This is a genomic window from Micromonospora sp. CA-246542, assembly GCF_050942905.1.
In the GTDB taxonomy this organism is placed as follows: domain Bacteria; phylum Actinomycetota; class Actinomycetes; order Mycobacteriales; family Micromonosporaceae; genus Micromonospora.
On record NZ_CP192040.1, the window covers coordinates 5305673 to 5363343 of the forward strand.

Annotated in this window: 44 protein-coding genes and 3 pseudogenes (1 of these 47 cut by a window edge); 27 read left to right on the forward strand and 20 right to left on the reverse strand. The window is 73.5% G+C overall.

The genetic code is table 11. The features are described 5' to 3' along the window. The 5 genes from murA to ACQP0N_RS24475 form a co-directional block, all read left to right on the forward strand. Positions 1-382, forward strand: partial view of a UDP-N-acetylglucosamine 1-carboxyvinyltransferase gene (murA, locus tag ACQP0N_RS24455; protein WP_203177790.1) — the 3' portion only. Its footprint begins 974 nt before the window's first position; only the last 382 of its 1356 coding nucleotides appear in the window; its start codon lies beyond the left edge, outside the window; its stop codon occupies positions 380-382. A gap of 113 nt (positions 383-495) precedes the next feature. Continuing rightward, entirely contained in the window at positions 496-1089 is a 594-nt protein-coding gene (locus tag ACQP0N_RS24460) for a DUF3043 domain-containing protein (RefSeq protein WP_355049369.1), read from the forward strand. 158 nt (positions 1090-1247) lie between these two features. After that, positions 1248-1799 carry a helix-turn-helix domain-containing protein gene (locus ACQP0N_RS24465; RefSeq protein ID WP_355049368.1) on the forward strand — a complete coding sequence of 184 codons (552 nt, stop codon included), beginning with the start codon at positions 1248-1250 and terminating at the stop codon, positions 1797-1799. Between the two features lie 3329 nt (positions 1800-5128). After that, on the forward strand, positions 5129-7021 hold the full coding sequence (locus tag ACQP0N_RS24470; RefSeq protein WP_433114388.1) for a WG repeat-containing protein: 1893 nt from the start codon (positions 5129-5131) through the stop codon (positions 7019-7021). A gap of 44 nt (positions 7022-7065) precedes the next feature. Then, the gene (locus ACQP0N_RS24475) at positions 7066-8064 is read left to right on the forward strand and encodes an aldo/keto reductase family protein (protein ID WP_357126690.1); all 999 of its coding nucleotides are present in this window, start codon (positions 7066-7068) and stop codon (positions 8062-8064) included. A 99-nt stretch (positions 8065-8163) separates the two neighbouring features. Here ACQP0N_RS24475 and ACQP0N_RS24480 read toward each other — a convergent pair whose 3' ends face one another. After that, on the reverse strand, positions 8164-8958 hold the full coding sequence (locus ACQP0N_RS24480; RefSeq protein WP_433114390.1) for a site-2 protease family protein: 795 nt from the start codon (positions 8956-8958) through the stop codon (positions 8164-8166). Continuing rightward, positions 8958-9158 carry a hypothetical protein gene (locus ACQP0N_RS24485; RefSeq protein WP_030337978.1) on the reverse strand — a complete coding sequence of 67 codons (201 nt, stop codon included), beginning with the start codon at positions 9156-9158 and terminating at the stop codon, positions 8958-8960. Before ACQP0N_RS24485 ends, ACQP0N_RS24480 begins: the two co-directional genes overlap by 1 nt. A 142-nt stretch (positions 9159-9300) precedes the next feature. Between ACQP0N_RS24485 and ACQP0N_RS24490 the strand changes: the two are divergent. The 3 genes and pseudogenes from ACQP0N_RS24490 (at position 9301) to ACQP0N_RS24500 (ending at position 13363) form a co-directional block, all read left to right on the forward strand. Beyond that, a pseudogene (locus tag ACQP0N_RS24490) lies at positions 9301-11239 on the forward strand (bifunctional adenosylcobinamide kinase/adenosylcobinamide-phosphate guanylyltransferase). Next, a pseudogene (locus tag ACQP0N_RS24495) lies at positions 11229-12001 on the forward strand (adenosylcobinamide-GDP ribazoletransferase). The pseudogenes ACQP0N_RS24490 and ACQP0N_RS24495 overlap by 11 nt, the downstream one beginning before the upstream one ends. A gap of 66 nt (positions 12002-12067) precedes the next feature. Beyond that, positions 12068-13363 (forward strand): DUF2314 domain-containing protein, encoded by a 1296-nt coding sequence (locus tag ACQP0N_RS24500; RefSeq protein WP_355049362.1) that lies wholly within the window; start codon positions 12068-12070, stop codon positions 13361-13363. 241 nt (positions 13364-13604) lie between these two features. Here the strand turns inward: ACQP0N_RS24500 and gcvT are convergent, their stop codons facing one another. Further along, positions 13605-14735: a glycine cleavage system aminomethyltransferase GcvT gene (gcvT, locus tag ACQP0N_RS24505; RefSeq protein WP_433114393.1), complete on the reverse strand. Its 1131-nt coding sequence runs from the start codon at positions 14733-14735 to the stop codon at positions 13605-13607. 161 nt (positions 14736-14896) lie between these two features. On the opposite strand from gcvT, the gene ACQP0N_RS24510 reads away from it, so the two are divergent. Next, entirely contained in the window at positions 14897-16471 is a 1575-nt protein-coding gene (locus tag ACQP0N_RS24510) for a leucyl aminopeptidase (RefSeq protein ID WP_433114395.1), read from the forward strand. A gap of 51 nt (positions 16472-16522) precedes the next feature. On the opposite strand, the gene ACQP0N_RS24515 is transcribed toward ACQP0N_RS24510, so the two are convergent. Then, positions 16523-16852, reverse strand: a complete 330-nt coding sequence (locus tag ACQP0N_RS24515) for a hypothetical protein (RefSeq protein ID WP_433114397.1) — start codon at positions 16850-16852, stop codon at positions 16523-16525. A gap of 178 nt (positions 16853-17030) precedes the next feature. Here ACQP0N_RS24515 and lpdA point away from each other — a divergent pair, with 178 nt between their 5' ends. Together lpdA and sucB are read left to right on the forward strand one after the other, a co-directional pair. After that, entirely contained in the window at positions 17031-18422 is a 1392-nt protein-coding gene (gene lpdA / locus ACQP0N_RS24520; RefSeq protein ID WP_433114399.1) for a dihydrolipoyl dehydrogenase, read from the forward strand. A gap of 65 nt (positions 18423-18487) precedes the next feature. Beyond that, entirely contained in the window at positions 18488-20332 is a 1845-nt protein-coding gene (gene sucB, locus ACQP0N_RS24525; RefSeq protein ID WP_433114400.1) for a 2-oxoglutarate dehydrogenase, E2 component, dihydrolipoamide succinyltransferase, read from the forward strand. Positions 20333-20396: 64 nt separating this feature from the next. Here sucB and ACQP0N_RS24530 read toward each other — a convergent pair whose 3' ends face one another. Beyond that, complete coding sequence (locus tag ACQP0N_RS24530; protein WP_357126660.1) at positions 20397-21332, reverse strand: SDR family NAD(P)-dependent oxidoreductase; 936 nt, start codon at positions 21330-21332, stop codon at positions 20397-20399. A gap of 145 nt (positions 21333-21477) precedes the next feature. Here ACQP0N_RS24530 and ACQP0N_RS24535 point away from each other — a divergent pair, with 145 nt between their 5' ends. The 3 genes from ACQP0N_RS24535 (at position 21478) to ACQP0N_RS24545 (ending at position 24000) form a co-directional block, all read left to right on the forward strand. Then, positions 21478-22047 (forward strand): TetR/AcrR family transcriptional regulator, encoded by a 570-nt coding sequence (locus tag ACQP0N_RS24535; protein ID WP_433114403.1) that lies wholly within the window; start codon positions 21478-21480, stop codon positions 22045-22047. 45 nt (positions 22048-22092) lie between these two features. Continuing rightward, on the forward strand, positions 22093-23430 hold the full coding sequence (locus tag ACQP0N_RS24540; protein ID WP_433114405.1) for a low temperature requirement protein A: 1338 nt from the start codon (positions 22093-22095) through the stop codon (positions 23428-23430). Positions 23431-23511: 81 nt separating this feature from the next. Further along, positions 23512-24000 (forward strand): hemerythrin domain-containing protein, encoded by a 489-nt coding sequence (locus ACQP0N_RS24545; RefSeq protein ID WP_433114407.1) that lies wholly within the window; start codon positions 23512-23514, stop codon positions 23998-24000. Positions 24001-24027: 27 nt separating this feature from the next. Here the strand turns inward: ACQP0N_RS24545 and ACQP0N_RS24550 are convergent, their stop codons facing one another. Then, positions 24028-24414: a MerR family transcriptional regulator gene (locus ACQP0N_RS24550; protein ID WP_433114408.1), complete on the reverse strand. Its 387-nt coding sequence runs from the start codon at positions 24412-24414 to the stop codon at positions 24028-24030. A gap of 59 nt (positions 24415-24473) precedes the next feature. Between ACQP0N_RS24550 and ACQP0N_RS24555 the strand changes: the two genes are divergently transcribed. Further along, a complete protein-coding gene (locus ACQP0N_RS24555) occupies positions 24474-25460 on the forward strand; it encodes an aldo/keto reductase (RefSeq protein WP_433114410.1) in 987 nt (328 codons plus the stop codon). A 136-nt stretch (positions 25461-25596) separates the two neighbouring features. Next, complete coding sequence (locus tag ACQP0N_RS24560; RefSeq protein WP_433114412.1) at positions 25597-26496, forward strand: TIGR01777 family oxidoreductase; 900 nt, start codon at positions 25597-25599, stop codon at positions 26494-26496. Between the two features lie 108 nt (positions 26497-26604). Here ACQP0N_RS24560 and ACQP0N_RS24565 read toward each other — a convergent pair whose 3' ends face one another. Further along, a complete protein-coding gene (locus tag ACQP0N_RS24565) occupies positions 26605-27843 on the reverse strand; it encodes an extracellular catalytic domain type 1 short-chain-length polyhydroxyalkanoate depolymerase (protein ID WP_433114414.1) in 1239 nt (412 codons plus the stop codon). 211 nt (positions 27844-28054) lie between these two features. On the opposite strand from ACQP0N_RS24565, the gene ACQP0N_RS24570 reads away from it, so the two are divergent. Then, positions 28055-29881, forward strand: coding sequence for a DUF2079 domain-containing protein (locus ACQP0N_RS24570; RefSeq protein WP_433114416.1), 1827 nt, complete (start codon positions 28055-28057; stop codon positions 29879-29881). A 63-nt stretch (positions 29882-29944) separates the two neighbouring features. Beyond that, positions 29945-30586, forward strand: a complete 642-nt coding sequence (lipB, locus tag ACQP0N_RS24575) for a lipoyl(octanoyl) transferase LipB (RefSeq protein WP_433114418.1) — start codon at positions 29945-29947, stop codon at positions 30584-30586. Positions 30587-30607: 21 nt separating this feature from the next. On the opposite strand, the gene aspS is transcribed toward lipB, so the two are convergent. Next, positions 30608-31894, reverse strand: a complete 1287-nt coding sequence (gene aspS, locus ACQP0N_RS24580; protein ID WP_433114420.1) for an aspartate--tRNA(Asn) ligase — start codon at positions 31892-31894, stop codon at positions 30608-30610. Between the two features lie 443 nt (positions 31895-32337). On the opposite strand from aspS, the gene lipA reads away from it, so the two are divergent. Both lipA and ACQP0N_RS24590 read left to right on the forward strand, forming a co-directional pair. Continuing rightward, entirely contained in the window at positions 32338-33333 is a 996-nt protein-coding gene (gene lipA / locus ACQP0N_RS24585) for a lipoyl synthase (RefSeq protein WP_355049343.1), read from the forward strand. 53 nt (positions 33334-33386) lie between these two features. Then, a complete protein-coding gene (locus tag ACQP0N_RS24590; RefSeq protein ID WP_433114422.1) occupies positions 33387-34988 on the forward strand; it encodes a hypothetical protein in 1602 nt (533 codons plus the stop codon). Between the two features lie 8 nt (positions 34989-34996). Here the strand turns inward: ACQP0N_RS24590 and ACQP0N_RS24595 are convergent, their stop codons facing one another. Further along, entirely contained in the window at positions 34997-37894 is a 2898-nt protein-coding gene (locus ACQP0N_RS24595) for a helix-turn-helix transcriptional regulator (protein ID WP_433114424.1), read from the reverse strand. Between the two features lie 149 nt (positions 37895-38043). Next, on the reverse strand, positions 38044-38214 hold the full coding sequence (locus ACQP0N_RS24600) for a hypothetical protein (RefSeq protein ID WP_355049340.1): 171 nt from the start codon (positions 38212-38214) through the stop codon (positions 38044-38046). A 206-nt stretch (positions 38215-38420) separates the two neighbouring features. Here ACQP0N_RS24600 and ACQP0N_RS24605 point away from each other — a divergent pair, with 206 nt between their 5' ends. Continuing rightward, complete coding sequence (locus ACQP0N_RS24605) at positions 38421-39104, forward strand: DUF4191 domain-containing protein (RefSeq protein ID WP_355049339.1); 684 nt, start codon at positions 38421-38423, stop codon at positions 39102-39104. Positions 39105-39164: 60 nt separating this feature from the next. On the opposite strand, the gene ACQP0N_RS24610 is transcribed toward ACQP0N_RS24605, so the two are convergent. After that, complete coding sequence (locus ACQP0N_RS24610) at positions 39165-39563, reverse strand: RDD family protein (protein WP_433114427.1); 399 nt, start codon at positions 39561-39563, stop codon at positions 39165-39167. A gap of 294 nt (positions 39564-39857) precedes the next feature. Between ACQP0N_RS24610 and glnA (ACQP0N_RS24615) the strand changes: the two genes are divergently transcribed. The 3 genes from glnA (ACQP0N_RS24615) (at position 39858) to ACQP0N_RS24625 (ending at position 42716) form a co-directional block, all read left to right on the forward strand. Further along, the gene (glnA, locus tag ACQP0N_RS24615) at positions 39858-41282 is read left to right on the forward strand and encodes a type I glutamate--ammonia ligase (protein ID WP_425734302.1); all 1425 of its coding nucleotides are present in this window, start codon (positions 39858-39860) and stop codon (positions 41280-41282) included. 106 nt (positions 41283-41388) lie between these two features. Further along, a complete protein-coding gene (locus ACQP0N_RS24620) occupies positions 41389-41754 on the forward strand; it encodes a PadR family transcriptional regulator (RefSeq protein ID WP_355051491.1) in 366 nt (121 codons plus the stop codon). Then, entirely contained in the window at positions 41751-42716 is a 966-nt protein-coding gene (locus ACQP0N_RS24625; RefSeq protein ID WP_433114430.1) for a hypothetical protein, read from the forward strand. Before ACQP0N_RS24620 ends, ACQP0N_RS24625 begins: the two co-directional genes overlap by 4 nt. A gap of 148 nt (positions 42717-42864) precedes the next feature. Here ACQP0N_RS24625 and mptB (ACQP0N_RS24630) read toward each other — a convergent pair whose 3' ends face one another. Beyond that, on the reverse strand, positions 42865-44352 hold the full coding sequence (mptB, locus tag ACQP0N_RS24630) for a polyprenol phosphomannose-dependent alpha 1,6 mannosyltransferase MptB (protein ID WP_433114432.1): 1488 nt from the start codon (positions 44350-44352) through the stop codon (positions 42865-42867). Between the two features lie 24 nt (positions 44353-44376). Next, positions 44377-45776 (reverse strand): annotated as a pseudogene (gene mptB / locus ACQP0N_RS24635) (polyprenol phosphomannose-dependent alpha 1,6 mannosyltransferase MptB). A 44-nt stretch (positions 45777-45820) separates the two neighbouring features. Between mptB (ACQP0N_RS24635) and ACQP0N_RS24640 the strand changes: the two are divergent. After that, a complete protein-coding gene (locus ACQP0N_RS24640; RefSeq protein WP_433114434.1) occupies positions 45821-47395 on the forward strand; it encodes a hypothetical protein in 1575 nt (524 codons plus the stop codon). 4 nt (positions 47396-47399) lie between these two features. Here the strand turns inward: ACQP0N_RS24640 and ACQP0N_RS24645 are convergent, their stop codons facing one another. Together ACQP0N_RS24645 and ACQP0N_RS24650 are read right to left on the reverse strand one after the other, a co-directional pair. Further along, on the reverse strand, positions 47400-50477 hold the full coding sequence (locus tag ACQP0N_RS24645) for a bifunctional [glutamine synthetase] adenylyltransferase/[glutamine synthetase]-adenylyl-L-tyrosine phosphorylase (protein ID WP_433114436.1): 3078 nt from the start codon (positions 50475-50477) through the stop codon (positions 47400-47402). Continuing rightward, a complete protein-coding gene (locus ACQP0N_RS24650; RefSeq protein ID WP_433114438.1) occupies positions 50477-51244 on the reverse strand; it encodes a type 1 glutamine amidotransferase in 768 nt (255 codons plus the stop codon). The genes ACQP0N_RS24645 and ACQP0N_RS24650 overlap by 1 nt, the downstream gene beginning before the upstream one ends. A gap of 103 nt (positions 51245-51347) precedes the next feature. On the opposite strand from ACQP0N_RS24650, the gene ACQP0N_RS24655 reads away from it, so the two are divergent. Further along, the gene (locus tag ACQP0N_RS24655; RefSeq protein ID WP_433114440.1) at positions 51348-52283 is read left to right on the forward strand and encodes a S66 peptidase family protein; all 936 of its coding nucleotides are present in this window, start codon (positions 51348-51350) and stop codon (positions 52281-52283) included. Positions 52284-52586: 303 nt separating this feature from the next. On the opposite strand, the gene ACQP0N_RS24660 is transcribed toward ACQP0N_RS24655, so the two are convergent. Then, complete coding sequence (locus ACQP0N_RS24660) at positions 52587-53465, reverse strand: Vgb family protein (protein ID WP_433114442.1); 879 nt, start codon at positions 53463-53465, stop codon at positions 52587-52589. A 178-nt stretch (positions 53466-53643) separates the two neighbouring features. Between ACQP0N_RS24660 and ACQP0N_RS24665 the strand changes: the two genes are divergently transcribed. Then, positions 53644-54138: a hypothetical protein gene (locus tag ACQP0N_RS24665; protein WP_433114444.1), complete on the forward strand. Its 495-nt coding sequence runs from the start codon at positions 53644-53646 to the stop codon at positions 54136-54138. 235 nt (positions 54139-54373) lie between these two features. Here the strand turns inward: ACQP0N_RS24665 and ACQP0N_RS24670 are convergent, their stop codons facing one another. The 4 genes from ACQP0N_RS24670 to glnA (ACQP0N_RS24685) form a co-directional block, all read right to left on the reverse strand. Beyond that, positions 54374-54748: a VOC family protein gene (locus ACQP0N_RS24670; protein WP_433114446.1), complete on the reverse strand. Its 375-nt coding sequence runs from the start codon at positions 54746-54748 to the stop codon at positions 54374-54376. Between the two features lie 127 nt (positions 54749-54875). Beyond that, positions 54876-55568 (reverse strand): helix-turn-helix transcriptional regulator, encoded by a 693-nt coding sequence (locus ACQP0N_RS24675; RefSeq protein WP_433114448.1) that lies wholly within the window; start codon positions 55566-55568, stop codon positions 54876-54878. Between the two features lie 109 nt (positions 55569-55677). Beyond that, complete coding sequence (locus tag ACQP0N_RS24680) at positions 55678-56103, reverse strand: DUF350 domain-containing protein (RefSeq protein WP_355051479.1); 426 nt, start codon at positions 56101-56103, stop codon at positions 55678-55680. Positions 56104-56191: 88 nt separating this feature from the next. Beyond that, positions 56192-57541, reverse strand: a complete 1350-nt coding sequence (glnA, locus tag ACQP0N_RS24685) for a type I glutamate--ammonia ligase (protein WP_355051478.1) — start codon at positions 57539-57541, stop codon at positions 56192-56194. Positions 57542-57671 lie beyond the last annotated feature (130 nt).

Below are 57671 nucleotides of genomic sequence, written 5' to 3' on the forward strand. Positions count from 1 at the left end.
GCAGCAGCCGCTGGTCGTGGCGCTGACCCAGGCCCGTGGCCTGTCGATCGTCCACGAGACGGTCTATGAGCAGCGGCTCGGCTACACCGAGGCGCTGAACTCGATGGGCGCCAACATCCAGGTCTACCGGGACTGCCTCGGCGGCACCCCGTGCCGCTTCGGCCGGCGCAACTTCAAGCACTCGGCGGTGATCGCCGGGCCGAGCAAGCTGCACGCCGCCGACCTGGTCATCCCGGACCTGCGGGCCGGGTTCAGCCACCTGATCGCGGCGCTCGCGGCCGAGGGCACCTCCCGCGTGTACGGCGTCGACCTGATCAACCGGGGCTACGAGGACTTCGAGGCGAAGCTCGCCGACCTGGGCGCGCACGCCGAACGCCCGTAACCTCCCTCGCCAACCGTTCGGACCCGACGGCTCCAGGTCGCGCTGCGACCTGGAGCCGTCGGCCGTCGCACCGCGATGTGCACCGGGCGCGAACCGTTGGCTACCCTTGCCGCGTGCCGTCGCTCTTTCGCCGCAAGTCCACCGACCTCGTCGACGAGGCCGTCACCTCGGTGACCTCCGAGGAGACCGCCGACCGTCCCCGGGGCTACACCCCGGCCAAGGGCCGGGAGACGCCGAAGCGGCCGACGGTCGGCCGGCGTCCGGCCGGGCCGAGTCGCCCCCTCACCAAGGAGGAGGAGCGGGAACGGCGTCGTCAACTGCGCACCGAGGCCGCCGCCGACTTCCGCCGCGAGGGTGGCCCGCGCGACCGGGGCCCGGAGCGGCTGCTGGCGCGCAACGTGGTCGACTCCCGTCGTACCGTCGGCACCTGGTTCTTCGGCGGCGCGCTGATCGTGCTGATCGGCTCGAACGCCGCGATGCCACCGGTGGTCCGGTTGATCTCCAACGTGCTCTGGGGCGCCCTGGCCCTCGGCGTGGTGGTCGACTCGGTGCTGATCTGCCGCAAGATCAGCAAGTTGGTCCGGGAGCGCTTCCCGAAGACCGACCAGCGGATGGGCTCGCTCTACCTCTACGCCGTGATGCGCTCGATCACCTTCCGGCGGATGCGCGCTCCGGCGCCCGCGGTGAAGCTCGGCGACAAGGTCTGATCCCGGCGACGCGTCGCCGGGAACACCCCGCTCTGGCCGCGTTGGTGGCAAAGAACGTCGGGCGGTTCCCGTTCGTTGTACCGTGCGCGTAGTCCCGCACGGTGAACAGGTCCCCGTTGTTCGTGACCGCGAACGATGATCCAGTGGAGCGAACACGCATGCCCGGAGAACCATCGGCCAGCGTCGCCGCCGCCGTGCGCCGCGAACGCGAGCGGGCCGGTGTCTCGCTGACCGAGCTGGCCGCCCGGGCGGGGACGCCCGAGTCCACGCTCTCGGCCCTGGAGTCGGGGACCGGTGACCCGAGCGTGGAGACGCTGTGGGCGATCGGCGTGGCGCTGGGCGTGCCGTTCAGCCGGCTCGTGGAGCCGGCGGCCGACAACCTTCGGGTGATTCGCGCCGGCGAGGGCCCCCGGGTCCGCTCGGAGCGGGCCGACTTCACCGGGACGCTGCTCAGCGCCGGAACGTCGCGGGTACGCCGGGACATCTACCTGATCGAGCTGGAGCCGGGCGCGGTCCGGGAGGCGGACGGGCACACGCCGCACAGCGTGGAGCATGTGGTGGTGGCCGCCGGACGGCTGCGGGTGGGCCCCGAGAGCGACGTGGTCGACCTCGGCCCGGGTGACTACGCGACGTTCCCCGGCGACCTGCCACACCGGTACGAGGCGCTGGTCCCCGGGACGTTCGCCGTCCTCGTCATGGAGCATCCCTGACCGGGTGCTCCGGTCCGTCCGGGCGGCGGGTGGGGTATCGTCGAAGGTCAGATTCGGTTATCGACCTAAATGTCCGGAACCATCGGATAACGTTTGCGCTCGTGGGCGGTGCCACAGTGGCGGTGAACGAGCCCGCGCCGTTACCCTCCATCCGCAGCCACGCCCTGCCGGAACGGGCGACCCGACCGGCACGCGAGGCCCCAGCGCGACAATGTGCAACGAGGTGACAACGCCGTGAGCGAGCGGACGCGAGCCGGCCACCGGAGCGTGGCAGGCGGCGACCGGACGCCCAACGGCCAGCGGGACAGGCGCGCCACCTCACCGTCGACGGGGATCGGCCGAGCGGTCGGGTGTGGCGACGGGCTCGACGGATGAACGGCCGCTACACCGACCGGTGGCGGGATCCGAACGAACCGTCCTGGGTGGTCGAACCGACCACCGAATGGCAACCCCAGTTCCCCGGCCAGCGCTACCCCGGTGACATCGGCGCCACCCACCAGTCCCCGCCCCCGCGCGGACGGGCGAGCGCGGTGGGTCGTGCCGAGGTCCCCCCGCTCGCGCCCACCCGCCCGGACGGCACCTACCTCGGCCGATCCTGGGCCGACGAACCTCCGGCCGAACCCGAGGGCCGGTGGCGGGCGGACGACGAGCCGGGCCAGTCCCACGGCTGGCCGCGCGGCGACGAGCGGACGCCCGACGCGTCGCGGCACGGCCGCTCCGAACCCGCCTATTACGACCACGAGCCGTACCGCCGGCCGCTCCCCGAGCCGCCCCGGCGCGAGGAGCGCCGCTCGCCCGAGTCGGACCGCCGTACCGCCTGGTCCGACCGACGCCCCGGCGACGACCGGACGCCCGGCCGGGAGGCCGCGTGGCACCGCGAGCAGCCCGCTTCCGATGGGTACGACAGCCGCCGACGTCGACCCGAGCCGACCGACCGGGACCGGGCGTACCCGACGTCACCGCCGGTCTCCCCGGGCCCTACTCCCCGGGGCCCCGGGGAGACTCGGGCTGGGTGTCCGAGCCCGACGAGCCACCGCGCCGACGTGGCACGTCGGAGCGCCCGGCCGCCGCCCACGACCGGCAGCCCGGCGACGGGTACGGCATCCGCCCGACCCGGAACCCGGAGAGCCGCCCGACTGACGGCTGGGCCGCCGAGGGCGCCGGCCAGTGGGCGCCCATCGACAGTCGCAACCGCTACCGCGCCGACGGCCAGCCCGACCGTCGCCCCGACGAAGCCCGCCGTTCGGACCGCTGGCCGGACGACGAGCCCCGCCGTGCCGAGCGCGGCCTTGCCGACGACGCCCGCCGTGCCGAGCGCCGACCCGACGACGCCCGCCGGCCGGAGCGGGGCGTTGCCGACGAGCGGTCCCGGATGGAGGCTGGCCCCGGCGGGTCCAGCGAGTGGCAGCGCCGCCCGGACGAGATGTACGGGCCGCCCCGGACATCCGAGAGCGGACGGCGACGCCGCCCCGAAGCCGACGCGCCGCAGCAGCCCCGCCGTGACGACGACCGCCGCCGTCCCGACGTCGAACCGCACCGCCAGCAACCCCGCGAGGCGGCAGCGCGCGCCGAGGCGTACCCGGACCGTCGTCCACGCGAGACGGCCCGACCGGAGCCGTACCGGGACGAGACCCGCCGCGACGAGGCGTACCGCGAGCCCCGCTCGGGCGGCGGCCTGCCCTGGCCGGCGCCCGGGCCGGTGCATCCGGACCGCACCCGGGAGCCGGGCTACCGGCCCGAGCCGTACCGCGACACCGAGCCGCGCGTGGAATCGCGTCCGCCGACCGCCCCCGCACGGCCACCGGCGGAGCCGGGCCGGTACGACGAGCGTCCGGTCCGCCCCGCCGCGAGCGCGTCGCCCACCTACAGTCGGACCACCCCGGTCCCGCCCACACCCGTCTCCCCGGCCGCGCCGGGCATCGACCGGGTGCCTCCGAACCGGCCCGTGTCCCCCGCCGCCCCCGGACGGGACGCACCCGTGTCTCCCGCCGCTCCCAGGCGGGACCGGCCTGTCTCGCCCGCCGCCGGGTGGGAGGAACCGCTGTCGGCGACGCCCGTCTCCCCCGCGCCCGGTGGCCACGAGCGGCGATCGCCCACCTCGTCCGATCGGCCGGAGTACGACCGGCCGGTGTCGGGCCTGCCGGTGTCGCCGGCTGTGGACGCTCCGATCTCCGGTCCCCCGGCGGCGCGGCTCCGGGTGGAGTTCCTTCCCGCCCCGGTGGATCCCCCGTCGTCGGACGAACAGTCGGTGTCGCCGCCCCGGCCCGAGCAGCGGCCGACCGAAGCCGCGCCGACTGCGGACACCCGGCCCACCACTGCGCCGCGTTACCCCGGCCCGGACAGCCGCCCGCCGGTCGCGCCGCCACCGACGTGGCAGCGACCGGAACCGCCCGCCACACCAGCGACGCCGAGATCCTCCACACCGGACGCCGAGCCGTCGCTCCCGGTCGCCCCGGGGTGCCGCGCCGCTACGTGCCTCCGACGCCGACCGAGACGTCCGCGCCGACCAGCCCGGAGCCGGCGACGACACCGGTGCGGGGCCCCGACGCCTGGTTCAACCCCGCCACCCAGCCGGTCGAGTCCGATCAGGACGCGCCGCCGGCGGCTGCCACGGCTGTCGGGACGACCGAGGACCGGGCCCCTGTCGACGTACCGGCAGGGTCGCCGCCCGGGACCGGGGACACACACGACACGACCGCGTCGACCGAACCACTGGTCGACCGCCCGGTCCCCGACCAGCGACCCGACGCTGGCGAGGCCGTCGCACCCCCGGTCTCTGCTCCCCCGGTCTTCGCGTCGCCCGCCGCCACGCGGCCCGTCTCCGCGCCGCCGATCGGGCCGGTCGACGCTGGGCGTCCGTCCTGGTCCGGTGAGCTGGACGAGGCGACGCCCGCTGCCGAGCCGACCCCGACCGGATTGGACCCCGTGTCCGGTCCGCCGGCGGAATCCACTCCGCTCGCGCCGCACGCCTGGTCGGACGACCTGGGCGACACCACCAGCCGCGGGCCGCTGACGACCGACGGCGCAGCCACCAGGGATCGCCGCCCGATCTCCGGCGAGCCGTCGGAGCGGCAGAGCGGGTCCACTGCGGACGACTTCGACGAGGCGGCCGCCCTGGAAGCACGCCGTCCGTCGGCGGTGCCGCCGGCTCGGAACCGTCGGACCGGCCGTCGTCGCCCGGGCCGAACGCCGCGGACCCGTCGACCGCCACGCCGGGCACCGACGCGGAGTTCGCGCCGTCGACCGAGGCGGAACGCACGACACCCGAGCCCGCAACGACGTGGCCCGTCGACGCGGACTCCGTCGCGGCCGGCACACCGACCGCGCCCGTGTCGGCACCGCCGGCCACGCTCACGACCGCCTTCGCAGCGCCCACCTCCGCACCACCCGCCGCCGCGCCGGAACCCGATGCCGCGCCGGACGGCGGGGCGGAGAGCGCCACCACGGCACCCGCAACGCCGGAACCCGCCTACCCGTCGTCCGCGCCCGAACCAGCCTTCGCGCCGCCCGCCGCCGTCAAGCCCGTCTCCGGACCACCCGCCGCCCCCGAACCCACCACGGCACAGGCCGCCCCCGAGCCCGTCTCCGCGCCACCCGCCGCCACCGAGCCCTCTTCCCCGCCACCCGCCGCCACCGAGCCGGTTACCACGCCTACCGCCACCGAGCCCGTCTCCGGGCCCCCAGCGGCGTCCCCGCCCCCTCCCGCGCCACCCCTCACCGCAGAGACCGTCACCGCAGAGACCGTCACCGCAGAGACCGCCACCGCCGAGGCCGTCACCGCCGAGGCCGTCACCGCCGAGGCCGTCACCGCCGAGACCGTCACCGCCGTACCGGCCGTCGTCATTCCCGGGCCGCGTGACCCCTCGTCCGAGGCGGACACGCCCGTGTCGGCGCCGCCGGACACGGCGACCGGGCCGGTGCGTCCGTCGCTGTCCGACGAGGGCGACCCGGAGCAGGTCCTGGCCGCGTACCGCTGGCGGCTGGACCCGGTGACCCTGCGCGAGGAGCTGACCGAGCCGGACGGCATGCGGGCCATCCGGCGGCGGCTGACCGAGAAGTTGGGTACGGCCATCGACAACCGGGCCCGCGCGCGGCTGCTCAGCCTCCGGGCGGTGGCCTCGCGCATCCTCGGCGACCTCGACGACGCGTTGGCCGACGGACGCCTCGCCCTCACGTACGCGGAGGCCACCGGTGAGCTGCGCCGGACCGCGCTCGCGCAGGCGCGGCTGGCGCACGTGCTGCGCTGGCGGGGTGACTTCGCCGAGGCCGACCAGCTCTTTGCCGAGGCCAACTCGGTCGAGCTGCCCGACCGGTTGCGCGCCGCCCTGCACGAGCACGCCGGACGCTGTAGTTACGACCAGGGCCGGCTGATGGAGGCCTGCCACCACTTCGAGCGGGCGCTCGACCTGCGCGGCGCGGCCGACGCCGAACTGCTGGACCGGGTGCGGGTGGCCCTCGACGCGGTCACCGTGCGAGCGGCGGACGGCTTCGGGCCGTACCCCCGGGGTCGGGACGAGGTGCTCGACCGTGACCGGCCCCCGCAGCCGGACCGCGACGGGCCGCTGTGGGGTTACACCGACCAGGCCGGGGACGTGGCGATTCCCGCCCGGTACGCGGAGGCGCAGCCGTTCCACGACGGGCTGGCCTGGGTCCGGCGGCCGGACACCGACCGGTGGTCGCTGATCAACATGTTGGGTACGACGGTGATCCCTCCGTCGTACCGGGCGGTGCGCCCGTTCAGCGACGGTCTGGCCTGGGTGGTCACCGACGGCGGGTGGACGGCGATCGACCCGACGGGCACGGTGCAGGTCCCGCCGAACTTCGCCGACGTACGACCGTTCCGCCGCGGGCTGGCCCCGGTGAAGCGCGAGGGTTGGGGGGCGGTCGACCGGACCGGACGGATCGTGGTGCCGACCCGCTACCACGCCTTCGTCACCGAGTTGACCGACGCGGGGCCGGTCGACGGCTTCACCGAGGAGGGTCTCGCGGTCGTCGACGTGGCCGGCCGGCGCGGTGTGGTGGATCGCACGGGCACGGTGCTGGTGCCACCGTCGTACCCGGTGGTGGTCATCCACCCGGTGGCGTTCCTCGTCAGCGGCGGTGGTCGGTGGGGCGCGCTGGACCGTCGTGGCGCGTCACTGATCGACCTGGTGCATCCCGATCGCGGGGCGGTGCTGGAGGAGATCGACCGACTGTTGACCGACGCCAATCCCGTGCTCTGAGCCGCCACTCGGCGATCGTGATCCACCGGAGTTAGGGTCGGGACATGGAATTCCGACACCTGGGCCGTTCCGGCCTGATGGTCAGCGAGATCTCGTACGGCAACTGGATCACCCACGGTTCTCAGGTCGAGGAGGACGCGGCGTTCGCGTGTGTGCGGGCCGCCCTCGACGCGGGGATCACCACCTTCGACACCGCCGACGTGTACGCCGGCACCCGGGCCGAGGACGTGCTCGGCCGGGCCCTGGAGAGCGAGCGTCGCGAGGGCCTGGAGATCTTCACCAAGGTCTACTGGCCGACCGGGCCGGGTCGCAACGACCGTGGCCTGTCCCGCAAGCACATCATGGAGTCGATCAACGGCTCGCTGCGCCGGCTGCGTACCGACTACGTGGACCTCTACCAGGCCCACCGGTACGACTACAGCACGCCGCTGGAGGAGACGATGGAGGCGTTCGCCGACGTCGTGCACTCCGGCAAGGCCCACTACATCGGCGTCTCCGAGTGGACCGCCGAGCAGCTGCGCGCCGCCCATCCGCTCGCCCGGGAGCTGCACGTTCCGCTGGTCTCCAACCAACCTCAGTATTCGATGCTGTGGCGGGTCATCGAGGCCGAGGTCGTACCGGCCAGCGAGGAGCTGGGCATCGGTCAGATCGTCTGGTCGCCGATGGCGCAGGGTGTGCTCTCCGGCAAGTACCTGCCGGGGCAGCCGCCGCCCGCCGGGTCCCGCGCCACGGACGAGAAGTCGGGCGCGAACTTCATCGCCCGGTTCATGAACGACGACGTGCTCACCCGGGTGCAGCAGCTCAAGCCGCTCGCCGAGCAGGCCGGGCTGAGCATGGCCCAGCTCGCCGTGGCGTGGGTGCTGCAGAACCCGAACGTCTCGTCGGCGATCATCGGCGCGTCCCGCCCCGAGCAGGTGCACGACAACGTGAAGGCGGCCGGGGTCACGCTCGACGCCGAGCTGCTCAAGGCCATCGACGACATCGTCGAGCCGGTCGTGGAGCGAGACGCGGCGAAGACCGAGTCTCCCGCGCAGCGGCCCTGACGCGGGTCCGGTCCGGTCGGCGCGACAGGTTCGCGCCGACCGGACCGGTCAGCCGCACGGGCCGGGTCGGCTCAGCCGCATCGGGCCGCGCCGGACAGCTCAGCTCTGCCAGAAGCGGATCAGGTCGAGCCCGGCGGCGTACAGCCAGGACGGCAGGCCGAGCAGGTCACCGACCGCGAAGACCGCGTCGAAGAACCAGCCGCCGATGCGCGGGTTCCACAGCAGCGCGAAGAGCAGGATGAAGCCGTACGGGGCGAACAGGTCGTACATCCTGCGCCACTGTGGATTCAGCCACGGCTGGATCATGTTGCCGCCGTCGAGGCCGGGCACCGGCAGCAGGTTGAGCACGCTGGCGGTGAGTTGCAGGAACGCCAGCAGCGCCACCCCGGCCCAGAACTCGACCGGGCCGCCCGAGGTCGCGCCGAGTCGTACCGCGAGCACCAGCAGCAACGTGAACAGCACGTTCGTCGCCGGACCGGCGAGGCTCACCAGGGTGTGCCGCAGCCGACCCGGGATGGCGTGCCGGTCCACCCACACCGCGCCGCCGGGCAGGCCGATGCCGCCGAGCAGCACCACCACCACGGGCAGCACGATCGACAGCAGCGGGTGGGTGTACTTGAACGGGTTGAGCGTGAGGTAGCCACGGTGGGCGATGTCCCGGTCGCCGGCCCGGTAGGCGACGACCGCGTGGGCGTACTCGTGCAGGCAGAGCGACACCAGCCAGCCCGAGACCACGAACAGGAACACGTCGAAGCGGACGCTGCCGTAGCCGTTCCAGGCCAGCACCCCGCTGACCGCGAAGAGCGCGACCAGGCCGAGGAAGACCGGGCTGGGCCGGAACGCCGCGCTGGGCACGCCGAGCACCAGCTTGTCGCCCGGCCGGTCGTACGCCATCACTCGGCCGTGGGCAGCAGGCTCATCCGGTACTCCACCCGGTCGTCCTCTACGAGCGCGACCGAGGTGACGCCGGACGCCGCGAGTTCACGCCAGGTCTGACCGATCCAGGATTCGGCGTCGGCCTGGCTGCCGAACGACTCCGCCGGTCCCTCGACCGTCTGACCGTCCGTGCCCTCGTACCGCCAGCTCCACGCCATGCCGCGTCTCCCCTCGCCGCTGAAGTCCCGGTGGGACGAACCCCCGCCAGCGTAGTCGGCCCGACGCGCGACGGCCGCTCACCCGTCGTGCGAGCGCCGGGCCGGCAGGCAGAGCGACCCCGGGCGGCCTTAAGGTACGGGCATGTCCGTTGACGGGTGGAACACGGTCCTGGTGCTCGGCGGCATCCGGTCCGGCAAGTCCGAGTTCGCCGAGACCCTGGTCGCCGACGCGCCGGTGGTCCGCTACGTCGCCACCGCGCCCGAGGGCGACCCGGAGGACACCGAGTGGGCCACCCGACTGGCGACCCACCGCGCCCGGCGGCCGGGTAGCTGGACCACCGAGGAGACCGCCGGGGAGCCGCGTCGGCTGGCCGACGTGCTCGAGTCCGCCGAGCCGAACGAGACGCTGCTCGTCGACGACCTGGGCGGCTGGGTGACCGTACTGCTCGACCCGGAGCACCAGCCCGCCGACGACCTGGCCACGATCGCCGAGCTGGCCGAGGCGATCCGGGCCTGCGCGGCGCGGGTGGTGCTGGTCAGCCCCGAGGTGGGGCTGTCGCTGGTGCCGACGACCCCGCTGGGGCGGGCGTTCGCCGACGCGCTCGGCGCGGCCAACCGCGCGGTCGCGGACGCCTGCGACGCCGTGGTGCTGGTGGTCGCCGGTCAGCCGGCCTGGTTGAAGCCCGCAGCGGTCGCCACCTCGGCTCCGTCCACGCCGGTGGGCGCGACCGGGAGGCACGCCGTCGCCACCGAGCTGGGCACCCCGGGCCCGGTCGCCCCGAGTCTGGGTGACACCGAGCCCACGCCCGAGGTGCAGCTCCCCGAGGTCCTGACCCACACCCCGCCGGTCGCGCCGAACCAGGAGCCGGGCAACCCCTGGGCCGCGCCGACCATGGCGCTGCCGATGGTGGCCACCGGGCTGGTCATCCAGCCGGGCATGGAGCTGCCGATGCCCGACGAGTACGCGGGCCCGCAGGCGGTGGACCGGCTGGCCACGCTGGACGTGCCGGGCGCCGGGCTGGGCGTCCTGGACCGGGTGGTCGGCTTCGCCGCCGCCACGCAGGGCACGTCGACCCCGTCCGCCTGGGGTTCGGTACGGGTGCTGCTGGTCAACGGCGACCACGCGGGCGGCGCGTCCGCCGGCACCGTCGCCGGCGAGTCGGCACGCCGCGCCGCGCAGGCCCGCGCCGGCCGGGGCGTGCTGGCCCGGCTGGCCGCCGAGGCCGGCGCGAGCCTCCAGGTCGTGGACACGCCGGCCGCCGCCCCGATGGAGACCGAGCCGGCGCTGGCCGGCGAGCAGGTCGAGTCGGCGCTGCGCTACGGCTGGCGGCTGGCCGAGCAGGCGGCCGACGCGGGCGTACAACTGCTGGTGCTGGGCGCCTGCGGCGCCGGCACCGAAGCGGCGGCGGCGGCCGTGCTGGCGGCCACCGCGGGCGCGGAACCGCCGTCGGTGCTGGGTCGGGTGATCACCGATTCCGGTGAGATCGACGACGCGGCCTGGATGGTCCGCTGCGCCGCCGTGCGGGACGCCCTACACCGCACGCGCCGCTCGCCGCGCTCCGCCAAGGACGTGCTGGCCGAGTTGGGTGGCGGCGACGTGGCGGTGGCCACCGGCGTGCTGCTGGGCGCGACCGCCCGCCGGGTGCCGGTGCTGCTGGACGGGCCGGTCGGCCTGGCGGCGGGGATGATCAGCCGCGACCTGGCCGGGCAGGCCCGGCACTGGTGCCTGCTGGCCGACCACGGCCAGCACCCCGCGGTGCGGCTGGCGGCCGACGTGCTCGGCCTCACCCCTGCTCGATCTCCGCCTGGACCTCGGCGAGGGCGCGAACGCCCTGGTCGCACTGCCGATGCTGCGCTCAGTGCTGGCGCTGGCCGCCGCCCTGCCGGTCCATCCGTCGCTCGGCGGCGACGCCGACCCGGACGGCACCGACGAGCCGGAGCCCGACTACGCCGACGACGAGCCGGCCGACACCGGGCCCGACTACACCGACCCGGAGTTCGTCGAGCCGGAGCCGGCCGGGCCGGGCCCCACCCGCACCGGAGCCGACGAGCAGCCGGCGTCGGGCTGGCGTGCCGGCTGAGTCGCGGTTCGTCGCGGGCGTCCGGCTCGCCGTCACCACCTTCAGCACGCTGCCGGTACGCGCCGGACGGATCGACCGCCCGGTGGCGGGCACGGCGATGGCGCTCGCCCCGGCCGTCGGCGCGCTGCTCGGCGTACTCCTGGGTGGTGTCCTGCTCCTGGCCGGTCTGCTCGCTCCCCCGCTGGTGGCCGCCGGCGTGACCGTGGGCGCCGCCGCCCTGCTGACCCGGGGACTGCACCTGGACGGGCTGGCCGACACCGTGGACGCGCTCGGCTCGTACCGCCGGGGCGCCGCCGCGCTGGAGATCATGAAGAAGCCGGACGTCGGACCGTTCGGTGTCGTGGCGCTGGTGGTCGTACTCCTGGTGCAGGCCGCGGCCCTCGCCGACCTGGCCGGGCGGTCGTGGCCGACGTGCCTCGCGGCGGTGGTCGCGGCGACGGCGGCCGGCCGCCTGGGCGTCACGGTGGCGTGCCGGCGGGTGTGCCCGCCGCCCGGGCGGACGGCCTGGGCGCGCTGGTGGCCGGCACGGTCGGCCCGGCGGCCCTGACCGTGGGCGGGGTCGCCGTCGTGCTGCTGGCGACGCCCGCGGTGCCGGGCCGCCCGTGGCAGGGGCCCCTCGCCGTCATCGCCGCGCTGGCCGTCGCGGTGGCGCTGCTGACCCACGTGGTACGCCGGCTCGGCGGGATCACCGGCGACGTGCTCGGCGCGACCGTCGAGGTGGTCACCACGCTGGTCTACCTGGGTGTGGTGCTGTCCGGCTGAAGCCGGCGCGCGCGGCCGGGTAGCGTTCGGCTCGACAGCACCGGCACGGCCACCGGGGGAACCCACATGCTCATCACGGACGACTTCCTGCCCGTACCGGTGCCGGAGTCGCTCAGCGCGACCTACCTGGTGCCGATGGCGGGGCTGCCGAAGGTCAGCGCGAAGACGGCGGTGGCGTCGCTGGCCGGGCGGCTGGCCGAACCGGTGCACGGGCTCGCCACCCAGATGCTGGACAGCCCGCTGATGAGCGTGGACACCCGGCCGATCGCCGAGTTCCCCGCGCTTCCGCCGGATCTGCTCACCGCGTTCGGCGCCACCCCGGAGCAGTTGGCCCGGCTGGCGGCGGCGACGCACCTGGTGGTGGTGCAGGCCGAGTACCGGCCCGGTTGGCCGCCGGCACACGAGTGGGCGGCACGGGCGGTGGCGGCGGCGGTCGCCGAGTCCGTCGACAGCGACGTGGTGGACGTCTTCGGCCTCCAGTTCCTCGACCCGGCGACCGCGCTGCGCTCCCTGCCCGACGAGCAGGGCCGGATCCGGCTCGTCGACTGGGTGCTGGTGCCGTACTCGTCGGACGCCGAAGGGCTGTGGTTCACCACGAAGGGGCTGCGTCGTTTCGGGCTGCTGGAGTTGCAGACCCAGGGGGTGCCGGACCATCTCACCCGCGCCTGGGGCGCGGTGATGACCGGCGCGGCCCGTCGGCTGCTGCGGGACTGGACCGACGGCCTCAACGGCACAGAGGTGCCCGCGTTCGTGCAGCTACCGGTGCTCGCCACGGTCACCGGGCACGACATCGCCGTCGCGTACGGCAACCCGGAGCAGCACGGCGCGACCGCCCCGGTGCTGCTGCGCCTGGAACTGGACCCGGCGACCGACCCGGAGGCCGACTCGTTCCTGAGCCTGCGCCCACCGGCCGGGCACCCCGGCCCGGACGGGCGCTACTACGCCGCCGCCTGCGCGACCCTGTTCTCCGGCATCCAGCCGGACGTGCGCTACGCCCGCTCCGGTGACGCCATGAGCCGCGCGGTGGCCACCGCCCGCGCCGCGCTGGGCGACGCACGGGCCCGCTTCGTCGCCGGCCGGCTCCCGACCGAGTCGCAGCTCGTCGTCAAGTACGGCCTGCCGGGCGACGACGGCCCGGAGTACGTCTGGGCGGGCGTCACCTCGTGGGAGACCCCGGAGCGGATCGTCGGCGTCAGCGCCAGCGACGCGAACACCGACGAGAGCGTCCGGATCGGCGCCCCGGTGGTCGTGGAATCCGCCGACGTCGTCGACTGGGCGGTCCTGGACGCGACGGGAGTCATCGAAGGAGGCTGGACCCAGGCAGTCCTGGACTCCGGCGAACCCCCCACCCCAACCCCCTGACCCCCGCCCTCTGCCCCACCCACCCCCACCCCGGCCCACCCCGGCGCCGCCCCACCCTCCCCACCCCCGCCCCACCCTCCCCGGTGCCGCCCCACCCTCCCCGGTGATCAAGAGGTTCGCGTCATTTTTCGGCGCAATTTTGACGCGAACCTCTTGATCAACGAGTGCGGGTGGGGTGCGCGGAGCGCGGCGGGGTGGGGTGCGCGGAGCGCGGGGTGGGGATCCGGGGTGGGGGTTTGGGTTAGTGGGTTGAGGGGGTTACGAAGGGGGGTTTGGTTACGGTCAGTGGGGCGCGGCGGCCTCGGATGTCGATCTCGACCTCGGCGCCTTCGGGGAGGTTGGCGTCCGTGTCGACCAGGGCCAGGGCGATGCCCTGCTTCCTCGTGGGGCTGAAGGTGCCGCTCGTCACGACGCCGACCTGCCGATCGCCCAGGTGCAGGGTCATGCCGGGGCGCGGGATGGCGCGGTCGACGGCCACCAGGCCACGCAGCGTACGACGGGGGCCGGCGGCCTTCTCGGCGCGCAGCACGTCACGGCCCCAGAACGCCGGCTTGTCCCAGCCGACCGCCCAACCGGAGCGGGCCTGCACCGGGGTGATGTCCAACGAGAGGTCCTGCCCGTGCAGCGGGTATCCCATCTCGGTGCGCAGCGTGTCCCGGGCGGCGAGGCCGCAGGCGCGCAGCTCGAACGCCTCGCCGGCGGCGAAGAGCGCGTCCCACACGGTCACCGCCTGCTCCGCCGGCACCACCAGCTCGTAGCCCAGCTCGCCGGTGTAGCCGGTACGGCAGACGGTCAACTCCACGGCGGCGAGGCTGGCGGCGTCGAAGCTCATGTAGCCGTGCTCGGTGGGCAGGTCGAGGGCGGCGAGCAGGTCGGCGGAGCGGGGGCCCTGCACGGCCAGCACCGCGTACGCCTCGTGCTCGTCGGTGACGGTGATCCGCTCCGGCGCGGCGGCGCGCAACCGGCGTACGACCTCGGTGGTGTTCGCGGCGTTCGGGATGAGGAAGACGTGGTCGTCGGCGTACAGGTAGGCGATGATGTCGTCCACCACGCCGCCGGTGGCGTCGTCGCAGCACAGCGTGTACTGGGCGCGGCCCGGCCCGATGCGGCCCAGGTCGTTGCTGAGGCACGAGTTGACGAACTCGGCCGCTCCGGCACCGGTCACCCGGACCTTGCCCAGGTGCGACACGTCGAAGACCCCCACCGCCGTCCGCACCGCCGTGTGCTCCTTGAGCACCCCGCCGCCGGCGTACTCCAGCGGCATCTCCCAGCCCCCGAAGGGGGCGAACTTGGCGCCGGCGGCGGTGTGCCGCTCGTGCAGCGGGGAACGTCGCAGCCGGGTCGCGGCGGCGGCGGAGGTCACGTCGGTCATGGGTGGCAACTTACCGGGGGTTACGCCGCTGGTTAGCATCGGCGGGACCCCGTTGCGTGATCGACGGGACAGCCCTGACGTCCGGCGGGTAGGTTCCGCCGGAGACCTTCACCGCTGGTACGCGACGACGCGACCGGCCCGGCCCGCCCGGAGTAGCTTCAGTGACAACCCCCCGCACGACCACCCTGAGCCTGGTCGACACCGACCCGGCGGAGCTCGCCGTCGACGCGATCGTGATCGGCGTGCACAGCCAGACCGGAGAGCAGGACGCCACCAGCGGCCTCGCCGGCACCCTGCTGCTCGGCAGCGGCGCGGAGAGCATCGCCGTCGCGTTCGACGGCAAGCTGACCGAGACGCTGGCGCTGCTCGGCGCGACCGGTGGCCCGGGCGAGGTGATCAAGCTGGCCACGCTGGGTACCGTCACGGCTCCACTGGTCGTCGCGGTCGGGCTCGGCCCGGAGCCGACGGGCGCCGCCCCGGCGCCGGAGACGCTGCGCCGCGCGGCTGGCGCCGCGGTGCGGGCCCTGGCGGGCGCGCCGAAGGTGGCGCTGAGCCTGCCGTTGCCCGACGACGCGGACGCGCTCGCGGCGCTGCGCGCGGTCGCCGAGGGCGCGCTGCTCGGCGGCTATCGCTTCGCCGGCTACAAGACCCGGCCGCAGCCGGCCCGGCGGGAGCCGGTGGCCGAGGTGCTCATCGCCGTTCCGGACGCCGCCGACACGGGCGCCCAGGCGGAGATCACCCGCGCGCAGGCGGTCGCCAGCGCGGTCCGGACCAGCCGGGACTGGGTGAACACCGCCCCGAACGAGCTGCGTCCCCCGTCGTTCGCCGACGCCGTGGCCGCCGCCGCCCGGGACGCCGGCCTCGGCGTCGAGGTGCTGGACGAGGCGGCGCTGGCCGCCGGCGGGTACGGCGGCATCATCGCGGTCGGGCAGGGTTCGGAGGCCCCGCCGCGGCTGGTGAAGCTCACCTACACGCCGCAGGACGCCGGCAACGGCAAGCGGGTCGCGCTGGTCGGCAAGGGCATCACCTTCGACACCGGCGGCATCTCGATCAAGCCGGCGCAGGGTATGTGGGAGATGAAGTCCGACATGGCGGGCGCCGCTGCGGTGGGTGCGGCGATGCTGGCGATCGCCGCGTTGAAGCCGAACGTGGCGGTCAGCGGGTACCTGCCGATGGCCGAGAACATGCCGTCGGGCACCAGCTACCGGCCGGGCGACGTGATCAGCATGTTCAGCGGCAAGAAGGTGGAGGTGCTCAACACCGACGCCGAGGGCCGGATGGTGCTGGCCGACGCCATCGCCCGCGCCTGCGCCGACGGCACGGACTACCTGTTCGAGACGTCGACCCTGACCGGCGGTCAGGTGATCGCGTTGGGTAAGCGGGTCGCCGGCGTCATGGGTACTCCCGAGCTGTGCGAGCGGGTCCGCACGGTCGGCGACTCGGTCGGCGAGCCGGCCTGGCCGATGCCGCTGCCGGACGACGTGCGCAAGGGCATGGACTCCGACGTGGCGGACATCTCGCAGGTCAACGCCGGGATGGACCGGGCCGGGCACATGCTCCAGGGCGGCGTGTTCCTGCGCGAGTTCGTGACCGACGACGTGGCCTGGGCGCACATCGACATCGCCGGCCCGGGCTACCACTCGGGCGAGCCGACCGGCTACTGGACCAAGGGCGGCACCGGCGTGCCGGTCCGCACCCTGGTGCAGCTCGTCGAGGACGTCGCCGCCAACGGCTGACCGCACGCGCGGAAGAAGGGGCTCCCGGCAGCCGGGAGCCCCTTCTTCCGGTCAGTACAGCTCGGGGCGGCGCTTGCGGCGCTCGTTGAAGTCGCGCATCCGCTGCGGGTAGCCCATCAGCCGGACGTCGTAGACCGGAATGCCCATCCGGTACGCGAAGCGACGCGCGCCGTCCGGACCGTCGATGCGCCGGCGGGTCCACTCCCCGTCGTCGGCGATCAGGATGACGGTGGTCTCGGTGACCGTCGTCCGGGGCTCGATGAACGCCTCGACACCTCGCCGACTCCGGATGAAGTTCTCCAGATGGGCCAGATCGCCACGATCGGCCACACGGTCGTGGCTCGCCACACGCGCCTGTTTGCGACGCCGGAACAACCCCACCGGACTTCTCCCCCACCTGACGTCATCGACAACGGTGCCAAGGGTACGTGTCGATGACGTGTCGTTGGGCACCTCACTACGCACCCTGTGCCCAGTGGTGACAAGATGACCGAGGTGGGGTGTGTCCGTGTTACACCTCCGTGACCCCCGATGCAGTGACGCGACCTGGGAGTTGGACGTGAGCGAGCCGAACGAAGCGACCTTCGACATTGTCATCCTCGGAGGTGGCAGCGGCGGCTACGCGACCGCGCTGCGCGCCGTCCAGCTGGGCCTGAAGGTCGCGCTGGTCGAGAAGGGCAAGCTCGGCGGGACCTGCCTGCACAATGGCTGCATCCCGACCAAGGCGCTGCTGCACGCGGCCGAGATCGCCGACCAGACCCGTGAGTCGGAGCAGTTCGGTGTGAAGGCCGAGCTGGTCGGTATCGACATGGCGGGGGTCAACTCGTACAAGGACGGCGTGATCGCCCGCCTGTACAAGGGCCTCCAGGGCATGTTGAAGGGCAACAAGTCGATCACCATCGTCGAGGGCCACGGCAAGCTCGTCGGCAAGAACGTGGTCGAGGTCGACGGCAAGCGCTACACCGGCCGCAACATCGTGCTGGCCTCCGGCTCGTACGCGAAGAGCCTGCCCGGCCTCGAGGTCGACGGCGAGCGGATCATCACGAGCGACCACGCGCTGACCCTGGACCGGATCCCCTCGTCGGTGATCGTGCTCGGCGGTGGCGTGATCGGCGTCGAGTTCGCCAGCGTGTGGAAGTCCTTCGGTGTGGACGTGACGATCGTCGAGGCGCTGCCCCGGCTGGTCGCCGCCGAGGACGAGGAGTCGTCGAAGGCGTTGGAGCGGGCGTTCCGCAAGCGCAAGATCAACTTCAAGGTCGGCAAGCCGTTCGAGAAGGTCGAGAAGACCGAGAACGGCGTCAAGCTGACCATCCAGGGCGGCGACACCGTCGAGGCCGAGCTGCTGCTGGTCGCGGTGGGTCGCGGTCCGAACACCGCGAACCTCGGGTACGAGGAGCAGGGCGTCAAGATGGACCGCGGCTACGTGCTGACCGACGAGCGGCTGCGCACCAGCGTGCCGAACGTCTACGCGGTCGGCGACATCGTGCCCGGCCTCCAGCTCGCGCACCGGGGCTTCCAGCAGGGCATCTTCGTCGCCGAGGAGATCGCCGGCCAGACCCCGGCCGTCATCGACGAGGTGGGCATCCCGCGCGTCACCTACTGCGACCCTGAGCTGGCGTCGGTGGGCCTGACCGAGGCGAAGGCCAAGGAGCAGTACGGCGCAGACAAGATCCAGTCGTACAACTACCCGCTCGGTGGCAACGGCAAGAGCCAGATCCTCAAGACGACCGGCTTCGTGAAGCTGGTCCGGGTCAACGACGGCCCGGTGGTCGGCGTCCACATGGTCGGCGCGCGGGTGGGTGAGCTGATCGGCGAGGCGCAGCTCATCTACAACTGGGAGGCCTACCCGGCGGAGGTCGCCCAGCTCGTGCACGCCCACCCGACCCAGAACGAGGCCCTGGGCGAGGCGCACCTGGCCCTCGCCGGCAAGCCGCTGCACGCGCACGCCTGACAAATCAACCGCGGCGTCCGGCGACGGGCGAAGATCCCACCAGGGGAATGAAGGAGTCTCAGAAAATGCCGGTATCGGTCACCATGCCCCGGCTCGGCGAGAGCGTCACCGAGGGCACCGTCACTCGCTGGCTCAAGCAGGAGGGCGACACGGTCGAGGTCGACGAGCCCCTGCTCGAGGTCTCGACCGACAAGGTCGACACCGAGATCCCGTCGCCCGCGGCGGGTGTGCTGAGCCGCATCGTGGTCGGCGAGGACGAGACCGCCGAGGTCGGCAGCGAGCTGGCCGTCATCGCCGGTGAGGGCGAGTCGACCGGCGGTGGCGAGGCCGCCCCGCAGGAGCAGCAGCAGGCGCCGGCCGAGTCGGTCGAGCCCGCCGCCGAGCCGACCGCCGCCGCCGAGGGCACCGCCGACCAGGTGGCGCAGGACGAGGCCCCGGCCGAGGCGCCGGCTCCGGCCGCCGCGCCGTCGGGCGAGGGCACCGCGGTCAAGATGCCGGCTCTGGGCGAGAGCGTCACCGAGGGTACGGTCACCCGCTGGCTCAAGCAGGTCGGCGACACCGTCGAGGTGGACGAGCCGCTGCTGGAGGTCTCCACCGACAAGGTCGACACGGAGATCCCGTCGCCGGTGGCCGGCACCGTGCTGGAGATCAAGGTCGCCGAGGACGAGACCGCCGCGGTCGGCGCCGACCTGGTGGTCATCGGCGTCGCCGGTGGGGCCCCGGCCCCGGCGAAGACCGAGACGAAGCCCGAGCCGAAGGCGGAGGCCGCGCCGGCCCCCAAGGCCGAGCCGAAGCCGGAGCCGAAGGTCGAGGAGCCCACCCCGGGCATGTCGTACAGCGAGCCGGCCGCCGAGGCGGAGACGTCGGCGCAGCCGGTGAAGGCCGAGCAGGCCGCCCAGCCGTCCGCGCCGACCGCCGCGCCGCAGCGCCCGTCCGCGCCGGCCCAGGGTGGCGAGGAGGCGGCCGGGTACGTCACGCCGCTGGTACGCAAGCTGGCCAACGAGCACGGCGTTGACCTGGCCGCGCTCAACGGCACCGGCGTGGGTGGCCGGATCCGCAAGCAGGACGTCCTCGACGCGGCCGAGAAGGCCAAGGCCGCGGCGGCCACGCCGGCTCCGGCCGCACAGCCCGCCGCCAGCGCGGCGACCCCGGCCAAGCCGGCCGCGAAGCCGCAGCCGAGCGGCAAGCGGGGCACCACCGAGAAGCTCCCCCGGATCCGCAAGGCGATCGCCAACCGGATGCAGGAGTCGCTGCACGAGATGGCGCAGCTCACCACGGTGGTCGAGGTGGACGTCACCCGGGTCGCGAAGTTGCGGGCGCAGGCGAAGGACTCGTTCGTGCAGCGGCACGGCGTCAAGCTGTCCTTCCTGCCGTTCTTCGCTCTCGCCGCCGTCGAGGCGCTGCAGACCTACCCGATCGTCAACGCCCAGTTGGACCTGGACGGCGGCACGATCACCTACCCGGCCGCGGAGCACCTCGGCATCGCCGTGGACACCGAGCGGGGCCTCGTGGTGCCGGTCATCCACAACGCCGGTGACCTCAACCTCGGTGGCATCGCGAAGCGGGTCGCCGACCTGGCCGAGCGGACCCGGACCAACAAGATCAGCCCGGACGAGATCGCCGGGGCGACCTTCACGCTCACCAACACGGGCAGCCGGGGCGCGCTCTTCGACACCCCCATCGTGCCGAAGCCGCAGTCGGCGATGCTCGGCACGGGTGCCGTGGTCAAGCGGCCGGTCGTGGTCAACGACCCGGACCTGGGCGAGGTCGTCGCGGTCCGGTCGATGGTCTACCTGGCCATGTCGTACGACCACCGACTGATCGACGGCGCCGACGCGGCCCGCTTCCTGAGCGCGGTCAAGGAGCGCCTGGAGGCCGGCAACTTCGAGTCGGAGCTGGGCCTGGCCTGATCCACCCCAACGCCGAAAGGGGCGCCCCGGTCGTCGACCGGGGCGCCCCTTCCATATTGACGGGTCAGCCCTTGAGCAGGTCGGTCGAGACCTTCCAGAGCCGCTCGGCCGCCTCCGGGTCCAGCGCGTAGTCCGCGACGCCCGTCCGCGTGTCGGGTCGGGCGGGCGCGGCCTGCTGGCAGTCCTCGAAGTAGCGTCCGCCGACCTCGTCGAGCAACGGGGACGCGGCCACCAGCACCGACGTGGCGGCACCCTGTTCGACGGTCTTCCACGCCGCCGCGTTGCCGGCGCGCAGGCGGTTCAGCTCCTCCTCGCTGACGTAGCGCTGGAGGTTGGTGCGGATCGCGCCGGGCATCAGCGAGTTGGTGTAGATGCCGTCGTCGGCCCAGCGGCGCGTCGCCTCCACAGCGAAGAGCACGTTGGCCGTCTTCGACTGCCCGTACGCCTGCCAGGGCTCGTACTCGCGGCGGTCGTACTGGATGTCCTCGAAGACGACGGGCGAGCGCAGGTGGGCGGCGGAGCTGACCGAGACGATGCGGGCCCCGTCGGCGGCGGCGAGCGCCGGGCGCAGCCCGGTGGCGAGAGCGAAGTGCCCGAGGTGGTTGGTGGCGAACTGCATCTCCCAGCCCTGCGGGGTGCGGCTCAGCGGCGCGGCCATGATGCCGGCGTTGTTGACCAGAATGTGCAGCGGGCCGTCCCAGTTGGCGACGAAGTCGGCGACCGAATTCTGGTCGGCGAGGTCGAGCGGGGCGACCAGGACGCGGTCGTTGCCGGTGGTGCCGGTGATGTCGTCGGCGGCCTTCTGGCCGGCGTCCGGGTTGCGGACGGCCAGGGTGACCTCCGCGCCGGCGCTGGCCAGGGCGCGTGCGGTCTCCACGCCGATGCCGGACGACCCGCCGGTGACGATCGCCCGTCGGCCGACCAGGTCCACGCCCCGGATCACGTCCATGGCGGTGGAGTCGTGGGCGAACGACGTGGTGATCGGGTTGCTCGTCGTCATGATCCATCCTGTCCGGGCTGGGGGCGGGCCGGTCGGCCCGCCGGTACGATGGAAGCGGAGGATCCTCCGCTGCGGTCGACACTAACCGGAGTTTCCTCCGATTGCCATGTCCGGTGCGTTACACCCACTCAGCGAGGAGGAGACGGTGCCGGAGTCCAGCCCCCGCCCACTGCGGGCGGACGCGCTGCGCAACCGTGAACGCCTGCTTCGGGTAGCGGTCCAGGCGCTTTCCCGCCCCGGGCCGGAGGTAACGCTCGACGCCATCGCCCGCGAGGCAGGGGTGGGCATCGGCACCCTGTACCGCCACTTCCCCACCCGCGAGGCGCTGGTCGAGGCGGCGTACCGCAACGAGCTGGCCCGGCTCTGCGACGCCGCGCCGCAGCTACTCGACCAGATGCCGCCCGATCGGGCGCTACGGGACTGGATGTCCCGTTTCACCGACTACCTCGCCACCAAGCGGGGCATGGCCGACGCGCTGCGCCTCGTCATCGCGTCCGGCACCAACCCGTACGCCCAGAGCCGCGACCTGCTGCTCGCGGCGCTCGGCCAGTTGCTCGCCGCAGGCGTCGCGGCGGACGCCGTCCGGGCCGACGTCGCCGCCGGCGACGTGCTGGCGGGCCTCAGTGGCATCTCCTTGGCCGCCGGCGAACGCGCCCAGGCCGACCGGCTGCTCGACCTCCTGATGGACGGGCTGCGCTCCCGCGCCGCGGGCTGACCCGTTCTGTCCTCCGACCAGGCCGGACGCTGCCAGAGTGGGACCGTGGGCGGTAACCGGCGGCGCGGACAACTGGGACCCGCCGTCCCCATCGCCCCAGGGGCCCGGGTGGACAAGTTCGAGGTCTTCTTCGACCTGGTCTTCGTCTTCTCGTTCTTCATCATCACCCGCGCGACGGCCGCGAACATCTCCGGTCGCCAACTGCTGCACGCCGCCCTGGTGCTCGCCGTGCTCTGGTGGATCTGGGTGGTGCACAGCCTGGTCGCCACCCGGGTCCGGCTCGGCGAGGGCTACGTACCGGCGCTCATGGTGATCTCGATGGTCGCGCTGTTCGCGTTCGCGCTGGGGCTGCCGCAGGCGTTCAGCGACCCGAAGGGCAGCGCCGCCGGGCCGATGCTGGTGGCCATCAGCTACGTCGTGGTGCGAGGCATCCACTGGATCCTGTACCAGCACGTGGTGCGGGACAGCCCGCAGGAGCGGCGTCAGCTCCGACGCTTCGCCCCGGAGCTGACGGTGAGCATCCTGCTGCTGCTCGCCGCCGCGTTGATCCCGCCGCAGATCACCGACCCCGACCGGGCCGCCCTGGTCCGCGACGGGCTGTGGATCGCCGTGGTGGTGGTGCAGTACGCCACCGGCTTCATCGTCGGCACCTGGGGTTGGGGGGTGACCAGCGCGGAGCACTGGACCGAGCGCTACGACCTCATTCTGATCATCGCGCTCGGCGAGTCGATCATCTCCACCGGAGTGGGCGGCAACCTGCTCGGCAAATCGGTCACCTGGCCGGCGGTGGCCGCCGCCGCGCTCGGCATCGTGATCACCGCCGCGCTCTGGTGGGCGCACTTCGACTTCGTCGGGCCGGCCGCCCGGATCGCCCTGCACGCGGCGGAGGGCGCTCCCCGGGTGGCGATGGCCCGCGACGCGTACGCGTACCTCTACCTGCCGATGATCGCCGGGGTGATCCTCTTCTCGATCGGCAACGAGGAGATCCTGCACAAGATCACCGACCCGGCCGGCGGTATCGCGGAGAAGATCGAGGGGCCCGCGGTGCCGATGCTCTTCGGCGGGTTGATCACCTACTTCGCCGTCAACATGCTGTTCCAACTGCGCACCCTGCACACCGCCACCTGGACCCGCGTGGGCGTGATCGTGGCGCTCACGGTGGCCCTGCCCATCGGCCTGCACCTGCCGGCACTGGGCGCGCTCACCCTGGCGACCGTGATCTGCGTCGGGCTGGTGGCCGTCGAGGTACTGGTGATGGCGGACTCCCGGCAAGCGCTGCGGGCCGCCGTGTTCGAGGAGCGGACGACGCACGAGGCGCACGAGGCGGGGTGGCGTGCCCGCTGGCACGACGTCCGGGAGCCCGACGAGCCGACCACGCCCTGACGGTTCCGGTCTAGAGTGTCGGACAGCGTCGCGGTGTACCCGGCACGATGGCCGCCGAGGGCATGGAGGCGCGGGGACAGCATGAGGACGAACGTGCACCCACCCGGTTCACCGACCGATCGGCTCGCCGCCGTCGGCAACCAGATGATCGAGATCCACCTCTGGCTCCGCACGGAGCTGGCCCGCCTCCGGGCCGACCTGGACGCCCCCTCGCGGGACCTACGGGCCCACTGCCTGACCTTCTGCGCCGCGCTCGGCCGCCACCACACCGGCGAGGACGCGGGCGCCTTCCGGGTCCTCGCCGACGAGGTGCCCGAGCTGCGCCCGGTCCTGGCCAACCTGATCGTCGACCACGAGGTGGTGGCGGGGATCCTCGCCCGGGTCGAGGAACTGCTCGGCGACGACCGGCCGCTGCCGACGGCTCAGGTACGCGCCGAGCTGGACGGGTTGGCCGCCCTGCTGGAGACACACTTCCGCTACGAGGAGAAGCGGCTGGTCAGCGCGTTGAACGCGCTCGCCGGCCGGCCCGGGACTGCCGAGCAGTTGCTCGGCCTGACCGCGCCGAGCTGAGCCGCGCGCCGACCTGGTCCCCCGCGATCACCGACCCTCGTCGGGAGCGGGCGGACCGGGCAGCCGCTCGTAGAAGCGGATCTTCTCCCGCAGATGGTCGTACTGACGCCGCAGCAGGCGCATCTGCTCCTCCACCTGCGCCGCGTGCTGTTGCAGCAGCTCACGCCGCTCGTCGACGGTGTGCTCACCCGCACGGGCCAGCGACGCGTACCGGCACATCTGGGCGATCGGCATCCCGGTGTCCCGCAGGCAGCGGAACAGCAGCAGCCAGCTCAGGTCGTCGTCGGTGAAGACGCGCTGACCACCCGGCGTACGACCCACGTCGGCCAGCAGGCCGATCTTCTCGTAGTACCGCAGGGTGTCCAGGCTGAAGCCGCTGCGCCGGGCGGCCTCGGCGGGGGCGTAACCGGTCATGCCCCGGATGCTAGCCAGCCCTTGACCTGGAGCGCACTCCAGATTGGAGGCTGGTCCGCATGACGACGACACGCACGCTGGGACGCAGCGGCATCGAGGTGAGCGCGATCGGGATGGGATGCTGGGCGATCGGCGGTCCGCTCTGGGGTGACGGGGGGCAGCCGTTCGGTTGGGGCGAGGTCGACGACGACGAGTCGATCCGTACCATCCACCGGGCTCTCGACCTCGGGGTGACCCTGTTCGACACGGCCAGCAACTACGGTGCCGGGCACAGCGAGCGCGTCCTCGGCCGGGCCCTCGCGGGCCGCCGGTCCGAGGCGGTGATCGCCACCAAGTTCGGCAACGTCAGCGACGAGGAGACCCGACGGTGGCTCGGCACCGACGCCAGCGGAACGTTCGCCGTCCGCAGCCTGGAGGACTCGCTGCGCCGCCTCGGCACCGACCACGTCGACCTCTACCAACTGCACATCAACGAACTGCCGACGTCCGCCGCGCTCGACCTGGTCGACACCCTCGAGGGCCTCGTCGACCAGGGCAAGATCCGGGCGTACGGCTGGAGCACCGACAACGCGGCCTCGGCGGAGGCGTTCGCGGCCGGCGGACCACACTGTGCCGCCATCCAGCACGACGAGTCGGTGCTGAGCGACAACGCGGCGGTCCTCGCCGTCTGCGACCGCCACGACCTGGCGAGCCTCAACCGGGGGCCACTGGCGATGGGGCTGCTCACCGGCTCGACCCGGGCGCCCGGCGCGGACGACGTACGCGGTCGTGCGCCCGAGTGGCTGCGGTGGTACACCGACGGCCGTCCGACGCCGGAGTGGGCGGCGCGGGTCGAGCAGGTCCGTGCGGCGCTCACCGCCGACGGACGGACCCTCGCTCAGGGCGCGCTCGGCTGGCTGCTGGCCCGCAGCCCACGGACGGTTCCGATCCCCGGCCTACGCACCGTAACCCAGGCCAATGAGAACCTGGAAACCCTGAAGCTGGGCCCCCTCCCCCCCGAGGCGTACGCCGAGGTGGAAAACCTCCTGTCCGACCTACGCCCCTGACCCACCTCGCCGATCTTGCACTTTCGGTGGCGACGAAACGGGCCTGGCCCGACATAACGGCGACACAAAGTGCAAGATCGGCGAGGAGTGGCGGCGGGGCGCGTCCGGGGAGAGGGTTTTCGACGAAGATAACGGCATGCGGATCCTCATGGCCGGCGCGTCCGGCTTCCTCGGCACCCGGCTGGGCGACCGGCTCGTCGCCGACGGGCACCAGGTCACCCGACTCGTGCGTCGGGCGCCGCGCGACCCTCACGAGCGGCAGTGGGACCCGGCGGCCGGTCAGCTCGACCCGGCCGTGGTCGCCGAGGCGGACGCGGTCATCAACCTGGCCGGCGCGGGCGTCGGCGACAAGCGCTGGAACGACGACTACCGGCGGTTGATCCGCACCAGCCGGGTGGACAGCACCACCACGCTCGCGACGACGATCGCCGGCCTGCCCGAGAGCGACCGACCCCGGGCGCTGCTCAACTCGTCCGCCGTCGGCTGGTACGGCAACACCGGCGACCGGGTGGTCGAGGAGGACGCCCCCGCCGGCGACGGTTTCCTGGCCGACGTCTGCCGGGTGTGGGAGGCCGCGACCCGACCGGCCGAGGACGCCGGGGTACGCGTGGTCCGGCTCCGCACCGGCCTGCCGCTGCACCGCGACGGCGGTCTGCTCAAGCCGCAGTTGCTCCCGTTCAGGCTGGGCATCGCCGGGCGGCTGGGCAGTGGGCGACAGTGGCTGCCGTGGATCTCCATGCGGGACTGGCTGGACGCGACCCTCTTCCTGCTGACGCACGACGAGATCGCCGGCCCGGTCAACGCGGTGGGCCCGAACCCGGTGACGAACGCCGAGTTCACCCGCGAGCTGGCCCGACAGCTGCACCGCCCGGCGATCATCCCGATCCCTGCCCTGGCGCTCAAGGTGGCCCTGGGCGGCTTCGCCCACGAGGCCCTGACCAGCACGAGAGTCCACCCCAAAGTCCTGACGGAAGCCGCCTACCCCTACGCCCACCCCACCCTCCCCCAGGCCCTGAAAGCAGCCCTCCAGGACTGACCCCACCCTCACCCAGTTGATCAAGAGGTTTGCGTCATCCGGGGGCCGGAATCTGACGCAAACCTCTTGATCAACGCGGTCCAGCCGGGGCGGCGGGGGCAGGGAAGGTCAGCAGCCGATCACCCAGTAGTTGGGAGCGGTCTGCTTGAGGGTGCTCGTGTAGAAGGTGTTGTAGAGGCCCATGCGCTGGTTCGAGCCGTTGGCGTAGGCGTAGCCGCCGGACTGGTACGCCCGGCCGGCCGTCACGTGGGCGTAGTTGGTCGCCGTCACGCAGGTCGGCGGCGTGGTCGGGGTCGGGCTCGCCGTGGGCGTTGCGGTGGGGGTGGGCGACGGAGTCGAGGTGGCGGGCGGGGTCGTGGGGGTGGTGCCGCCGTTGTTCAGGCCGAAGAAGAGCGCGTCGCGGTACGTCGAGCAGATGGTGTCCAGGAAGTACGCGGCGGCGGTGCCGCACTGGTCCGTCCCGGAGCCCGGGTCGACCGGCGTTCCGTGCCCCATGCCGGAGACGCGGTAGAGGCGTACCTCGTCGTTGCCGTACACCTCGAGGCTGGTGTTGCCCGGCAGCGACGACGTGCTGGTCGGCGTCTGCGAGATCCCCCGCACGTTGGTCCACTGGTCGCGGGACTCGGTGCCGTTCAGCGGGGTGACCGTGGTGTCCGACGTGCCGTGCCAGATGGCCACCCGGGGGCGCGGGCCGGTGTAGCCGGAGTAGGCGCCCCGGACCAGGTCGCCCCAGGCCGCCGGCGTCTTGTCCGTACCCGGGTTCATGCAGCTGAACGCGTTGACCATGCTGGTGGCGCAGCGGTACGGGATGCCCGCGATGATCGATCCGGCGGCGAAGACGTCCGGGTAGGTGGCCAGCATGACGGCGCTCATCGCCCCGCCGGCGGAGAGGCCGCTGACGAAGACCCGCGAGCCGTCGACGGCGTAGTTCGCCTTGGCGTGGTCGACCATCTGCTTGATCGACAGCGCCTCGCCCTGGCCTCGGGCCGTGTCGCCGGACTCGAAGAAGTTGAAGCAGGAGTTGGCGTTGTTGCCGGAGGGCTGCTGGGCGACGATCAGCGTGAACTTCCACTGGTCGGCGTACTTCTGCCAGCCAGAATTCGCGAAGTACCCGGAGGCGTTCTGGACGCACCCGTGCAGCAGCACCACGGCCGGGGAGTTGGCCGGCAGGTTGTCGGGCCGGTAGGCGTACATGGCGAGGTTGCCCGGGTTGGATCCGAACCCGGTGACCTGGGTGAGGCTGGCGGCCTGGGCGGGCGTGGCGAGGGTGATCGCGCCCGCCACGGCGAGGACGAGCCCGGCGGCCGCACCGGTCAGCCGGGTGAGGAGGGACGGGGAGCGGCGCACGGAGGCCTCCTGACAGGGCAGACTGTGAACTGGGTCACGGTCAAGTTGCCGAGACGTTACGACGGCGTGTCGCCGACCCGATATGGGGCGCGTTCACACATTCACGACAGCCGTTGTGTACGCCGAACTCCTCCCGCCACGGCAGCACCAGAGCTGACAACAACCGCCGGTCTGACCGGCTCGTCCAGGTCCGATTGGTAACGTCCGCTGCGTGCCGTCCTCCCCGTCGCTGGCCACCGGGCCCGCACCAGCGTCGTCACCGCGTACCCATCGGGACCTCCGGGCCGACCTGATCGTCGCGCTGGTGGCGCTCGCGCTCGCCGTCTGGGTGACCAGTGGGCTGTGGCGGGATCCGAACGTCCGCACGATCACCGTCAACTCCAGCGACCAGGCGCTCTTCGAGTGGCTGCTGGCCTTCGGTGGGCACGCGGTCACCCACGGGGAGAACCCCTTCTTCACCTACCTGATCAACGTCCCGGACGGCGTAAACCTCGCGGTCAACACCTCGATCACGGTGTACGCGGTGGTCTTCGCCCCGCTCACGTACCTCGTCGGGCCACCGGTGACGTTCCTCGTGATCCTCACCCTGAACCTGTTCGCCACCGCGCTGGCCTGGTACTGGCTGCTCTCGCGGCACCTCGTCCGCAACCGGCTCGCCGCCGCCGTGGGCGGCCTCTTCATCGCCTACTCCCCCGGCATGGTCTCGCACGCCAACGCGCACCTGAACTGGACCGCGGGCTGGCTGGTCCCGCTGTTGATCTGGCGGCTGTTCGCGCTGCGACGGCCCGGGCACTGGCTGCGCGACGGGGTGATCCTCGGCGTGCTGGTCGCGGTGGCCTTCTCGATCGCCGCCGAGGGCCTGTTCTTCGCCGCTCTCGCGCTCGGCGTGTTCGTCGCCGTCTGGGCGTTGCACCCGGCCCACCGGGCCGAGGCCCGCGCCGCGCTACCCACGTTCCTGCGCGGGCTCGGCGTGACCGCCGTGGTGGCCGGCGTGCTGCTGGCGTACCCGCTGTGGTTGCACTTCGCGGGGCCGCAGCGGTTCCACGGCACCGGCTTCGACCCGGTGATCCACTCCGAGGACATCGCCGCGTTCGCCGCGTTCCCGCGCCGCTCGCTGGCCGGGGAGGTCGGGCTGGGGACCGCGCTGGCGCCGAACCCCACCGAGGAGAACTCGTTCTTCGGGGTCCCCCTGCTCGTCCTCGCCGTGGTCTGCTTCGTCGCGCTGTGGCGACGCGCCGACCCCGGCCGCCGGGCGGTCCTCTGGGCGCTGGGCGTCGTCGCGGTGATCTTCTCGGTGCTGTCCTTCGGGCCGGTCGCGAAGATCGACGGGCGGCGTACCGACCTGCCGATGCCGTTCGACATCCTCGGCCAGTTCCCGGTGGTGAACGCCGCGCTGCCCGCCCGGCTGGCGCTGGTGGTGGCCCCGGTGATCGGGGTGCTGCTGGCGTACACCGTCGAGCAGTTGCGCACCTCCCCACCCCGGCACCGCTCGACGGAGTTGGCCTGGGCGATCGGGTTCGCGGTGGCCCTGCTGCCGCTGCTGCCCACCCCGCTGCTGACCGACGAGCGGGAGCCGATCCCGCGGTTCATCACCTCGGGCACCTGGCGGGAGTACGTCTCCGACGGCAACACGTTGACCCCGGTGCCGCTGACCGTGGACATCTACCCGGACGGCCAGCGCTGGCAGGCGTACGCCCTCGCGCACCGCCACGGCGAGTTCGCCATTCCGGGCGGCTTCTTTCTCGGCCCGGGCGGGCCGGACGGTCGAGGCCGGATCGGCCCGGTGCCACGCACCCTGAGCGCGCTCATGGACCAGGCCGGCCGCACCGGGCTGGTGCCGATCATCACCGACGGCACCCGGACGGAGGTCCAGTCCGACCTGCGGCACTGGCGGATCGAGACGCTGGTCCTCGCCGACGCGGTGCACGGCGCGAAGTTCGAGGTGGACGAGGCGGCGGTCCGGCGTACCGCCACGGCACTGTTCGGCGAACCGGAGCGGGTCGACGACGTCTGGCTCTGGCGCGTCCCACCGGCCTGATCTCTGCGCCGGTGAGGCGGCTCACCAGGGATCGAAGCCGGATACGGGACTAGGCTTGACGTCGTGACGACCACGACCCCCGGCCTGACGGCCGTCCGCGCCGGCCTGCTCGACTACCAGGCCGCCTGGGACGAGCAGCGACGCCTGCACGAGTCGGTGGTGGCCGGCGAGCGCGGCGACACCGTGCTGCTGCTGGAGCACCCGAGCGTCTACACCGCCGGCAAGCGCACCGAGCCGTGGGACCGTCCCATGGACGGCACCCCGGTCGTCGACGTGGACCGCGGCGGCAAGATCACCTGGCACGGGCCGGGTCAGCTCGTCGGCTACCCGATCGTGCGACTGCCCGACCCGGTGGACGTCGTGGCCTACGTCCGTCGCACGGAAGACCTGCTCATCGGCGTGTGCGCCGAGTTCGGCCTGGCGGCGGGGCGGGTTGACGGGCGCAGCGGAGTCTGGGTGCCCGAGGACGACCGGGGGCCGGCCCGCAAGGTGGCCGCCATTGGCATCCGGGTGGCCCGGGGGGTCACCCTGCACGGCTTCTCGATCAACTGCGACTGCGACCTGACGTACTTCGACCGGATCGTGCCCTGCGGCATCCGCGACGCGGGCGTCACGTCGCTCACCGCCGAGCTGGGCCGGCCGATCACCGTCGCCGACGTGCTGCCGGTGGTCGAGCGCCGGCTGTCCACCCTGATCGAAGTCTGAGCGCACAGCCGGCGTCCGCTCCTACGGGGTCAGCCGGTGCAGGTCGCGCGGGAACGCGGTGACCTCCCGGACGTTGGCCGCGCCGACCAGACGCGCCACAAACCTCTCCAGACCGATGGCGAACCCGCCGTGCGGCGGCATGCCGTGCCGGAACGCGTCCAGATAGCCGGCGTAGGGCTCGACCGACTCACCCCGGGCCGCCAACGCCGCCAGGTAGTCGGCGTGCCGATGCAGCCGCTGCCCGCCGGTGACCAGCTCCATGCCCCGAAAGAGCAGGTCGAAACCGTTCGAGTACGCGGGCCGCGCCGGGTCCGGGTGGGTGTAGAAGGGTCGCTTCGCCATCGGGTAGCCGGTGACGAAGAGGAAGTCCGACCCGTGTTCGCGCAGCGCCCACTCGCCCAACGCCCGCTCGTGGGCCGGCGCGAGGTCCGGCTCGTCGGCGGGCGCACCGGCGATCGTCAGCGCCTCGGTGAAGTGCACCGCCGGGATCTGGGCCGGCACGGCCGGCAGGTCGACGCCGAGCGTCGCCAGAGCGCCGCCGGCGCGCTCGCCCACCGCGCCCAGCATCTGAGCCACTGTGTCGCGCAGTACGCGCATCACGTCCCGATGGTCGGCGACGAACCCCAGCTCCGCGTCGAGCGACGTGTACTGCGCGAGGTGGCGGACCGTGTCGTGCGGCTCGGCGCGGAAGACCGGCCCCACCTCGTAGACGCGTTCGAAGACACCGACCATCAGCTGCTTGTAGAACTGCGGTGACTGGGCCAGGTACGCGGGCCGGCCGAACCAGTCCAGCGCGAACACGTTCGCCCCGCTCTCGGTGCTGGAGCTGACCACCTTCGGCGTGTGGACCTCCACGAAGTCGCGGGCGTCGAGCGCGGCCCGGAAGCCGGCAACGGCCGCCGCCGAGACGCGCAGCGCCGCCGAGCGGGTCGGGTGACGCAGCGCCGTCGGGGCGTTGTCGAGCTGGGTGGGCAGGCTCGCGGTGAGCATCGGCCGGTACAGGTCGAACGCTGGCGCCTCGGCGGGTGGGCCGAGCAGTCGTACCGTCGGGTCGGTCAGCTCGACCCCGGCGGGCGCGGCGGCGTTCGCGGTGGCCGTCGCGGTCACCTCGACGACGGTCTCCTCGGTGAGTTTCTCCAGTTCGGCGCGGACGGCCGGGTCGGTGACGACCACCTGGGCCAGGCCGGACGCGTCACGCACGATCAGGAAGGCCACCGACTTGAGCAGTCGGCGTCGGTGTACCCAGCCGGCGATCCGCACGGTCGAGCCGACCTGGGCGGCCAGTTGGTGGGACAGGGTTCGTCGCATGGCGGACTCCTCGGTCGTTCGCCACGCCGTCGCCGCCCGGGGGCGGCGAAGCGTCGCGTCAGCCCCAGGGAGGTGTGGGCGAGCGGGAACCTCGCGGTGCCACCACACCTTCGCCCCCGCCGAAGCGGGAGCCTCGTTCGTCGCCTGTTGACCGGGGCCAGCCGGGCGGGCTCTACTAGGCGTCGCCGCCGTTCTGCCCGCAGCTCGGGAGGGTCTTCACGCACCCGTCGCCAGACCGCCTCTCAGCACCGGCGGCTCTCTGCTCTGGCGGGTCGGGAGGCTACTCGGCTCCGTCGTCGCTGTTGGCGGCGACGCTAACACCCCGAGGCCGTGCGTGTGACGCCATTTTTCGGCTTACCGGTGTCCGGCGTCACAACGTCAGCGGCGTGACGCCGGTCGCCTGACGCACATAGACGGCCACCATCCGGCGTAGGCTCGTTTTCGTGACGATCGAGCACTCCGCGCCGACGACCGGCCAGGCAGCGCGCTCCGCAACGGCCGCCCCCGAGGGGCGTCGCCTGCTGCGGATCGAGGCGCGCAACGCCGAGACGCCGATCGAGCGCAAACCGCCGTGGATCAAGGTCAAGGCCAAGATGGGCCCGGAGTACACCCAGTTGCGCGGGCTCGTCTCGCGCGAGGGGCTGCACACGGTCTGTCAGGAGGCCGGCTGCCCCAACATCTACGAGTGTTGGGAGGACCGGGAGGCCACCTTCCTCATCGGTGGTGACCAGTGCACCCGGCGCTGTGACTTCTGCCAGATCGACACCGGCAAGCCGGCCGAGTTCGACGCCGACGAGCCCCGTCGCGTCGCCGAGTCGGTCGTCTCGATGGGCCTGCGCTACGCCACCATCACCGGCGTCGCCCGGGACGACCTGCCCGACGGCGGCGCGTGGCTCTACGCCGAGACCGTCCGGCAGATCCACGCCCTCCAGCCCGGCTGCGGCGTCGAGCTGCTGATCCCGGACTTCAACGCCGTACCCGAGCAGTTGGCCGAGGTGTTCGGCTCCCGGCCCGAGGTGCTGGCGCACAACGTGGAGACCGTGCCGCGCATCTTCAAGCGCATCCGCCCCGCGTTCCGATACGACCGCTCGCTCGACGTGATCCGGCAGGCCCGCGCCGACGGCCTGGTCACCAAGAGCAACCTCATCCTGGGCATGGGCGAGGAGCGTGCCGAGGTCTCGCAGGCGCTGCGCGACCTGCACGAGGCGGGCTGCGAGCTGATCACCATCACGCAGTACCTGCGCCCCTCCCCCCGGCACCACCCGGTGACCCGCTGGGTCAAGCCGGAGGAGTTCGTGGAGCTGCGCGAGGAGGCCGAGGAGATCGGCTTCGCCGGGGTGATGAGCGGGCCGCTGGTGCGCTCGTCGTACCGCGCCGGCCGGCTCTACCAGCAGGCGCTCGACGCTCGCGCCGCCAGCACCGTCGCCACCGCCGGCTGACCCGCCGACAGCGCCGCACGGACCGTGCGGCGCCCGGATGTCATGATCGTGCGATGACCGCCGGGGTACGCGACCAGCCGCGCGGCGCGGATCGACCGCGTCCGCGGCCCGGCGCGCAACTCGGACTCCTCGGCTGGCTCACCGGGTTGGCCCTGCTCGCCGGGGTCGGCTACCGGCTCTGGCTGCTGGGCCAGGCCACTCCGCCGACGAACAGCGACGAGGCCACCATGGGGTTGGCCGCGCTGCACATCGCCCGGGGCGAGGACTTCCCGGTCTGGTTCTACGGCCAGCAGTACATGGGCACGCTGGAGGCGTACCTGGCCGCGCCGGTGTTCGCCCTCGCCGGTCCGTCGCTGTTCGCTCTGCGACTGCCCACGCTGGCGCTGTACGCGCTGTTCCTGCTGCTGGCCTGGCGGCTGACGCTGCGGTTGACCGGGGACCGCTGGTTCGGTCTGCTGGTGGTCGTCCTGCTCGCCCTCGGGGCCGACCGGATCGTCAAGAACCAGTTGATCGCCGGCGGCGGCTACCCCGAGATGAACGCCGTCGGGGTGGCGCTCGCCCTGCTCGCCGTGGACCTGGCCGCCGGCCGACCCGAGTGGCGGCTGACGCGCTGGGCGACCTGGGGATTCCTGGCCGGCCTGATGCTCTGGGTCGATCCGCTGGTGCTGCCGTACGTCGTGGCGACCGGCGCGGTGCTCGTCGGGTTCCGCCACCGGGAGCTGCGCGGCCGGGCCGGCGCGCTGGTCGGGGCGGCCGTCCTGCTGGGAGCCGCCCCGCTGCTCGCGGACAGCCTGTCGACCGGCCGGAACCCGGTGCACGCGGTGCTCGCCGCGGGTGGCGCCGACGCCACCGCCGGGTGGGCTGCCCGGCTGCACGGCGGGTTGCTGGTCGGACCGCCGCTCGGGATGGGCTTCTGCGACCCCGGCGCCTGTGCCACCTGGCAACTGTGGTGGGCGTACGCGCTGCCGGTGTTACTCGTCGTCGCGGCCGGCACGGCCTGGCGCACCCTGCGTCGACCTCCCACCTCGGCCGGCACCGATGATTCGCCCCGCGTCGCGGGAGCGGTACGGCTGGCTCTCGTGCTGGCCGCGGTGGCGACGCTCGTCGCGTACACCGTGAGTAGTTCCTCCGGCCTGACCCCGGCGGAGAGCGCCCGATACCTGTCCACCCTGCTCATCGCCGTGCCGGCGCTGCTCTGGCCGGTCTGGACGCGGGCCCGGTCGGGGTCGACGGCGTCCCGGCCGGTCGCGCTCGCCGTCCTGGCCGCCACGCTGCTCACGACCGCCTGGGCCACCGCGCAGGCGGCGCGGACGGCCCCGGCGACCGGGGCCGCCGAGGCCCGACACGCCGAGCTGGTGACCACGCTGCGTGACCTCGGTGTACGACACGTGCGCGCCGGCTACTGGACCTGCAACCGTCTCACCTTCGCCAGCGCGGAGCGGGTGGTCTGCGCGGTCGTCGACGACGACCTGCGCCCCGGCTTCGACCGCTACCCCGCGTACCGCCGCGAGGTGGAGCACGCGGCCGCGCCCGCCTGGGTGGCGCCGACCGGCTCGCCGCTGGCGGCCCGGCTCGACGCGCGACCCGGCGTGGGCCCGGACGCCCTCGACGTGGTCATCCTCGACGGCTGGCGCATCTACCTCCCGCGCGGCTGACGGCGACGTCAACCCCGGGCGGCGGGCTCGGCCAGCAGGCCGAGGCGGTGGGCCAGCGCGGCGGCCTCCCCCCGGTTGGTGACGTCCAGCTTGGCGATGATGCGGGAGACGTGCACGCTTGCCGTCTTCGGTGAGATGAACAGGCGCTCGGCGATGCGGCTGTTGCTGTGCCCCTCGGCGACCAGCCGCAGCACCTCCCGCTCCCGGGACGTCAGCAGGTCCGGGCCGGTCCCACCGGCGCCCGCCGCGCGCAGACCGACCCGCCGCGCCAGGGTGGCGGCGGCCCCGGCCAGCGGCGTCGCGCCGAGCCGCCGGGCGATCTCGGCCGCCTCGGTGATCGCCGCCGACACCTCGTCCCGCTCGCCGGCCAGGGCGGCGGCCTCCGCCAGCGCCAGCAACGCCCGGCCCAGAGGGTACGGCTGCCCGTCGGCCCGCCACGCCCGCACCGCCGTCCGCCACGTCGGCAACACCTCGTCGTCGGCCGCCAGCAGGGCGTCGACCTGGGCGGAGTGCGCCCGCGCGGCCGGGTGCCGCGCCGGCAGGTCGGCCGCGAGCGCGGCCACGGCGGCGGCCAACTCGACGTCACCCGTGCGGGCGGCGGTACGCGCGGCAGCGCTCAGCACCGGCCAGCCCTCGCGGGGTAGCTGCGGCAGGCTCTCGTCGGCCACCGCCACGCGAGCCGCGCGTACCGCCTCGGACACGTCGTCGGCGGCCAGCGCCGCCTCGATCCCCAGCTCGTGCAGGGGCAGTCGGTGGTTCGGCCACAGGTAGGGCCGGCCGAGGAAGGCCAACGCCCGCTCGACCAGCTCGTCGGCGCCCGGATGCGCCCGGGCCAGCCGCAGACCGGCGCACACCTGGAGCCAGTGCAGGCCGGTCACGCCGGACAGGTCGATCCGGGCCGCCTCGGCGCACACCGTCTCCGCGTCGTCCCAGCGGCCCAACGCGATCAGCGCCTCCGCCCGGTTGGACAGCAGGTACGCCCCCGTCGAGCGGCTGATCCCCACCCGCCGCGCCTCGGCCATGCCGGCCTCGGCCGCCTCGGCGGACTCGGCGTAGCGGCCCGCCTCGCAGAGCAGGTCCGACTGGAACACCTTGGCGAGCACCAGGGCCGGCACGTCACCGGACGCCCGGGCCGCCGCCTCGGCGCGGTCCAGCTCCGCGAGCCCTCGTTCGCCGTCCCGTTCGCCCTGGCAGAGCAGCGCGATCCGGGTCGCGAGCAGGGCCGGTTCCGCGCCCAGCGCCTTGGCGTCCGTGGCAGCTTCGGCCGCCACCTGGGCGGCCTGCGCGGCATCGATCTTGACCAGGTGGGTGGCGACGTCGGCGAGCAGCCGGACCCGCTCGACACCGGGCGGACCGCCGGCCGCCAGGCGGTACGCCTCGTCCAGCTCCCGCCGGCCGTCGCTCTTGCCCAGCAGGGCCATCAGTCGGCCCCGCTGGTCCAGCAGGCGGGCGGCGCGCAGCGGCGCGGCATCGGCGTCCACCTCGGCCAGTCCGGCGCGGGTCAACGTGATGGCCCGGCTGAAGTCGCCGGCCGTCACCGCCGCGTCCAGCGTCTGCTCCAGCAACGCCAGATGGTCCATGCCCAGCAGGTCGGCCGCGTCCGGCACCAACTCCCACAGCTCCAACGCCCGCTCCAGCAGGCGACGCTGCTCGGCGTAGGCGTACCGGTCGGCGGCGGCGCAGGCCGCGACCCGAGCGGCGACGAGGGCACGGGGATGGTCGTGCGCCGCGTACCAGTGGTGGGCGATCTCGGCCGGGGCGCGGCCGGCGACGACCAGGTGCGGCTGCGCCTCGATCGCGGCGGCGAACCGCGCGTGCAGCCGGGCATGCTCGCCGGGCAGCAACTCGTCGTGCACGGCCTCCCGGACCAGAGCGTGCCGGAACTCGTAGTCGCCGTCCCGGTCGGCCACCACCAGTTGGGCCGCGACGGCCGCGCGCAGCGCGTCCTCCAACTCGGCCTCGGGCAGGCCGGCGACCTCGGCGAGCAGGTCGTGGGCGAAGCGGGTGCCGCCGGCCGCGGCGATCCGCAGGACCCGCTGGGTCGGCTCGGGCAGCCGGTCCACCCGGGCCAGTAGCAGGTCCCGCAGCGTCTCGGGGATCGCCGCGCAGCCGATCGGGTCGCCGGCCACCGCCAGCTCCTCGATGAAGAACGGATTGCCCTGCGTACGCTTGTGGACGTCGTCGACGGCACGCGGCGCGGGCTCGCCGCCGAGCAGGTCGGCGAGGATCGCGCCGGTGCCGTCGCGGTCCAGCCGGCCCAGCTCGACCCGTTCCACACCGCGGGCCCGGTCCAGCTCGGCGAGGAACGGGCGCAGCGGATGTCCGCGCTGCAACTCGTCGGTGCGGTACGTGCAGACCAGCAGCAGCCGACCCGGCCGCGCGGCCCGGACCAGGAAACCGATCAGATCCCGGGTGGACCGGTCCGCCCAGTGCAGGTCCTCGATCACCAGCAGCAGCGGCCGAACGTCGGCGAGCCGCTGGAACAGCTCGGCGACCAGGTCGAACAGGTATCCGCGCGGGGCGTCGGTCAGCGGTCCCGCTCGCGACACGGTCGACGCCGTCGGCGTCCGGCCCAGCTCCGGCAGCAGACGGGCGAACTCCGCCTCGAAACCGGCGAAGACCTCCGGCCCGTCGGCCCGCAGCACCGCGCGCAGCGCGGCGGCGAACGGGGCGAACGGCAATCCCGCCTCCCCCAGTTCCAGGCACTGGCCGACCAGCACCCGGCTGCCGGCGGCGGTGGCCCCGACCGCGAAGTCCTCCAACAGCCGGGTCTTGCCCACCCCCGCCTCACCACCCACCAGCACGGTGGCCGGCTCGCCCTTCCCGGCCCGACCCAGCGCGTCGTGCAGCGCCGCGATCTCGCGCTGGCGGCCGACAAGGACGGAACTCGCGGCACGGAGGGTCACGGGACCGAGCATGCCATGACCGGACGACACCGCGACCCCGCCGGCCGGCCCGCGCCATGGCGGCCCGGCCGGCGGTCGCGGCCTCGTCCCGCCGCCCCCGTTTGGCGACGGGACGGGCCGGTCGGCCGTGTCGGGTGGCGCGGTCGCGGTCACCGGCGGTCGTCGCCCGTGCGGCGGACCGGCTGGCGGCGGCCCGTCCAGGTACGGCCGGCCCGGCGCGTCACCGAGCGGGCCAGTCGCTCCGCGGCGGCCTCGGCCCGCAGCTCGGCGGCCTGGGTACGGTGCAGGGAGAGCAGGAAGTCCACGTCGTTGCCGAACATGTCGGGCTCCTTCGTCGCGTCGTCGTTCGCTGCCGACAACTCTTCGCGTGAAGGCCCCGACCCGACATGGGCACACCGCCTCATCTCTCCCGGCGGCACCCTCCTTACCCGCCCGATCCGGGCCGCTGAGGGGACGTAAGGTACTCAGCCGGGCGGCACCCGGACGCGGATCAACCCGGGCGACGGGGACCACTAGACTCTGCGGCATGGCAAAGCCCCAGGAGAAGGTCTCGTTCGGCCAGCGGCTGAAGCAGATCGGGATGGTGTTCCAGTTCACCGCCAAGCAGGACCGGTGGTTCGCGCCGCTGGTCGCCGCAGCGGTGCTCATCCCGCTCGCGCTCACCGTGGTCGCGGTGATCCTCTGGGGCTGGATCTGGCTGCCGCTGGGCATCCTGTTCGCCCTGCTCGCGGTGCTGATCGTGCTGAACCTGCGGTCCAACGCGGCGATGATGAACGCCGCCGAGGGGCAGCCCGGCGCGGCGGCGCAGATCATGGACAATATGCGCGGCGACTGGCGGGTCACGCCGGCCGTCAGCTCCACCACCCAGATGGACATGGTCCACCTGGTGATCGGCCGGCCGGGCGTGATCCTGCTGGCCGAGGGCAACCCCCAGCGCGTACGCGGCCTGCTCGGGCAGGAGAAGCGTCGACTGGCCAAGGTCATCGGCTCCGCCCCGCTGCACGACTACGTGATCGGCCAGCAGGAGGGCGAGCTGCCGATCCGCAAGCTGCGCAACACCCTGCTGCGGCTGCCCCGCGCGCTCAGCGGCAAGGACGTCAACGCGCTGGACAGGCGCCTCAAGGCGCTCACCGCCCGTCCGCAGATGCCCAAGGGCGCGATCCCGAAGAACATGCGCCCGCCGGGCGGCGCCCGTCAGCCGCGACGCTGACCTCGTACCCGAAGAGAGCCGGACCCCACGGGTCCGGCTCTTTTTCGTGGAAGTCGACCGTCAGGCGCGGGGGGCGTCGACGACGACGGAATCGACGAGCCGGTCGTGGATGCCCCGGCGGTGCTCGTCCATGATCAGCGCGGGGACGACGAGCGCCAGCAGCACGCCCCGGGCCAACGCGCGGAGCACGCCGATCCGGCCCCCGTCGTGCCAGTTCACGCAGCGGACCTTGGTGATGTACATGCCCGGTGTCTGGGCGAACAGGCCGAGGAAGAGGCCGTACTCCAGGATCAGCACGAGCACCGGCGCCCAACCGTCGCGTACCGGATCGGCGAAGATGTTGGCCACCAGCAGGCAGAGCACCCAGTCCACGATCAGCGCGCCGAAGCGGCGGCCCAGGCTCGGCGGGGTGAAGGTCGGGTCGCTGGCCGGCGCTGCCGGGACGTGCGGATTGGTCACAGCGATCAAGGGTATCCGCGTCCGAATCGAGGCCACCGAGGAGCCGTCGAGGTGCCGCCGAGGTGCTGCCGAGGAGCCGTCACCACAGCGTGCCGATTCGGGCCAATGGCCTCAAGTGTCATTACACTGGCACAGCCGGTACGACGTTCGCGCAGGCTGAGTGCGTGGACAGGAGCATCCCTGACGCTCCGCGAGGGACGTAACACGGCAGAAACACTGAAGACATGGCCGGGCAACTCCCCGGCCATAGCGTCCCCAGGACGCTAGCCACCCGTGGACGTGCCAGGAGGATGTGTGTTCGCCAATCCCGAGGAACTGCTGCGATACCTCAAGAACGAGGACGTGAAGTTCGTCGACGTGCGTTTCTGTGACCTGCCCGGTGTGATGCAGCACTTCAACCTGCCGGTCGAGTCCGTCAACGACGACCTCTTCACCGACGGCCTCGCGTTCGACGGCTCGTCGATCCGCGGTTTCCAGGCGATCCACGAGTCGGACATGCTCCTGCTCCCGGATGTCGCCACCGCGTTCATCGACCCGTTCCGCGCGCAGAAGACGCTCGCGCTGAACTTCTTCATCCACGACCCGTTCACCCGCGAGGCCTACAGCCGCGACCCGCGCAACGTCGCGAAGAAGGCCGAGGCGTACCTGGCGGCCAGCGGCATCGCCGACACCGCCTACTTCGGCGCCGAGGCGGAGTTCTACATCTTCGACTCGATCCGCCACGAGACCTCGGCGCACCAGTCGTTCTACTACATCGACTCGATCGAGGGCGCCTGGAACACCGGCCGCGATGAGGCGGGCGGCAACCTCGGCTACAAGACCGCCTACAAGGGCGGCTACTTCCCGGTGCCGCCGGTCGACCACTACGCCGACCTGCGTGACTCGATCGTGCGTCGCCTGGTCGACACCGGCTTCACCGTGGAGCGCTCGCACCACGAGGTGGGCACCGCCGGCCAGTCCGAGATCAACTACAAGTTCTCGACGCTGCTGCACGCCGGCGACCAGCTCCAGCTCTTCAAGTACATCGTGAAGAACGAGGCCTGGGCCAACGGCAAGACCGCCACGTTCATGCCCAAGCCGCTCTTCGGTGACAACGGCTCCGGCATGCACACCCACCAGAGCCTCTGGCTCAACGGTGAGCCGCTGTTCTACGACGAGACCGGCTACGCCGGCCTGTCCGACATGGCTCGCTGGTACATCGGCGGTCTGCTGCACCACGCCCCGTCGCTGCTGGCGTTCACCAACCCGACGGTCAACTCGTACCGTCGCCTGGTGCCGGGCTACGAGGCCCCGGTCAACCTGGTCTACTCGCAGCGCAACCGCTCCGCCTGCACCCGCATCCCGGTGACCGGCAGCAACCCGAAGGCCAAGCGCGTCGAGTTCCGCGTGCCGGACCCGTCGGCAAACGTCTACCTGGCCTTCTCGGCCATGATGATGGCCGGCCTGGACGGCATCAAGAGCAAGATCGAGCCGCCGACGCCGATCGACAAGGACCTCTACGACCTCCCGCCGGAGGAGTGGGGCGACGTCAAGCAGGTTCCGGGCTCGCTGCCGGCCGTGCTCGACTCGCTCGAGGCCGACCACGACTACCTGCTCGAGGGTGGCGTCTTCACCCCCGACCTGATCTCCACCTGGGTCGACTGGAAGCGCGCCAACGAGGTCGACCCGGTGCGTCTGCGCCCGACCCCGCACGAGTTCGCCATGTACTACGACTGCTGAGCAGTCACACCGCTCTACCGGCCGGGCCGGCTCCACGATCGTGGAGCCGGCCCGGCGCGCTTTGTAACGCCCCCCGATATACCTTCGGGTCCGATATATTGTCGCCGTGGACATACCGCTGCGCGAACCCACCTTCCTGATCCTGACCGCGCTCGCCGTTGAGCCGATGCACGGCTACGGACTGATCGGCGAGGTCGCCGCCCTCTCCGACAACCGCGTGTCGCTGCGCCCCGGAACGCTCTACGGCGCGCTGGACCGGCTGGTCGACGCCGGCCTCGTCGAGGTCGACCGGGAGGAGGTGGTGGACGGCCGACTACGCCGCTACTACCGCCTCTCCCCCGACGGCGACGCCACCCTCAGCGCCGAGACCGAACGGCTGCGACGCAACGTCGAGGCCGCCACCGCCCGGCTCGCCGCACGGGCCCGCGCCGCCCGACCGACCACCCCACGCCTCGCCGGAGGCCTCGCATGACCGAGCTCGAGCGCCGTTACCTCCGGCTCCTCGCCGCGTACCCCGCCGACTACCGGCGGGCCCGGGGCGCCGAGATCGTCGGCACGTACCTGGACCTGGCCGAGCCGGGCCGCCGCTGGCCCACCCCGGCGGACGCCGTGGACCTCCTCCGCGGCGGGCTCCGCCAACGGGTACGCGCCACCGGCGTCACCGACCTGGTCCCCGGGGTACACCTCGCGGCGGCCCTGGCCCTGCTCACCGCCACCACGCTCGCCGGCATGTGGACCGTGCTCGAACTGCGCCCGGCGCTGCCCGGCTTCGGCGAGCCGTCCGCCGGGCCGTTCGTCTCGCTCGGCATCGTGGCGTGGGTCGGTTGGCTCCTCGCCGCGGGTGTACAGGCGCTGGCACCCGGCCGGTGGCACCGACGCGCGGTCGCGCTCGCGCTGCTTCTCACGGTCGCCCTCGTCCCCGCCGCCGCGCTCACCGGCCTGCCCCGTCCGCCGTTGTTCGTGCTGCTCCCGCAGGTCGGGTTGGGTGTGGTCGCGCTCGGCGCGTCCCGCGCGCGGCCGGTGTCGCTGCGGGTGGCGCCGCTGCTCGCCGCCGTCGCCGGCCTGGCGGCGGCCGCAAGCCTGACGCCGGGAAGTTTCGCCTGGACCTATCGCGCGGTGAGGGCGATTCTGATGTTGCAGGACACCGCCGTGGCGGTGCTCGCGGTGGCCATGCTGCTCGCGGTGGGACTGGCCGTACGCGGCGACCACCGGGGCGGGTGGGCCCTGTTGATCCTGCTCACCCCCGTGGGTCTGCTGGCCCTGCTACCGCTGGCCGGGGCGGCGGACGGTATGCCGAGCGCGTTCGTCCCGAACTGGACGGCGCTCGCCGCGACGGCTGCCGTGGTCGCGCTGGTCGGCCCCGCGCTGCTACCGGTGGCCCTCGCCGTCCGCGCCCGACTGGCCCGACCCCCCGCGCCGAGCGCCCACCGCTAACCGCACCGCACCCGCACCCGCACCCGCACCCGCACCCGCACCCGCACCCGCACCAAGATCGTGCTCGATCCTGGATGTAGTGGCCTCGAACGCGCCAGAAGCCACTACATCCATGTTCGAGCGCGATCTTCGCGCATCCGACCGATGGTCACGGATCTGGCGAGCGCTCCGGTGCGTACCGCCGCATCCGGAGGAGCAGGAACAGGAGCAGGACGGTCATCGCCAGAGCGCCGGGGGCCTTCGTGAAGCGGGCCAGGTTGGTGCCGTCGGGCAGCGCCAGGAAAGTCGCCACGGCGGCCGGCAGCGCGAACCACGTCGTCCGGGCGGCGGTGAACGCGAGCAGGGCCAGCGGCCAGGTCGCGTACCAGGGGTGGAAGACCGGGGACAGGACGACGGTGGCGACCAGGGCCAGGCCGGCGCCGTGCAGTACCGCGCGGCACCGTGCCGCACCAGCCGGTAACCCACCCGAGAAGGACGGCAACCCGCCCAAACGGGCGGCAACTCGCCGCCACGTGCGCCACCAGAGGGCCACGAGCACGACCGCGAGCAGCAGCAACGCGACCACGCGGGTCACCGGCACGGCCTGCGTGTCGCGCCCGACCAGCGCGCCGGCGTAGTCCACCACCATGCCGACGGCGGTGGGCGGCGACGTCCACTGTTCGGAGTCTCCGCTGCGGGTCAGCCCGCCCACCCAGCCGAACCCCAGGCCGGACAGGGCCGAGGTGACCAGCAGCGCGCCCAGGAGCCCGCCACCCAGCCACGCGCCGCTGCGGAACACCGTCCGGCCGGATGCTCCCAACAGCGCGACGAACGGCAGCACCACCACGGCGCTGGCCTTCACGGTCACCGCCAGCCCGAGCAGCGCGCCGGCGAGCAGCAGCGCGGCGGGCCGACGGGGCCGGCGGACCGCCACCAGCAGCCCGCACAGCAGCAGACCCAGCATCACGGCGTCGTTGTGCGCGCCGCCCACCAGGTGTACGCCGACCAGCGGCGCGGCCAGCGCCAGCCAGGCCGCCCGCCGGGTCGGCACGCCGGTGGCCCGGGCCAGCGGAGGCAGGCAGAACGCGGCCAGCAGCAACCCGGCCACGGCGATGACCCGCAGCAGTAGGACAGTGCCGGTGAGCCCGCCTCCGAGAGTCACCGCGAGCGCCGCGAGCAGCACGAACACCGGCCCGTACGGTGCCGGCGTGTCCCGCCAGATCGGCGCCACCGTCTCCACCCACGGGCAACCCGAGGCGGCCACCCCGACGGCGTACGGGTCGACACCGTGCGCGTAGGTCCAGCCCTGGCAGGCGTACGAGTAGACATCGCGGCTGCCCACGGGCGGCGCGAGCAGCAGCGGCAGCGCCCACAGCCCGGCGGTGACGTACGCCCACCGGCTCGACGGCGCACCGGCGCGCAGTGACCACCACGCTCCGACGAGCAGCGCGGTGCCGACCAGCCAGCAGGCCAACGTCGCCGGGCCGACCGGGGCTCGCCAGATCGACACGGGCGTGACGTTCAGCGGGGCGTCGGGCAGCGCCCCGCCGAGATAGCCGGCGACGGCGAGCAGGACCGCGCCGACCAGGCCGGCGTACCGGGCAAACCGGGCGGCCAGCAGGCCGGGAAGCGGCGAAGGTGCGCCGGGAGTGGTCACCGGCGCACCTTCCTCCTAGTCGACCTAGTCGGCGGCGACCGGTTGGCGGGACGCCCGAGCCGACCGTACCAACCGGATGGCCAGCACGATCACCAACAGCGTCATCAGTGGCGCCCCGACCGTCTTGGTGTACCGGGGCAGCCCGGTGCCGTCGGGCAGCACCAGGAACGACGCGACCAGCGCCACCACCGTGAACCAGCCGGTACGCCGGGCGGTGGCCGCCAGCACCGCGAGGGGCCAGACCCAGTACCAGGGGTGGAACAGCGGCGCGAGGGCGACCGTGGCGGTCAGCGCCACGGCGGCGTACCACAGCGGCTCCCGGGTGCGGGCCCGCCACCACAGCCACACCAGCAGCACCGCCAGCACCGCGACGCCGACCCCCGGGTGACCGCGAGCGCGTCGACGTGCCCGCCGAAGGGCACCGCCAGGTAGCCGACGGTCTGCCCGACCGCCGTGGACGGCGACGTCCAGGCGATCACGTCACCGCCTCGGGCCAGGCCGCCGACCCAGCCGAAGTCGAGGCCGGCGGCGAAGGTCACCCCGACCACGACGGCGACCGCGCCGCCGACCACCCAGCCGCCGTGGCGGATCAGCGCCCGGATCGAGTACCCGCCGACGATCGCGGCCAGCGCGGCGAACGGCACCACGACCAGCGCCGTCACCTTGATGCCGGCGGCGAGTCCGAGCAGCACGCCACCGGCGAGCAGCGGTCCGGGGCGACCGGGCCGGGAGGCGATCACGGCCAGCCCGGCGACGAGCAGGCCGACCATCAGGGCGTCGTTGTGCGCGCCGGAGACCAGGTGCACGGCGACCAGCGGGCAGGCGAGCGTCAGCCAGACCGCCCGGGAGGCCGGTACGCCCACCCGTCGGGCCAGCACCGGCAGGCTGACCGCCATCAGCGCGACCCCCGCCACGGCGATCAGCCGGAACACCACGATCGCGCCGGTCAGCGAGCCGGTGGCCTTGACCACCGCGCCGGACAGCACCACGAACAGCGGCCCGTACGGTGCCGGGGTGTCCCGCCAGATGTACGAGATGGTGTCCAGCCAGGGGCAGGGCAGTGCGGAGACGCCCTGCTCGTACGGGTTGATCCCGGCGGCGTAGCTGGCGCCCTGGCAGGCGTACGCGTAGACGTCGCGGCTGGCCAGCGGGGGCGCGATCAGCAGCGGCAGCAGCCAGAGCCCGACGGTGACCAGCGCCCAGCGGGTCGACGGCACGTCGTCGCGCAGCGACCACCAGGCGTACGCCAGCAGCGCGGTGCCGACCAGCCAGGCGATGAGCACCAGCGGCCCGTGCGGGCCCTGCCAGATGCTGACCGGGTTGCTGCGCAGGGGTGAGTCGGTCAGTGCGCCGCCCAGGAACGCGGCGACGGCGAGAAGCGCCGATCCCGCCAGTCCGGTCCAGCGCGCGAGGTGGTGAGGCACGCCGGACATGCTGCCAGTACGGTTGTCGCGGTACGGAGGTGGGCATGCGGCGCAGTCGGGTGGTGGCGGTGGCCGCCGGTTGCTCCGTCGTGCTCGGCGCGCTCTGGCTGGCCCTGCCGCTGATGGGCTCGGACCTCGCCGCGCAGGTCGCCCGCGCCGACTTCTTCGCCGCCCACGGGCTCACTCCGGTGGATCTAAGCTGGTACGGCGGGGTCCAGCAGTTCGGCTACAGCCTGGTGTCGCAGCCCGTGATGGCGGTGCTCGGCGTGCGGGTGACCGGTGCGCTGGCGCTGGTGGCGTCGGCGACCGCGCTGGCGGCGCTGCTGGTCCGCAGCCCAGTGCCGCGTCCGCTGCTGGGCAGCCTGATCGGCGTGGTCACGCTGGCCGGCAACCTGGTCTCGGGCCGGGTGACGTACGCCCTCGGTGTCGCCTTCGGGCTGGGAGCGCTGGTCGCGCTGACTCGGGGCGTACCCCGTGGGTGGCGTCTTGCCCTGGCCGCGGCCGGCGCTTTGCTGGCCTCGGCGACGAGCCCGGTGGCCGGCCTGTTCGTCGGCCTGGCGGGCGCGGCGCTGCTGCTGGCCCACCGGTACGCCGACGGGCTGGCGCTCGGTGTCGCGGCGGCCGTGCCGCTGGGCGCGACCGCGGTGCTCTTCGGCGACGGCGGCTGGATGAACATCAGCCGGACCGACACCGTGCGGGCGGTGGTGACAGGACTGCTGGTGGCGGCGCTGGGGGCGTACCGGCCGGTGCGGTTCGGCGCGCTGCTGGCCGCCGCCGGGGTGCTGGTCGCCGCCGGAGTGCACACGCCGGTGGGGTTGAACGCGACCCGGTTGGCGACGATGTTCGCGCTGCCGGTGCTGGCCGCCGCCGCCCGCCCGCCGGCCTGGCTGACCCGCCGGCACGCGCCCGGCACGGCGACGCCCCGGCTGTTGGGTGGGATCGGCCTGGCCGCGCTGCTGGTGGCCGTCTGCGGGTGGCAGCCGCCGGTGGTCCCGGCGGACCTGCGGAGCGTCGGCGACCCGACCAGCGCGCCCGGCTATCACGCGCCGCTGCGCGCGTTCCTGGCCGGGCAGCGGCTCACCGGCCGGGTGGAGGTGCCGCCGACGCGCAACTACTGGGAGGCGGCCCGCCTCGGTGAGGTGCCGATGGCCCGCGGCTGGTTGCGGCAGGCCGACATCGACCGCAACCCGCTCTTCTTCACCACCGTGCCCGGCGCGACCGGCACCGGCGTGCCGCTCACCCCGGCGAGCTACCGGGCCTGGCTGGCGGAGAACGCCGTGCAGTACGTGGCGGTGCCGGACGCCCCGTTGTCCTGGGTGGGGCGGGCCGAGGCGGAACTCGTCGAGGGTGGCCTGCCGTACCTGACGCCGGTCTGGTCCGGCCCGCACTGGCGGGTCTGGGTGGTGGCCGACCCGACGCCGCTGGTCGCCGCGCCCGCCGAGCTGGTCCGCGCGGACGGCGCGGCAGTCACCTTCCAGGCCCCGGCCGCCGGCCCGGTGGCGGTGCGCGTGCGGCACAGCCGCTGGCTGACCGCGTCCGGCGGCGCGACGGTCGCCGCCGACGGGGACTGGACCATCGTCACCGTCCCCCGCGCCGGCGAGTACACCCTCGGCAGCTGAGGCTCTACCCCTCCAGCACGCGCTGAGCGGCGGCGCGGGAGCGGCGGCCGGTGCGCAGGTACTCGTCGAGGAACTCCCCCGGGTCGTCGCGGCCGAGCAGCCGGACCACCCCCGCCAGCTCCACGCCGTGCCGGGGCAGCTGGTCGCCGGCCCGACCCCGGACCAGCATCAGCGCGTTGCGGACCTGCGCGGCCAGGGACCAGCCGGCGGCCATCTCCGCGGCGTCCGCCGCATCGATCAGGCCGGCCCGCTCGGCCGCCGCGAGAGCATCGAGGGTACGCGTGCCACGCAGTTCCGGGATCGCGCCCGCGTGTCGGAGCTGGACGAGCTGGACCGCCCACTCGACGTCGGCCAGCCCGCCCCGGCCCAGCTTCGTGTGGGTGGCCGGGTCGGCCCCGCGCGGCAGCCGCTCGGTCTCCACCCGGGCCTTGATCCGGCGGATCTCGATGACCTGCTCGCGGGTCAACCCGTCGGCCGGGTAGCGCACCGGCTCGATCATCGCCTCGAACTCGGCGCCCAGGTCGGCGTCACCGCAGACGAACCGGGCGCGTAGCAGCGCCTGCGCCTCCCACACGCGGGACCAGCGGGCGTAGTACTGGGCGTACGCGGCGAGGCTGCGCACCAGCGGACCCTGCCGGCCCTCGGGGCGCAGGTCGGCGTCGACACCCAACGGCGGGTCGGGGGCGGGTACGCCGAGCAGTCGGCGCAGCTCCTCCGCGATGGCGTGCGCGGCGGCGCTGGCGGCGCTCTCGCTGCTGCCGGCGGGCGGGTCGTAGACGAAGAGCACGTCGGCGTCGGAGAGGTAGTTCGACTCGTACCCGCCGAGGCGGCCCATCCCGATCACCGCGAACCGCAGCCCGTCCGGGGCCGGTTGGCTGGCCCGCGCGGCCCGCAGCGCGGCGGCGAGGGTGGCGTCGGTGACGTCGGCGAGCGCCGTACCGACGTCGGTGACGTCGCCCAGGCCGGGTGACGGCCGCGTCGTGCCGTCCGCCCGGGTCGGGACGGGTGCGAGCGCGCCGGCCCGGCAGAGCACGTCCGCGCAGGCCACCCGGACCAGCTCCCGGCGGCGCAGCGCCCGCACCGCGCGGGTCGCCTCGACCGGATCGGTGTGCCGGGCCGCCGCCGCGAGGAAGCCGTCGCGCAGCACCGGACGCGGACGCGGCGACAACTCGTTCTCCTCGGCGAGCAGCCGCAGCGCCTCCGGATCCCGGGCGAGCAGGTCGGCGACGTACCGGGACAGGGCCAGCACCCGGGCCAGCCGGCGGGCGACGGGACCGCCGTCGCGCAGCAGGCGCAGGTACCAGGGGGTGCTGCCCAGCTTGTCGGAGACCTTGCGGTAGTTGAGCAGCCCCCGGTCCGGCTCCGGCGCGTCCGCGAACTCGCTCAGCAGCACCGGCAGCAGGGTGCGCTGGATGGCCGCCGTACGACTCACCCCGCCGGTGAGCGCCTGGAGGTGACGCAGCGCCCCGGCCGGGTCGGCGAAGCCGAGGATCTCCAACCGGTGCCGCGCCGCCTCCGGGGTGAGCCGGAGCCCGTCGGCGGGTACCCGGGCCACCGACTCCAGCAGCGGCCGGTAGAGCAGTTTGGCGTGCAGCCGTCGTACCTCGGTGGCGTGGGTGACCCAGTCGGCCCGGAAGCTCTCGACGGCGCTGCGGCCCGGCGTGGCCACGAAACCCAGCGCGGCGGCCAGCCAGCGCAGCGCCCCCGGCTCGGTGGGCACGGTGTGCGTACGGCGCAGGGCCTGGAGTTGGAGCCGGTGCTCGACGGCGCGCAGGAAGCGGTAGCCGCGCAGCAGCGACTCCCCGTCGGCGCGGCCGACGTAGCCGCCGGCGACGAGCGCGCGCAGCGCCGGAATGGTGCCCGGCGCCCGCAGGGTCTCGTCCCCGCGACCGTGTACGAGTTGCAGGAGCTGAACGGCGAACTCGATGTCGCGCAGCCCGCCCGGACCACGCTTGATCTCGCGTTCCAGCTCCTTCGGCGGGATGTTGTCGATGATCCGGCGGCGCATCGCGCGGACGTCCTCGACCGCCTCGGGGCGTTCGGCGGCCCGCCACACCAGCGGCGCGAGTTGGTCGATCCACTCCTTCGCCAGCGGCAGGTCCCCGGCGGCCGGGCGGGCCTTGAGCAGCGCCTGGAACTCCCAGGTGCGGGCCCATCGTCGGTAGTAGGCGAGGTGGCTGGCGAGGGTACGCACCAGCGGGCCGCGACTGCCCTCGGGCCGCAGGGCGGCGTCCACCGGCCAGGCGACCATCCCGCAGACGGAGATCAGCCGGGTCGCCACCTGGGTCGCGGCGGGCAGATCGGCGTCCTCGGCGGCCACGAAGATCACGTCCACGTCGGAGACGTAGTTCAGCTCGCCGCCGCCGCACTTGCCCATCGCCACCACGGCCAGCCGGGGCCGCTCGGTGCCCGCCGACAACTCGGCGACGGCGATCTCGTACGCGGCCGCGAGGGTCGCGTCGGCCAGCGCGGACAGCGCCGCCATGGTCTGCTCCAGGGCACGGCCGCCGGTGAGGTCGGCCGCCGCGATCCGCAGCAGGGAGAGCCGGTACGCGGCACGCAGCACCGCCACCGGGTTCCCGTCGCCGGCCGGTTCCAGCCGACCGTCGGCGATCGGGGCGAGCCCGTCCGGCGCGGTACGCAGCGTCAGACAGTGCTCGGGATTCGCCACCAGATGGTCGCCGAGCGCCGACGACGCGCCCAGCACGGCGATCAGCCGACGCCGCAGCCCAGGGTCGGCGTGCAGTTCCGCCAGCAGCGGTGAGCCGGTGCCGGCGCTGCTGCCGCCCCTGCCGGTGCCGCCGCCCGGCGCGCTGGTGCTGGCGGCGCTCGTGCCGTTGGTCCGCCGCTCGGCCTCGACGATGCGGTGCAGTTGGCGCAACGCCAGGTCCGGGTCGGCGGCCCGGGACAGCGCGGCGAGCAGCTCCCCGGCCGCGTCGTCGACCGGCTCCTGCTCCTGCGGCCGCCACAGACCCAGCCCGTCCGGGCCGAGCAGGTCCGCGGCGCGGGCCCCGCCGTCGCCCTCGGCGGTGCCGAAGCCGTAGCGGGCCAGCCGGCCCGGGGCTCTCGTCGGACGGCTCATCAGTGCCCGAGCAGCGGCAGGCCGGGCCGGATCGTGCTGTCGTCCAACTCGCCGAGGGCCAGCGCGGCGAACCGGGCGGCGAACGGCTGCCAGACCTCCTCGACGTCCACCATCACCGAGTCGCAGGCCGCCACCACCAGCTCCGGGTCGTAGCCCAACTCGGCGAGCAGGGTCGAGTCGGTGGCCCAGTCGGCGATCATCGCGGTGTCGCACTCGATGTGGAACTGCAACCCCCAGGCCCGGTCGCCGAGCCGGAACGCCTGGTGCGGATAACGGGTGGAGGCCGCCAGCAGGGTGGCACCCCGGGGCAGCTCGGTGATCTCGTCGGAGTGCCACTGGAGCACGTCCGGGATCAGCGGCACGTACCGGAACAGCGGGTCCTGCTCGGCGGCGTCGCGCCGCCCCACCACACCGGGGCCGATCTCCGGCCCGGACGGGCTCCGCTCGACCAGCCCGGCATGCGCCGTGGCGAGCAGCTGCGCACCCAGGCAGACGGCCAGGGTCGGTACGCGGTACCGGACCGCCTTGCGCAGCAGCCCCTCCACGGCCGGGAACCAGGGCGCCCCGGGGGAGCCGTCCAGCAGCGGATACGCCTGCTGGTCGCCACCCAGCACCACAAGTGCCGCGTACCCCTCAAGGTCGGCGGGAAGTTCGTCACCGGCGTGCGGGCGGACCACCCACAAATCCAGCCCTGCCTCGGTCAGCCACTCACCCAACCGGCGCGCGTCGTCCGTCGGGTCATTCTCGATCACCAGCGCGGTTGCCACCCGTCGAGGCTAGCGGGTGCGACGCGCTCCGCCACGCCCCGGCGCGGGTCGGTGCCACCGGCCGGCGGCCTTCGTGTCGGCGCGGTGGCTAGGCTCTGCGGTTGTGATCAACGAGGACTCCACCGTCGTCCGCCCGCCCGTGCTGCGCCCGGGTGACACGGTGCTGCTCGTCTCGCCGTCCGGGCCGACCTCGCCGGAGCGGGTGGCCCGGGGCGTGGAGCTGCTCACCGGCTGGGGCCTCCGCCCGATACCGGCCCCGAACGCGTACGCCCGCCACGGCTACCTCGCCGGCACCGACGACCTGCGGGCCGCCGACCTGAACGCGGCGTTCGCCGACCCCGAGATCCGTGGCGTGATCTGCACCCGGGGCGGCTACGGCGCCCAACGGATCGTCGACGCCATCGACATGGCGGCCGTACGCCGCGACCCGAAGGTGGTGGCCGGCTTCTCGGACATCACCGCGTTGCAGCTCGCCCTGTGGCGAGGCGCCCGACTGGCCGGGGTACACGGCCCCGGAGCGGCCTGGCGGGACGAGCGGACGCCGCTGCGCTCCGCCGAGTCCCTGCACGCGGCGCTGATGACCACCGAGCCGGTGACCGTCGAGGCGGTACCCACCGAGGGGACCTTCGACGTCCGCGTCCCCGGCCGCGCCACCGGCACCCTGCTCGGCGGCAACCTGTGCCTGCTCGCCGCGTCAATCGGCACACCGGACCTGCCCGACCTGACCGGCGCGGTGCTGTTGATCGAGGACGTGCAGGAACCCCCGTACAAGGTCGACCGGATGCTCACCCAGCTCCGCCGGGCCGGTGCGCTGGACGGGCTGGCCGGGGTGGCGGTCGGGCAGTTCACCGAGTGCGGCGACGGCTGGGACACCACGATCGTCGACGTGCTCACCGAACGCCTCGGCGACCTGGGCGTACCGGTCCTCGGCGGCCTCCCCATCGGCCACGGCCCCAACCAGCTGACCGTCCCGGTAGGCACCGAAGCACGACTGAACACCGAAACCAACACCCTGAAGGTCACCCCCGCAGTCCAGTAACCCCCGCGCCCCGGCCCCGCCCGGCCCCGGCCCCCGCCCGGCCCCGGCCCCCGCCCGGCCCCGGCCCCGGCCCCGGCCCGCCCGACCCCGGGCCCGGCCCGACCTCGTTGATCAAGAGGTTTGCGTCAGAATCCGGCCCGGAACTGACGCAAACCTCTTGATCAACGAGGCCAGGGGCCAGGAGGCCGGGAGGCCGGGAGGCCAGGAGGCCAGGAGGCCAGGAGGCCAGGAGGCCAGGAGGCCAGGAGGCCAGGAGGCCAGGAGGCCGGACGCCCGGAGGCCCGAGGGCCGCAGGGGTGGGGGTCAGGGGGTCAGGTGGGCTACTGCGCCGGTTTCCAGGGCTGCCCACACTCCGTCGGGGGTGTGGACGATGCCGTGTGGTTCCGACTGCGGGGTGGGGAGGGCGTAGCTCTCGAATCGTCCGGTCGCATCGAGGTGGCCGATCCGGTTGGCGCCCCACTCGGTGAACCAGGCCCCACCCGCCGGGTCGGCCACGATCGCGTGCGGGCGCGCGGCCCGGTCCGGCAGCGGGAACTCGACGATCACGCCGTCCGGCGTGATCCGGCCGACCTGGCCGGCGGTGATCTCGACGAACCAGATGACGCCGTCGGGGCCGAGGGCGATGCCGACCGGCCCGGCGTCCGGGGTGGGCAACGGGTACAGCGTCACCGTGCCGTCGAGGGCGATCCGGCCGATCGCGTTCGCGCGGTTGAGGGTGAACCAGAGGGCGTGGTCCGCGCCGCAGGTGATCATCGAGGGGAACCCGCCGGTGACCGGCAGGGGAAAGGCGGTCACCGTGCCGTCGGTGGTTACCCGGCCGATCGTGTCGGAGGTCATTCCCGCGTACCAGAGCGCCCCGTCGGGTCCGGCCGCGATGCCACCCGGCCCGGTACCGGGCGGCAGGGCGACCGTGCGCTGCACGCCCTCGACGGTGATCCGACCGATCCGGTCATCACCGGAGCGGGTGAACCAGAGCGCCTCGTCCGGACCCGTCGTGATGATCAGCGGGCGGCCGCCGGCCGGCTCCAGCGGATGGGTTCGGACCGAGCCGTCGGGGTCCAGGCGGGCGATGCCGCCGCCGTGGACCAACGTCAGCCACAGCGCGCCGTCGGGCCCGACCGTGATGCCGTACGGACCGACGCCCGACTCGACGAGTGCGATCTCCCGGATCTCGACTCCCATCTTGGCGTACGTCCCTTCGTTGGCGGTGGACCGACCCTGGCCGCCCGACAAGCGACGACACAACCGATTTTCGCCTCCGATTGTCAGCTCGCTGACAGGTTCGCCACGGGTCGCGCCCAGGCTGACCCGTCACTGTCGGTGACGACATCGCGTACCACCTAGCCTTCTGGAGGAGAGCATGTCCCGCACCATCAGTAGGAAGCACATGCTGGCCGGCCTGGCCGCCGCCGGCGTCCTCGGCGTCGGGATCGCGGCCCCGACGATCGCTTTCGCCGCCGACTCGCCGACGCCGACCGCCAGCACCGCCCCGGCGCCCGGGGCCAAGGCCGACCGGCAGGGTCAGTTCGCCGAGGATCTGGCCAAGGAGCTGGGTGTGCCCACCGACAAGGTGACCGCCGCGCTGGAGAAGATCCGCGAGCAGCACCGGCCGGCCGACCGGCCGCAGCGCCACTCCGCCGAGGATCGCAAGGCCGCGCTCAAGGAGCGGCTGGACCAGGCCGTCAAGGACGGCAAGCTCACCCAGGAACAGGCCGACGCCATCACCAAGGCCGTCGAGGCCGGCGTCTTCCCGGGCCCGGCCGGCCGTCCCGGCCCCGGCGGCCACCGCGGCCCGCTCGGCCACGGCGGCCCGGCCGGACAGGACGCCCCCGCCGGACAGGGCGGCCCCGCCTGATCCACTCGCCTTCCGTGAAGTCGGGGTGTCCGGCAGTCCCGGATACCCCGACTTCCACGACGTCGAGTTGATCAGCGCCGCAAGCCCGGACCGCGCTCCAGGCGGCCCGGCGACCCCAGGTTGATCGACTCGATTTCGCCGATGTGGCGGTGTCCGTCGCACTCGGACACCGCCACCTCGGCGACCTGGAGTCGATCGTGCCCCTGGAAGGCCGCAGGGCACCGGCCCGCCGGCGTCAGCCCTGCGCGGGTGGGGGCGCGAACACGCCCAGGTGGTTGCCGGTCGGGTCGGTCAGCCGGGCCAGCGTGAGCCCGGTGGGCGTGGTCCGGGGCGGCACGAGCACCTGACCACCGGCCGCCTCGGCCCGCCGGCAGGCCTCCGCCACGTCGGTGACCTCGGCGTAGAAGATCGTGTAGTTCGGTGCCGAGCCGTCGGTCGCCCGGATCGCCCCACCGATCCCGGTGTCGCCACCGGCCCCGGTCGTCCGGTAGGAACCGGCGGGCCCACCCTCCTCGTTGAAGGTCCAGCCGAACAGATCGCCGTAGAAGCGCTCCGCCTCCTCCGGCCGGTCGGTGCCGATCTCGAACCACGTGATGGGCGTCGCGGACATACTGCCTCCAGGTCTTCGCGTTTCCGGCCGTCCGGCCGTCTCCCGGAGGAGTCTCGACGTCGTCCGCGACACCGTCCTGTCGGTGTTTCCCGATCACCCGGCCGGGTGGGCCACCCGGACCCCGCCCTCAGACCAGGCTCAGCGCGCGGACGCGCCCGTGCGGGATGTCCAGATCCTCCAGGCGGAGGTCCCGGACCACCACCTCCGGCCGGGTCTCGACCTCGCAGATCCGGTCGGTACGGAAACATCGCACCTCGGCGCGGAGACGGCACCAGGCCACCAGGTACCAGTGGTGGGAGTTGCCGAGGTAGCCCAGCGGCTCGACGTCCCGCAGCGAGTCGACGCCGGCGCGGTCGGCGTACCGGATGCGCAGCACCCGCCGCGCGGTGACCGCGTGGGCGACGGTGGCCGGGACGGGCGTGGCCGGCCCGTCGCCGATCAGGTGCACCCGGCCGGCGAGCCGGTGCGCCTCGGCGGCGTCGGCGGCCGGCAGTACCGCCAGCAGCTTGCGCAGCGCGGTGGCACCCGGCCCGGCGAACGGCGAGCCGGCGAGCCGGTGCAGCGCCACGGCCATCGCGACCGCCTCGGCCGGGGTCAGGTTGACCGGCGGCAGGGTGTGGACGCGGTCCAGGACATAACCGCCGGTACGCCCCGACTCGGCCCAGATCGGCACCCCGGCCTCCTGGAGCGCGCCGATGTCCCGCTCGATGGTCCGGCTGCTCACCTCGAAGCGCACGGCGAGCCAACGCGCGCTGCGCGGCCGTGGCGACACGGCCCGCAGCTCCTCGACCAGGGCGTAGAGCCGGTCCGTACGGTTCATGCCCGGCACGCTACGGCCGGGGTACGACGACCGGCCCGGCCCGCGGCGGCCTCAGACGACCGCGCTCAGACGACCGCGCTCAGGCGACGCGGCCTCAGGCGACGCGGCCTCAGGCGATGCAGGCGCAGACGATCAGCGCGGCGCCGAAGTGCGTGGCGGCGCTGACCCGGGCCGCCGGATGCGGCTCGGACGAGCAGATGACCTCTCCGAGCTTGCCCGGGGTGAGCAGGTCCAGCACGAAGAAGGCCAGCGCCATGATGGCCAGCCCGACCAGCCCGAACACCACGGTGGAGGCGAGCCCCTTGGCGAAGTCGCTGTAGCTGGTGAGGATCGCCGTGAACACGATGCCGGCGATGCCGAGCTGGTTCGCGGCGAGCAGCAGTCCCGCGTTGGTGTTGCGCTCGACCCAGATCAGCTCCCGCAACCGCCCCGGGGTCAGCAGGTCGACGAGCCCGAACCCAGCCGCCATGAGCCCGACGCCCACGATCCCGAACACGACGCTCTGCCAGGCACCGCTGAGCAGGTCCTCCAGCACCGACTGCCTCCCGATTCTCCGCCCGGAAGGGGTACCGGCGCGGTGATCGAGACGATAGCGGCAGCGGGCAAGCGCGTCAGCCCCGCGCCTACAGCGCCAGGTAACGCTGCCGCTCGTACGGGGTGACCTCGCGGCGGTACTGCTCCCACTCGGCCCGCTTGTTGCGCAGGAAGAAGTCGAAGACGTGCTCGCCCAGCACCTCGGCGACCAGTTCGGACTCGGCCATCACGTCGATCGCCTCGGCGAGGTTCTCCGGCAGCGCCTCGTACCCCATCGCTCGGCGCTCGGCGCTGCTCAGCGACCAGACGTCGTCCTCGGCCCCCGGCGGCAGCTCGTAGCCCTCCTCGATGCCCTTGAGGCCCGCGCCGAGCAGCACCGCGAAGGCGAGGTACGGGTTGGTGGCCGAGTCCAGCGAGCGGACCTCGACCCGGGCCGAGTTCGGCTTGCCGTACGCGGGCACCCGAACCAGCGCGGAGCGGTTCAGGTGACCCCAGCAGACGTACGCCGGGCTCTCGGTGATCCGGTCCGGCAGTGCCTGCGGGAAGAGCCGCTTGTACGAGTTGACCCACTGGTTGGTGACCGCCGTGTACTCCCGGGCGTGCATCAGCAGGCCGGCGATGAAGGACTTCGCCACCTTGGAGAGCTTCATCGGGTCGCCACCGTCGTGGAAGGCGTTGCGCTCGCCCTCGAACAGCGACAGGTGGGTGTGCATGCCACTGCCGGGCTGGTCGGTGAACGGCTTCGGCATGAAGCTGGCCTGCACGCCGGTGGAGAGCGCGACCTCCTTGACGACGTGCCGGAAGGTCATGATGTTGTCGGCGGTGGTCAGCGCGTCGGCGTAGCGCAGGTCGATCTCCTGCTGGCCGGGCGCGACCTCGTGGTGGCTGAACTCCACCGAGATGCCGATCCGCTCCAACGCCAGCACGCCCTGGCGACGGAAGTCGCGGGCCACGGCGTGGGTGGTGTGCTCGAAGTAGCCGCCGGTGTCCACCGGGGTGGGCACCGAGCCGTCCTGCGGGCCGTTCTCCAGCAGGAAGAACTCGATCTCGGGGTGGGTGTAGAAGGTGAAGCCCTTCTCGGCCGCCTTGGACAGCGCGCGGCGCAGCACGTGCCGCGGGTCGGCCCAGGACGGCCCGCCGTCGGGCAGCAGGATGTCGCAGAACATCCGGGCGCTCTCGCCGCTGACCCCACCCTCGAACGGGAAGACCTGGAAGGTGGTCGGGTCGGGCATCGCGACCATGTCCGATTCGAAGACGCGCGCGAAGCCCTCGATCGCCGAGCCGTCGAAGCCGATGCCCTCCTCGAAGGCCGCTTCCAACTCCGCGGGCGCCACCGAGACGCTCTTGAGCGTGCCCAGCACGTCCGTGAACCACAGCCGGACGAACCGGATGTCCCGCTCTTCCAGCGTACGGAGGACGAACTCCTGCTGACGGTCCACTTCCCCAACCCCTCGCGACACTCTTTGTCCGCCTTGGTCGGGCTGCGCCCGACCTGACCGCCCAGTGTTCCCGGGCCTGGTTACGCAGACGTTACGCGAACCGCCGCCGCCCGTCCCCTCGCGTCCCGCC

What these genes read in the sequence shown, in the direction of transcription:
- ACQP0N_RS24465 (WP_355049368.1), top strand. Translation starts at nt 1,248, where the DNA reads ATGCCCGGAGAACCATCGGCCAGCGTCGCCGCCGCCGTGCGCCGCGAA.
- ACQP0N_RS24475 (WP_357126690.1), top strand. Translation starts at nt 7,066, where the DNA reads ATGGAATTCCGACACCTGGGCCGTTCCGGCCTGATGGTCAGCGAGATC.
- ACQP0N_RS24480 (WP_433114390.1), bottom strand. Translation starts at nt 8,958, where the DNA reads ATGGCGTACGACCGGCCGGGCGACAAGCTGGTGCTCGGCGTGCCCAGC.
- ACQP0N_RS24485 (WP_030337978.1), bottom strand. Translation starts at nt 9,158, where the DNA reads ATGGCGTGGAGCTGGCGGTACGAGGGCACGGACGGTCAGACGGTCGAG.
- ACQP0N_RS24500 (WP_355049362.1), top strand. Translation starts at nt 12,068, where the DNA reads ATGCTCATCACGGACGACTTCCTGCCCGTACCGGTGCCGGAGTCGCTC.
- gcvT (WP_433114393.1), bottom strand. Translation starts at nt 14,735, where the DNA reads ATGACCGACGTGACCTCCGCCGCCGCCGCGACCCGGCTGCGACGTTCC.
- sucB (WP_433114400.1), top strand. Translation starts at nt 18,488, where the DNA reads ATGCCGGTATCGGTCACCATGCCCCGGCTCGGCGAGAGCGTCACCGAG.
- ACQP0N_RS24530 (WP_357126660.1), bottom strand. Translation starts at nt 21,332, where the DNA reads ATGACGACGAGCAACCCGATCACCACGTCGTTCGCCCACGACTCCACC.
- ACQP0N_RS24545 (WP_433114407.1), top strand. Translation starts at nt 23,512, where the DNA reads ATGAGGACGAACGTGCACCCACCCGGTTCACCGACCGATCGGCTCGCC.
- ACQP0N_RS24550 (WP_433114408.1), bottom strand. Translation starts at nt 24,414, where the DNA reads ATGACCGGTTACGCCCCCGCCGAGGCCGCCCGGCGCAGCGGCTTCAGC.
- ACQP0N_RS24555 (WP_433114410.1), top strand. Translation starts at nt 24,474, where the DNA reads ATGACGACGACACGCACGCTGGGACGCAGCGGCATCGAGGTGAGCGCG.
- ACQP0N_RS24560 (WP_433114412.1), top strand. Translation starts at nt 25,597, where the DNA reads ATGCGGATCCTCATGGCCGGCGCGTCCGGCTTCCTCGGCACCCGGCTG.
- aspS (WP_433114420.1), bottom strand. Translation starts at nt 31,894, where the DNA reads ATGCGACGAACCCTGTCCCACCAACTGGCCGCCCAGGTCGGCTCGACC.
- ACQP0N_RS24590 (WP_433114422.1), top strand. Translation starts at nt 33,387, where the DNA reads ATGACCGCCGGGGTACGCGACCAGCCGCGCGGCGCGGATCGACCGCGT.
- ACQP0N_RS24600 (WP_355049340.1), bottom strand. Translation starts at nt 38,214, where the DNA reads ATGTTCGGCAACGACGTGGACTTCCTGCTCTCCCTGCACCGTACCCAG.
- ACQP0N_RS24605 (WP_355049339.1), top strand. Translation starts at nt 38,421, where the DNA reads ATGGCAAAGCCCCAGGAGAAGGTCTCGTTCGGCCAGCGGCTGAAGCAG.
- ACQP0N_RS24625 (WP_433114430.1), top strand. Translation starts at nt 41,751, where the DNA reads ATGACCGAGCTCGAGCGCCGTTACCTCCGGCTCCTCGCCGCGTACCCC.
- ACQP0N_RS24640 (WP_433114434.1), top strand. Translation starts at nt 45,821, where the DNA reads ATGCGGCGCAGTCGGGTGGTGGCGGTGGCCGCCGGTTGCTCCGTCGTG.
- ACQP0N_RS24645 (WP_433114436.1), bottom strand. Translation starts at nt 50,477, where the DNA reads ATGAGCCGTCCGACGAGAGCCCCGGGCCGGCTGGCCCGCTACGGCTTC.
- ACQP0N_RS24660 (WP_433114442.1), bottom strand. Translation starts at nt 53,465, where the DNA reads ATGGGAGTCGAGATCCGGGAGATCGCACTCGTCGAGTCGGGCGTCGGT.
- ACQP0N_RS24665 (WP_433114444.1), top strand. Translation starts at nt 53,644, where the DNA reads ATGTCCCGCACCATCAGTAGGAAGCACATGCTGGCCGGCCTGGCCGCC.
- ACQP0N_RS24670 (WP_433114446.1), bottom strand. Translation starts at nt 54,748, where the DNA reads ATGTCCGCGACGCCCATCACGTGGTTCGAGATCGGCACCGACCGGCCG.
- ACQP0N_RS24675 (WP_433114448.1), bottom strand. Translation starts at nt 55,568, where the DNA reads ATGAACCGTACGGACCGGCTCTACGCCCTGGTCGAGGAGCTGCGGGCC.